We start from the raw sequence: 54,341 nt of genomic DNA, 5'->3' as shown, positions 1-54,341 counted from the left end.
GCGTCTCCTCCTCGGGGGGGTACGCGGCGGGGGGTCGTGTCCCCCTACGGGGGGGGCGCCTTTCCGCCGTCCGGCCGGGCATGCCCGCGGTTCCCGACTCCCGGTGCCCGGTACGCGTCCCGGGACGCACGATTCGCCGCATGACCAGACGCGCCCGTCCCGGCGTCCCACGCGAGCAGGGCCGTACGGGACCGTCCGGAACAGTTCCGCACGATCATGAACCTTGTCCCGCGTCTCGTCGATCAACGATCTTCCGTGGTGCACCCCTCTCCCCGGCATCGGGCCGGGGTCTCGGGGCCTTCTCCCACGGAGGTTCTCCTTGCATCGACGATCACGGTGGCAACGCGTACGCCTGATCGCGGCGGCCGCTGTCGTGACCGCCGGCACACTGGTCGCACTCCCCCAGGCGGCGCACGCGGCGGTCACGGGGCCCCCGCCGCAGGCGTCCGCCTTCGATCACGTGCTCTACTGGAACAGCGTCTTCCTCGACACCATCCGCACCCTTCCCCGGGACGGCGTCGACCCGCAGTACAGCCACGACGGTGACCCGACCCGGCTCGCGCGGGCCGGTGCCATGCTGCACATCGCACTCCACGACGCGAACTGGCCGGCCGCGCCGGTCACGTACCTGCCGAAGATCACGCAGCAGAACCCGAACGACTCGATAGAGGCCACGATGGACGCGGCGGCGCACCGCGTGCTCGAACACCTCTATCCGTACATCGACTTCGACGCGAACCTCGCCTACGCGCTCGCGCAGATCCCCTCGTCGGTTCCGTCGGTCTACATCCAGGGCGGCCGGGCCGACGGCGTGCGGATCGGCGACCTGATGATCGCCGAAAGATCGGGGGACGGACCGGCGCTCGACCTGTCGTACACGGAGGGCACGGTCCCCGGAGCATGGCGGCAGACAGGCTCGGGACCGGCGGTGACGCCGAACTGGGGGAAGCTCAAGCCGTTCGCCATGACGTCGCCCACGCAGTTCCGGCCGGGGCCGCCCGGCGGCTTCACCTCCTACGACCCGCTCGTCCGCAGCTCGCAGTACGCGCAGCAGGTCAACGAGGTCAAGGAGTACGGGAGGGCGAACTCCACCTCGCGGTCCGCCGACCAGACGCAGGCGGCGTTCTTCTGGGCCAACGACGGCAAGGGCACCTATCGGCCGGTGGGGCAGCTGTTCGCCGTCACCCAGACGGTCGCCAAGCAGAAGGGGCTGAGGCAGAACGAGACGGCCGAGCTGTTCAACCTCGTGTCCATGGCGCTGGCCGACGCCTCGATCGTCGCCTGGGGCGCGAAGTTCGACTCGCCGATCGACCTGTGGCGGCCGGAGAGCGCGATCAAGCTGGCCGACACGCGCCTCAACCCCGCCGTCACGCCCGACACCTCCTGGGAGCCGCTGTCGGTGAACGCCGCCGGGCAGCACTTCTCGCCGCCCTTCCCCGCCTACATCTCCGGGCATGCCACGTTCGCGGGGGCCTGGGCGGGTGTCATGCAGAGATGGTTCGGGCACGATCTGACCTTCACCGCGACCACCGACGATCCGAACGCCAACCCGAAGACCAGGACCTTCACGAGTTTCCAGCAGGCCGCCGAGGAGGACGCCCTCAGCAGGCTCTGGCTCGGCGTCCACTACCGCTGGGACGCCGACCGCGGTCTCGACGCGGGATTCAACCTGGGTGACTTCGTCTACGTGACCAAGCGCGACCAGGGATAGGAACCGAGCACCACCTCCAGGCCCTCCGGGCGGCGCAATCCGCTGACCCGGGGGGCTGCCTCGCGTCATCGATCTTTGTTAGTGTTTCGCCCGGATCGACGCCGAAGCGTGGCTTGGGAGGATCGTCGTGTCAGGGCCGTTCAGCGCGCCTCCCCAACCTGACGGCCTGACCACCGCGGGCGAGTTCGTCGCCGCGCTGGGCCGTCTTCGCCAGTGGTCCGGCCTGACCTACCGGCAGCTCACGGCCGCCGCGAAGGCGTCGGGAGACGTGCTGCCCAGCAGCACGATCGCGGGGGCCCTCGGGCGCACGACCCTCCCCAGGGAGGAGTTCGTGGCGGCCTTCGTACGCGCCTGCGGGCTCGGCGAGGCCGAGACGGCGCGCTGGGTGGCGCAGAGGAAACGGCTGGCCGCAGGCATGACGCCCCCGGCCGATCCTCATGACGCGGCCGCCGGCCGGGACCACCCCTTGAGCCAGCCGGAGCGGCCCGGCCCGGACGGCCGGCCCGATCAGGCCGATCGCCTCGTGCCCGGTGGTCTCGACGGGCACGAACAGACCGATCCCGCGGCCTCCGTCCCGCCGGGCGACCCGGCCGGACCGGGCCGGGGCACCCTACGGCCGGGGCCCCCGGCGCTGCGGCGGCTCGCCGTGGCCGGGGCGGGCGCCCTGGTCCTGCTCCTCGCCACGGGCGCGGCCCTGGCGCAACTGCGCGTCCCCTGGGCCGGGGGCGACGCGACGCCCCCGGCCTCCCCCGCCGCGGCGACGGCCGGAGGCGGCCCCACCCCGCTCACCGCCTCCCCCATCCCCCTCTCCCCCATCCCCCTCTCGCCCACCCCCGCCGCCGGGACGGCCGGGAGCGGCCGCCTCCCGCGCGACGGGTGGTATCTCATGGTCCCGTCGCACGTCGCCGGCCGTGACCTGTGCGTCGGGGAGGGACGCGAGCGCAACGGGCGGACCGACCGGCCGCTGGCCGTGCAGCGGCCCTGCCGCGATGTCGTCCCCGACACCTACCTGCAGTCGGTCGGCGGCGGCGCCTACGAGATCCAGTGGCACCATCCCAAGGAGGGCGTCGGCTGCCTCACGGTCGACGAGGCGCTGCGCGGCCCGGACGCGCTGATCGCTCCCGAGAACTGCTCCGGGGCGGCGCACCAGCGGTTCCTGCTGAAGCCCGCGGGCGCGGGGTTCGCCCTGCATCCCCTGCACAGCGGGCTGTGCCTGGGAGCGCTGTACGGCGAGCCCGACGTGGCCCCCGGCGCCGAGATCGCCCAGGAGACCTGCACCGGGCGGCGCGACCAGGCGTTCCTCTTCCGCCCCGCGCCTGCCCCGACCTGGACACCACGCTGACCACGCCCGCCCGGCCACGCCCGCCATCGGCCGGCGGTCCCGGGCGCCCCACCGATGCGGGGGTGAGGCGCGCTCACACCTCCTATGATCACCAATGATGGCTTTTTCACCGTGGGGCACGTATCGGGCGGAAGGCGAAGGATGACGGAGACAGGACGCGTTCCGGAGGGTGTCGATCCGAAAGTCCCGAGCGTCGCGCGCATCTACGACTACTTCCTCGGCGGCAAGGACAACTTCGCCTCCGACCGTGAGGCTGCCGACCAGGTCATCCGGCTCGGGCGCGAGCAGGGGTACGACATCCCCGCGCTGGCCCGCGCCAACCGTGCCTTCCTGGTGCGGGTGGTCAGGGAACTGGCCGATGCCGGCGTGCGCCAGTTCCTCGACATCGGGACCGGCCTGCCCACCCAGCAGAACGTGCACCAGGTCGCCGCGACGTTCGGTCCCGGTTCCCGCACCGTCTACGTGGACAACGATCCGACGGTTCTCGTGCACGCACGCGCCATCCTCGCCGAGACGCCCGACACCGTCGTGGTGAAGGGGGATCTGCAGCGGCCCGGCGAGATCCTCGCCGACGAGCGGGTCCGCGCGCACCTGGACTTCGACCGGCCGGTGGCGATCCTCGCGCTGGCGGTCCTGCACTTCTTCACCGACGACGCGGAGGTGAGCAGGATCGTCTCGAGCCTTCGCGACGGGCTGCCCTCCGGCGGCTACCTCGCCGTCTCCCACACCTACGTCCGGCGCTCGGAGCAGACCAAGGTGGAGCAGGCGCAGTCGGTCTACGGCAAGACCCCCGCCGGGGGCTTCGTGCACCGTGGACCCGAGCAACTCGCCGCCATGCTGGACGGCATGGAGGTTCTGGAACCCGGCGTCGTGCCCGTCGAACTCTGGCGTCCCCGCCACGACCAGTACCCGGGCGACTCCGGCAACAGCGGTTACATCGGAGTCCTGGCCCGCCGTCCCTGACGTCGCGCCGGCCCTCCCCGCCTTCTCAGCGCGCCGTCAGCGATATCTCAGCGGCCGGCGGCCGCCCTCAGGGCCGTGTCAGCGCCGCTCCGCAGAGTGGAGGCGCACACGAGCGGAGGAGACGCCATGGGCTATGCGATCCGGGCCGAGGGCCTGGCGAAACGATACGGCGAGACGAGGGCGCTCCACGGGGTGGACCTGGAGGTGCCGCAGGGCCGTCTCCTGGGCGTCCTGGGCCCCAACGGGGCGGGGAAGACCACCGTGGTGCGGATCCTGGCGACGCTCGTGCGGCCGGACGGGGGCGGGGCGCACGTGGCGGGGTTCGACGTGGTCCGGCAGGCGCACCAGGTGCGCTCGCTCATCGGGCTGACCGGGCAGTACGCGGCCGTCGACGAGTCCCTGACCGGGGTCGAGAACCTGGTGATGATCGGCCGCCTGCTGGGCCTGACGAGGGCGGACGCACGGCGCCGGGCGGTGGGCCTGCTCGACCGCTTCGCGCTCACCGACGCGGGAGGGCGGGCGGCCAAGACCTACTCGGGCGGCATGCGCCGCCGGCTGGACCTCGCCGCGAGCCTCGTGGGCCGCCCCCAGGTGCTGTTCCTGGACGAGCCGACGACCGGCCTCGACCCGCGCAGCCGCACCGAGCTGTGGGGCGTCGTCCGCGGCCTCCAGGACGAGGGCGTGACCGTCCTGCTCACGACGCAGTACCTGGAGGAGGCCGACCAGCTCGCGGACGACATCGTGGTGTTCGACCACGGGAAGGTGATCGCCGGTGGCACGCCGGACGGCCTGAAGGCGGCGGCCGGGGGCCAGGTCCTGGAGGTGCGGCCCATCGAGGCCGCCCACCTCGACCTCGTCCGCCGCGTGGTGGCCGACGTGCTCGACGTCACGCCGGAGGTCGCCCAGGGCCAGGTCACGGCCCCGGTGCGCGACCCCGCGGCCGTCCCCGCGATCGTACGGCGCCTCGACGACCTCGACGTGGTCGCGGCGGAGCTGTCGCTGCGGCGGGCGAGCCTCGACGAGGTGTTCCTCGCGCTGACCGGCCACCGCGCCGAGGGCGGGCGGCAGGACGCCGAGGCGGCGGCGTGAGGCCGCGACGGGAGTCACAGGACGCACGAAGCGACGAGGAGACACGATGACCACGATCACCCGGACCGCGCCCGCGGTCGCGGCGTCCGCCCGGCCGGGTGCGAGGGCGGCCCTGAGCCACACGATGACCCTCGCCTGGCGCAGCCTCGTGCAGATCAAGCACAACCCGATGGAGCTGCTCGACCTCAGCGTGCAGCCGATCATGTTCCTGCTGCTGTTCACCTACGTCTTCGGCGGGGCCATCGCGGGCTCCACCGGCGACTACCTGCAGTTCGCGCTGCCCGGCCTGGTCGCGCAGAACATGCTGTTCGCGAGCATGACCACAGCCGTGGGCCTCAGCACCGACATCGGCAAGGGCGTCTTCGACCGGCTGCGCAGCCTGCCGATCGCCCGCTTCGCCCCGCTGGCCGGGCGCATCGTCGCCGACACGCTGAAGCAGGTCTGGGCGTTCGCCCTGTTCCTCGGACTGGGCATGGTGCTCGGCTTCCGGGTGCACACGGGGGTCGCCGGGGTGCTCGGCGCGCTCGCGCTGCTGCTGACGTTCGCGCTCGCGATGTCGTGGACGGCGGTGCTGGTGGGCGTCACCGCGTCCAGCCAGGAGAAGGTGCAGATCATGATGTTCTCGCTGATGATGCCGATCACCTTCACCAGCAACGCCTTCGTCGCCACCGACACCATGCCGTCCTGGCTGCAGAGATGGGTGGAGGTCAACCCGGTCAGCCACCTGGCGGACGCCGTGCGCGGACTGCTGGGCGGCGGGCCGGTCGCGCCGGACACCACGGTCTCGCTGCTATGGGCCGCGGGCATCGCCGTCGTCTTCGCCCCGCTCGCCGTCCGCGCCTTCCGCAACCGCACCTGAGAGCACGCCGCCCGAGCGGCTCACGGCACGGCGGACGCGAAGGCCAGCACCTCGTCGCGGCTCATGGCGCGCCCGCGCTCGCGGCACCGGGAGAACTCCCCGGGCCCGAGCACGGCCCGCGCGGCGTCGGCCACCCTCCGGTGGTCGACGCTCAGGTCGTGGACGAATCCGCGGACGGCCTCCGCCCCGCCGAGGATGACGGCGGCCCGCGCGTGGTCGCCGTCGCGGGCGGCGAGCGCCGCGTGCCCGGCGAGCACGTGCCCGATGACCGGAGCGTCGTTGGACTTCACCGCGAGGGCCAGCGCCCTGTCGTGCAGGACGCGTGCCGCCGCCGCGTCCCCCTCCTGCTCGGCCAGCAGGCCGAGCGAGGTCGTCAGCGTGGCCTCGAACTGCGGGATGGACGGCCCGGATTCCAGCAGCCGGACGGCCTCGTCGTAGTGGCGCCGCGCCGTCTCGAGGTCGCCGTCGGCCCTGGCGAAGTCGCCTCGCACGTGACGCACCCCGGCCAGCCCGACAGAGTCACCGGTGGCGCCGCACAACCGCTCGGTCTCCCGCAGAGCCGCCTCGGCGGCCTCCCGGTCGCCCGCCGCGCTCAGCGCGACGGCCAGGCGGGTGCGCAGGAACGGCGTCTCCTCGACGGCACCGACCTCCTCCAGGAGCACGATCGCCTCTCTCATCAAGGGGACGGCCTTCCCGAGGTCGCCGCGCATCGCGTTCGTCTCCGCGAGGACGCTCAGGCAGTTCCCCACCCCCCAGCGGTCTCCGACCGTCCTGAACCTGTCGAGCGCGATCACCAGGTCGGCCTCGCCCTCCTCGGAGCGGCCCGCGTTGAAGTACAGATGGGCGCGGAAGATACGGGCGGAGGCGGCAACCCAGCCGTCCGGATGTCCGAGCAGCGGCTCCAGCTGGGTCTCGGCCTCCTCCTGCAGGCCGGAGAACATCGACATGATCGGCGTCGCGATCGCCACGAGGGGGTGCCGGGCGGCGCCCCGGATGTCGCGCGCGTAGCGGGCCGTGACCGCCAGGCTCCGCCCGGCCTGCCCCAGGTCCCCCTCCCCGCCCGCGCTCGTGATGCCGTGCACCGCGTGAGCCAGCGCCAGCCGCTCGGGGTCGGCGTCCTCACCCGCCAGGGTCAGCGCCTCCGCCGACCGCTGGGCGCCCTCCAGCCGCTGGCCGGACAGCCACCAGTACCACCCGAGCCCGCCGACCAGGCGCAGCGCGAGGTCCGCCTCGGCCTCCTCGCAGGCCCACCTGAGGGCCGCCGACAGGTTGTCGTGGTCCGCCGACAGCCGGGCCAGCCACTCGATCTGCTCGGCCCGGCGCAGGTGCGGCTCCGCGTCCTCGGCGAGACGGGCGAAGAACTCGGCGTGGGCGAGCCGCACCGGCCGCTCGTCGCCCAACTCGGCCAGGCGTTCCGCGGCGTACGCCTTGATCGTCTCCAGCATGCGGTAGCGGCCGCCGTCGAACACGACCAGCGACTTGTCCACCAGCCTGCCGAGCACGTCGATGTCACCGTCGCATACCTGTTCGGCGGCCTCCAGGGTGGCCCCGCCCGCGAACACCGCCAGCCGCGCGGCGAGCGCGCGCTCCGCGGCGTCGAGCAGGTCCCAGCTCCACTCCACCACCGCGCGGAGCGTCTGGTGGCGGGGCATCGCCGTACGGCTTCCGCCGGTGAGCAGCCGGAACCGGTCGCCGAGCCGCTCGGCGATCTGCCCGGCCGACAGCGTGCGGAGCCGGGCGGCGGCCAGTTCGATGGCGAGCGGCATGCCGTCGAGCTCGCGGCAGATGCGCTCGACGGCGTCGCGCTCGCCGTCCACCAGGTAGCCGGGCCGTACGGCGGCCGCCCGTTCGGCGAACAGCCGCACGGCGTGACCGGCGCCGAGCGGCCCGACCGGCCACAGCCGCTCCCCGGTGATGCCGAGCGGCTCCCTGCTGGTGGCGAGGATGCGCAGGCCGGGGCACTCGGCGAGGAGCCGGTCGGCGAGCGCGGCCGCCTGCCCGACCACGTGCTCGCAGTTGTCCAGCACGAGCAGCGTGTCGCGCGCCGTCAGAGCGGAGACGAGCCGGGTCACCGGGTCGGACTCCCCGCTCGGCGCGGACGGCATCGCGGGCACCGCGCGGACGGGCACCAGACCGGTGTCGCGCAGGCCGAGCGCGGTCAGGGCGGCCTGCGGCACCTCCGCCGCGTCCCCGACCGGCGCGAGCTCGACCAGCCAGACGCCGTCGGGCACGCGCGCGGCGATCGCCTCGGCCGACTCCACCGCGAGCCTCGTCTTGCCCGCCCCGCCCGGGCCGAGCAGCGTGACCAGGCGGTCGGCGGCGAGGAGCGCGCCGATCCTGCCGACGTCGTCGTCCCGGCCGACGAAGCTGGTCAGCCGGGCTCTCAGGTTGCCCCGGCGCGGAGCGCGCGGCGGCGCCTGATCCGTCCGGGAGAGCGCCCGCTGCGCCCGGGCGGGCCCCTGCTCCATCCGGGCGGGCCCGGTGGGCGTCACCGCCGGCGGCGGCCGGGTTCCCTCCCGGGCGGGCTCGCCCCGCAGCATCGCGAGGTGGAGCCCGGCCAGCGCGGGCGAGGGATCGGCACCGAGCCGGTCGGCGAACACCGACCGGGCCTCCTCGTAGGCGGCCAGCGCCTCGACCCGGCGGCCCGCCCCGTAGAGAGCGCGCATGAGCTGCCCGTACGGCCGTTCCCGCAGCGGATGGGCGGTGACGAGCAGCCGCAGCTGCGTGATCAGATCGGCGTGCCGGCCCAGGGCCAGCTCCGCCTCGATCCCGTCCTCCGTGGCCGCGATCCTGAGCTCCTCCAGCCGGGCCACCTCGGCCTCGGCGTTCGGCAGGTCGGTGAGCGGAGCGCCGCGCCACAGGCCGAGCGCCTCACGCAGCAGGCCGGCGGCGCGGCCCGGATCGCCCGCGGTCAGCGCCGCGGCGCCCTCCCTCGCGAGGCGGGCGAACAGGTGGAGGTCCACCTGGTCGGGGGAGACGGCCAGGCGGTAGCCGGACGGCCCGCCGACCACCAGGCCCCGGCCGAGCGTGGCCCGCAGCCGGGACACCAGCGCCTGCAGGGCGTTTCCCACGCCGCTCGGCGGGCGATCGTCCCACACCCCCGCCACGAGCGCCTCGGTGGAGACGGTGCGGCCGGCGTCCAGCAGCAGGAGCGTCAGCAGGGCCCGCAGCCGCTGCCCGCCGACCTCGACCGGCCGTCCGTCGCGCCGTACGTCGAGGGGGCCCAGAACGGCGAAGCTCATACCCGCTCCCGGTGTGTCCCCCTGCATGCCTCGATTGTGGCGGATAAGGGCGCGGCAGGAGCCTCACACCCTGAAGTGCCTCGCGCCCCCACATATCGGTCCTCCACACGTACGGATCGATTCGGGAGAACACGGAGGTCAACGGCCCGTACGGGCCCGGTCATCGGTACGGATCACCGCGATCCGGTCGGGGCACCTGTCCAATCCGCGTAGCATCATCGGGCATGGGGTCGCCGAGAAAATCAGCGGTCGCGCGAGCCGCCGTCACGGTGACGGCGCTCACGCTGGCCGCGTCGGGCTGCGGAATCCTAGGCGGGGGATCGCCGAGGAACCTCGACGTCATCAGCGTGTCGAGCCCGCAGTTCCGCGACGGCGCCCCCCTGCCGGACGACTACTCCTGTAAGGGGGGGCAGGGCAACCCGCCTCTCCGCTGGTCGGGCACGTCGGGCGCCAAGTCGGTGGCCCTCGTGGTCGACGACAACAGTCCCCGCAGCGGCCCGGAGGTGCACTGGGTGGTGTTCGACATCGACCCCGCGACGACCGAGCTGGGCATGAACGACGTCCCCCGCGGTGCCCGGCAGGGCATGACGTCGAGCGGGAAGGTGGGCTATGCGCCCCCATGCCAGGCCGACGGCAGCTACCGTTTCACTGTCTACGCGCTGAACACGAAGCTCGACCTGAAGCAGGGGGCCGACCTCGCGGAGACCCTGGAGGGCATCGCGAGTCACACCATCGCCCGTGGGCGCCTCACGGCGAACACGATCGAGTGACATGCTGGGCACCGGAGGTAGTCGTGCTACACCAATCTTCACCTAGGGTGTGACAACGGTCATTGTGGTCGAGCAGAATCGGATCCAATTGCTGAGCGCAGGTGATCAAAGGGGGCAGGTCGCGTCGATGGCCGCGCGACCTCACCGGCGCCGCAGAAAGGCCATGGCCTTGAGGGTGGTGCTATGACTGCGGTCATTGTGGGTCTTGTCGCCGTCGTGCTTCTCGTGCTGCTGGTCGTGGCGCTGGGCATGCGGTCGATGAACCGCAGGGAGAGTGCTCTCTCCGCCGAGCGCATCAAGGCGATGGCCGAGAACAAGGGCCCCAAGCCCCGGCGGCCCGCCGAGGAGACGTTCTTCGAGAGCTTCCCGAAGGGGTTCGACGCCTTCGAGGAGCCGGAGAAGCAGCGGCCCGCACCCCGTCCCGCCCCCCGCCCCGGCGGCCGGCAGGCGGCGCGCCCCGCGCAGCGCGGCGGCAAACAGCCCGCCGCAGCCCGCGGCAAGCGCGGCGTGGACGAGTGGGGCGAGGCCGACGACTACGACGACGACTACTGGTCGCGCGTACGCGCCGACGAGGGCGGCTTCGGGGGGACGATCGCCGCGAGGATGGCCACCCCGCGGCCGGTTGACGAGACCGCGGACGCGGCCGGCGCCGCGGCCCAGACGGCCGACCCCGACGCCGTGACCGTGCAGGCCCCTCTGCCCGCCCGTCCGGGCCGCGCCCGGCGCGCCGGCGCGGACGAGCCCGTGCTTCCCGCCGCCCCCGTCTCCGCCTCGGCCATAGCCGACCAGAAGACCGTCACCTTCTCCGCGCCGACGCCCGACCTGCTCGACGCCTCCGCGGCTCCGGCCGGCTCCCCCTCGACCGGTCCCTTCGACGCGAGCCGCGCGACCGGCCCGTTCGACTCCCCCGCGGTGAACGCCCCCGTGTCTCCGGTCAGCGACCCCTTCGCGGCCGCCGCAGGGACCCAGCCGGGCGCGCCGGGCGCGTCCGGCAGGCCGGCCAGGTCGAGCAGGTCCGGCCGCTCGTCGCGGGCCGCGGCCCGCCGCGCCGCCGCCTCGGCCGCAGGAGGCGAGGCCGCGCAGGCCGGCGGCTCCTACGACGGCCAGCGCGCCACGGGCCCGTTCCCGTCCTCCGCGAGCACCGGCTCGTACGGGACGCAGCCGGGCGCCGACCCCCTCGGGATCGCGGCGAGCACCGGCCCGTTCGGGGCTCCCGCCTACGACACGCCCGCGGGCACCGGGCCGTTCGCCTCGCAGGGCGGCGCGGGCTCCCACGACGGCCGCTACGACACTGCGCCGTCCTCCCCCGTCCCGGCCACCGGGTCCTTCGTCGCCGGCGCGTACGACGCGGCCCGCACGAGCGGCGCGTTCGAGGCCGCGGCGCCCGCCGCCTCATCGGCCGACGCCCTCGCCGACCCCGCGCCCCGCTCGACCGGCGGCTCTTTCGACGCGTGGGCGGCGGCGAGCTACGACACCCCCCGATCCGACGCCCACGATCCGTCTCGCGTCGCGACGGGCCCGTTCCGCGCGGCCGGCGCCTCGCCGTCGTACCCGCCCAACCCGGCAGGCACCGGGGTGACGGGCTCCGGCTCCGACGCCGGCGGCGCCACCGACCCCGGCTGGCCGGTCGCGGGCAGCTACCCGCCGGTCCCCGCCGCCTCCGCCCCCACGACGGGCTCCTCCTCCTGGGCGGGCGCCCGCGACGTGCTCGACGACCCGGAACCCCCGCGTGGCGCGTCCTCCTGGCCCAACGCGGAGACCTACCAGACCCCGGCCTACGACGGCTACTCGTCCGGCTACGCCGCCGAGGGCGGCTATCCGGCCGCCTCGGCGCCGTCGCCCGGCGCGCCCTCCACCCCGTCGTACGAGGTGAGCACGGGCTGGGCGACGATCGACGCCTCGGACACGGTGACCGGCGCGGCGCAGGGAACCGCCTCGCCCTACGAGTCGGCGGGCTACGACGCGCCGTCGGGGCAGAGCCAGTACGGCTACGACCCGCAGCAGCAGGGATACGGCGGCACCCAGCCGTCGTGGCCCGAGCAGAACGCGGGCGGAAGCTGGCCCTCCTACGACGAGGCCCACGGCGACACCCCCACCTCGGCGGGCGGGCGGCGGCGGGGCAGCCACCGCAACCCGGAGAGCGACTATCCCGACTACTACCGGTGATTTTCCCGTTGCCTGCCTGGTGACGGCCTGCGCGGCTGACATATCGTCGGCCCATGACGCTGAGTGACGACACGATCTCGCTACGTGACTGGAAGTCGGTGCTCCGGCACGATGTGCCCGCATCGCTGGTGGTCTTCCTGGTGGCGGTGCCGCTGTCACTCGGCATCGCGGTCGCGTCCGGCGCACCGGTGGCCGCCGGGCTCGTCGCCGCCGTGGTCGGCGGCGTGGTGGCCGGCGCACTCGGCGGGTCCGTCGTCCAGGTGAGCGGCCCGGCCGCGGGGCTGTCCCTGGTGGTCGCCGAGCTCGTCCACACCTACGGGTGGCGCGCCACGTGCGCCATCACCGTCATGGCTGGCCTGCTCCAGTTGGTCCTCGGCGGGCTGAAGGTGGCGCGGGCGGCGCTCGGGGTCTCCCCCGCGGTCGTCCACGGCATGCTCGCCGGGGTTGGCGTGGTGATCGCGCTGTCCCAGCTGCACATCGTGCTCGGCGGTTCGCCGCAGCGCTCCGCGTTGGAGAACGTCCTCGAACTCCCCGCCCAGATCCTCGACAACCACACGCACGCCGTCATGATCGGCGTCCTGACGATCGGGGTGCTGCTCGTGTGGGGCCGCATCCCCCGGCTGCGCACCGTGCCCGCCCCGCTCGCCGCGCTGATGGTCGCCACGCTGACGGCCGCGGTGACGGGCTGGGATCTGACGAAGGTCGACCTGAAGGGCGGGTTCTCCTCGGTCCAGGGACCTCTGATGCCGCAGGGCGACTGGCACGCGATCGCCGGAGCCGTCCTGCTCGTCGCCCTCCTCGCCGGGGTGGAGTCGCTGCTGACCTGCGTGGCCTCCAACCGCCTGCACGACGGTCCCCGGGCCGACCTCGACCGCGAGCTCACCGCGCAGGGCGTGGCGAACGTGGTGTCCGGCGCGCTCGGCGGCCTTCCGGTGGCGGGCGTCGTCGTGCGCACGACCACCAACGCGCGGGCGGGCGCCCGCAGCCGCTGGTCCACGGTGCTCCACGGGGTGTGGGTGCTGCTGTTCACCGCGGCCTTCGCCTGGATGATCGCGCTGATCCCCCTGGAGGCGCTCGCGGCGCTGCTGCTGTTCATCGGCGTGCAGATGGTCAACCTCGGGCACGTCCGCAACCTGCGCAACCACCGCGAGATGCCGGTCTACTTCGTGACCATGGCCGGAGTCGTGCTGATCGGCCTGGCCGAGGGCGTGGCGATCGGCCTCGGGCTGGCCGCCCTGCTCGCCCTGCGCCGCCTGGCCTGGGTCTCGGTCGACGTACGGCAGGCGGGCGAGCGGCGCTGGAGCGTCGTCGTCACCGGGTCGCTGACGTTCCTCGGCGTGCCCCGGCTGACCGAGGCGCTGCGCGGCATCCCCGCGGGGGCCGCGGTCGAGCTCGACCTGCACCTCGACTTCATGGACAACGCCGCCTTCGAGGCGCTGCACACCTGGCGGCTGGAGCACGAACGCGCCGGCGGTGTGATCGACGTGGACGAGCCGCACGGCGAGTGGTACTCCGCCGCGATCAGCGGCGTCCGCCTGTTCCCGGCCAGGATCCCGCCCCGGCACGACCGCTGGTGGCTGCCCTGGGCCTACCGGCGCCGCTCCCGTCCCACCGACGCCGCCGCCGGGTCCTACGCCGTGATCGGCGCGGACGGCGCGAGCCACGACGTCCCCGTGCTCTGCGAGCCGCAAGGCGTGCCCGACCTGCTGGAGGGGACACGGGAGTTCCAGCGCAGGACCGCGCCGATGGTCCGCCCGGTGCTTCACCGCATGGCCCGCAAGCAGTCGCCGTCGCACCTGTTCATCACCTGCGCGGACTCCCGCATCGTGCCGAACATCATCACCGCGAGCGGTCCCGGAGACCTGTTCACCCTGCGCAACATCGGCAACCTCGTGCCGCGCGCCGGCGCCGTCCCCGCCGACGACTCGGTCGCCGCCACCATCGAGTACGCCGTGAAGGTGCTCGACGTGCGCACGATCACGGTCTGCGGGCATTCGGGATGCGGCGCGATGGCCGCCCTGCTGGGCGAGGTGCCCGACCTGCCCGCGCTGCGCAACTGGCTGCGGCACGGGCGGCAGAGCCTGGCCAGGTTCGTGGCCGCCGAGCCGGGTGACGACGACGCCGGGCCGCTCGACCGGCTCTGCCGGACCAACGTGATCCAGCAGCTCGACAACCTGCGGACCCACCCGTTCGTGGACACCCTCGTACGGGCCGGGAAGCTGGAGCTCACGGGCCTGTACTTCGACATCGGCGCGGCGCGCGTGCACCTGCTGGAGCAGGAGCGCTTCACGCCCGTCCCCGAGCTGCGCACCGGCTGAACCGCCGTTCCGGGGAGCCGGAAGGGAAGACCGGCTTCGCTGTCAGCGGATCATGTCCGCCGACCGTGAAACCGGGCAGACGGCCGGTGCCGGCAGGCCAAGGATGGACCGTATGAAAATTCTGGTCATCGGCGGTTCGGTGTTTCTCGGACGCGCCATCGTGGAGGAGGCCCTGCGGCGCGGGCATGAGGTCACGACGTTCAACCGGGGCAGGAGCGGGACCGACCTGCCCGGCGTGGAGGCGGTGCGCGGCGACCGCGAGAGCACCGACGACCTGCGGCGGCTCGCCGACGGCAGGCAGTGGGACGCGGTGATCGACGTGTGCGGGTTCGTCCCCCGCGTCGTCCTGGAGTCGGTACGCACGCTGTCGGGGCACGCCCCCCACTACACGTTCATCTCCAGCATCTCCGCCTACCCGGACTGGCCCGACAAGCCCGGCGTCGACGAGACCTTCCCGCTGCACGAGTGCCCGCCGGACGCGGACGCCGAGTTCGGCGACTACGGCGTGCTGAAGGCCGGCTGCGAACGGGCGGTCGAGCAGCACTTCGACGGCGGCGCGCTGGTCATCCAGCCCGGTCTGATCCTCGGCCCGCACGAGAACGTGGGCCGGCTGCCCTGGTGGCTCACCCGCATCGCCAGGGGTGGGCGCGTGCTCGCCCCCGGCGACCCCGCGCTGCCGATCCAGCTCATCGACGCCCGCGACATCGCGGCGTTCACCCTCGACCAGGCGGCCAGGGGCACCACCGGCCGCTACATGACGGGCGGGGTGCAGGGCAACGCGACGTACGGCGGCTGGCTGAACGACTGCGTGGAGGTCACCGGCTCGGACGCGGAGCTGGTGTGGGCCGACGACGAATTCCTGGTGGACCAGGGCGTGGAGATCTGGACCGAGCTTCCGCTGTGGTATCCGGGGGCGGACCGCCAGGGCGTGTGGACGCACTCCTCCGCCAAGGCCGTCGCCGCGGGTCTCACCTGCAGGCCGGTGCGGGAGACCGTCCGGGACACCTGGGAGTGGCTGAAGGGCATCCCCGAGGAGCAGCGCGTGTTCGGCCGGGTGAACAACCACGGCATCGACCCGGAGAAGGAGGCGCGCATCCTCGCGGCCTGGGACGCCCGCTCCTGACGGCGACCGGCCCGCCCGCTGCCCCGTGTGCGGCCGGTTGGGCGCACGGCGGAGGCGGGGGCGGAGCGGACTCGGCCTCCGGAGCGAGCGGGCCAAGCGGACAGGCGAGCGGCGGGGGCGGAGCGGACTCGGCCGCCGGAGCCGCCCGCGCGGGGCCGTAGGCTGTCGGCCATGATCTGGGTGGTTGTGATCGTGGCCGTGCTGCTCGTTCTCGGGGCGCTCGGGGTGGCCGGGCGCCTGCCGGGGACCTCGCGCCGGCGGTCCTCGTCGCGCCCCTCGTCGGGCGGCCGCCCCTCGGGCCGCGCCGGCCGTACCGCGCGGCCCGGAGGGCGTGCCCCGACCGCACGGCCGGGCGCCGGGCCCGGTAGCGGCGCCGCTCCTCACACGAGCCACGGCACCGGCTCCGGCGCAGGGGGCCGGGGTGGCGGCAGGGGTGCGGGCCGCACGACGGGCGGCGCAGCGGGCGTGCGCGGCGGCGCGGCCGCCCAGGCCGGTCCGTGTCCGGGTGAGATCTGGTGGGCCGACGTGCCCTACGAGGACGGGCCGGGCCACAAGGTGCGCCCCTGCGTGGTGCTCAGGACAGACCGGGGCGGCGCCGAGGTCCTGAAGATCACGAGCCAGGACCGCAGCGACCGCTCCGACCACGTGGAGATCCCCACGCGCACCTGGGACCCGGACGCCGACCACAACAGCTTCCTCGACCTCACCGGCCCGGTGCGCGTGCCCGTCGCCGACTTCCAGGACAGGGCGGGCACGCTCGACGCGCGCGTCTGGCGGCAGGTCTGCCGCCTCCACGAGATCACCCCGAACTGATCCGCGCCTCTCCGAGACCGGGCCCGCCTCCGAGACCGGGCCCGCCTCCGAGACCGGCCGTCGGCGTCACCGTGACCGCACGGGCCCTTCCGGGCCGCCGCGCGGCGGCAGACCCGCGGCGATGCCGTCGAGCAGCCGGTCGAGACCGTACGCGAAGCGGTCGTCGGTGCCCGTGTACTCCCGCCCGCCCTCCATCGTCATCCGCTCAAGCATGGGATAGTTCCCCGTCGCGATGAGCGACTGGATGTAGGACAGGTGCTGCGCCAGCCGCTGCGCCAGCGTGAGCCCCGACCGCCGCAGCGCCTCCGCCTCGGCCACTTCGCTCTGGATGTAGCCGTTCACGTACGCGAAGACCGCGCCGACGAGGGTCAGCATCTCGTCGACGCTCAGGCCGAGACCGCCGAGCATGCCGAGGGCGGTCTCCATCAGGCGCGCGCTGTTCGGGCCGACCTGCGGACGTCCGGCGGCCAGCGGCGCGAGCCACGGGTGGCGGAGCATGGTGCGCCGGGCCTGCCCGGCCAGCAGGCGGAGGCCCTCGACCCAGTCGTCCGGCGGGGGCCGGTCATCCGGCAGGTACTCCCCCACCACGGTGTCGACCATGAGGTCGAACACCTCGTCCTTGCTCGTCACGTAGCGATACAGGGACATCGTGCCCGCGCCGAGATCGGCGGCGAGCCGCCGCATGGAGATCGCCTCCAGCCCCTCGGCGTCGGCGATGCGGATCGCCGCTTCCGCGAGGGCGGCGCGGCTGAAGCTCGGCCGTGGCCCGCGAGCAGGGCGCTCGGGTCGCATCCACAGGTTCTCGTGGCCCGTCATCGTTGATCGTCCCAGGTCGTCGCACTATTGCGTACACGGTACCCGGTATGTAGGCTCGCATCGATAAATCGAGTACGGCGTACTCAGTTTTGGACCGCCGGACGAGGGGATTCCCCATGCCCGCAAGCCTTGCCAGGGACGTCTTCACGGCTCCCGGTGTCGAACTGTTCGACTTTCCACCGCTCTGGCCTGGCGCCCCGTACTGGTTGAACAAGCCGGTGGTGCTGGCCGTGGTCGGCGTGATCCTGCTGTGCGCGCTCGCGTGGGGCGCGTTCGCGCGGCCGTCGCTGGTCCCGCGCGGGCTGCAGCACCTCGGCGAGTACGGCTACCTGTTCGTCCGCGACCAGGCGGCCCGGCCGTTCCTCGGGGCGGACGCCGAGAGGTGGATGCCGTTCCTGCTCAGCCTCTTCTCGGTGATCCTGCTGTGGAATCTGTTCGGCGTGATCCCGGGAGTGCAGTTCCCGGTGAACGCCCACATCGCCTTCCCGGTGGTGTTCGCCGCGCTCGTTTACGTGATCAAGCTCTATCTCGGCTTCCGGCACCACGGGGTGGCCGGATATCTCAAGAGCCTGATGTTCCCGCCCGGCCTGCCGAAGCCGCTCGCCCTCGTGTTCTACGCACCCCTCGAACTGCTGCACACGTTCGTCTTCGCACCGTTCACGCATGCCGTACGGCTGTTCGCGAACATGTTCGCGGGGCACCTGCTGCTGGCGTTCTTCAGCGCGGTCGGATTCTGGTTCCTCGCCGAGCGCCCCACGGTGCCCGGCTTCCCCGTGGGCCTCCTCGGCGTAAGCATGGCCGTCCTGATGACCGGGCTGGAGATCTTCATCCAGTTCCTTCAGGCGTTCCTGTTCACCATGCTGGCGGCCATGTACATCGGCAACGCACTGCACCCGGAGCACTGAGCGGGCGCTCGTACTCACCGGTAACTGAGTATCGGCGCTCATGTCCCGGCAGGCGTACGCCGCGGACGATGGCACCATGACGCAACCGGTGAAAACCTCGACGACGACGGCCTTCTACGTCCAGGCGGTCATCTCGTTCGCGATCTCCCTCGTGGGCCTGGCGGCCGGCATCCTCTACCTCCCGGTCACGACCTGGGTGCGCTCCTTTCTCGCCCTCGGGCTGATGTACGTGGTGACCTCGACGTTCACGCTGGCCAAGTGCGTACGGGACCGGCAGGAGGAGTCGACCGTCGTCAGCCGGGTCGACCAGGCCCGGCTCGACAAGCTCCTCGCCGAGCACGACCCCTTCCGGGCCGAATGATCGTCGAAGAGGCCCTGCGAAGAGGCGGCCCCGGCCCGTCGCCGGACCGAGGCCGCCTGCGGCCGCACGAACTCAGTCGTCCTTGCAGCCCTTGCCCTTGCCCGGCTTCGAACAGTCGGAGCCCGGCGCGGCGCCGACGACGGTGAACGTCGCCGTGCCGGCGGTAGAGGTGTTGCCCGCCTTGTCGGTGGCCCGGTAGCTCACGGTGTGCGCTCCCGGCTGGCTCACCGCCACCGGCTTGGAGTACAGCGCGAACGGCTGCCCGTCGAGGGAGTACTCCACCGTGGCCACGCCCGACCCGCTGTCGCTCGCCGAGATGGTGAGCGTGGCGGAGCCGACGTAGTTCCACGCCCAGTCCATGCTGCCGCCGAGCTGCGCCGACACCTGCGGAGCCGTGGTGTCGTCCTGCTGCGGCGCGACGACCTTGAAGGTCACCGACCCCACCGGCGAGGTGTTGCCGGCCTTGTCGGTCGCCCGATACTGCACGGTGTGCGACCCGGTCTTGTTCACCGAGACCGGAGCGGTGTAGGCCGCGAAGGCCGCGCCGTCCAGCGCGTACTCGACCTTGTCGACGCCCGACTCGGTGTCGGTCGCCGAGACCGTCACGGTGGCCGAGCCGACGTAGTTGCCGTCGGCGTCCTTGGTGCCCGACAGACCGGCCGACACCTGCGGCGCGGTCGTGTCCTTGGCCGGCGGGACCACCACGGTGAACGTCACCGACGCCACCGCCGAGACGTTGCCGGCCTTGTCGGTGGCCCGGTAGCTCACCCGGTGCGCCCCCGGCTGGTCCACCGTCAGCGCCTTCGAGTAGACCGCGAACGGCTGGGAGTCGAGGGAGTACTCCACCGTGTCGACCCCCGACTCGCTGTCGCTCGCCGAGATCGTGACGGTGGCGGAGCCCACGTAGTTGCCGTTGGTGTCCTTGTCACCGGCCACCTGGGCCGACACCTGCGGCGCGGTCGTGTCCTTCGCCGGCGGGGCGACCACCGTGAACGACACCGACCCGGCCGGCGAGACGTTGCCCGCCTTGTCCGTTGCCCGGTACTGCACCGTGTGCGACCCGGCGGTGTTGACCGAGATCGGAGCCGAGTACGTGGTGAACGCCCCGTTGTCCAGCGCGTACTCCACCCTGTCCACACCCGACTCGGTGTCGGTCGCCGAGACGGTCACCGTCGCAGAACCGACGTAGTTGCCGTTGGTGTCCTTGTCACCGGCCACCTGGGCCGACACCAGCGGAGGCGTGGTGTCCTTCTGCTCCGCGGAGACCACCGTGAACGACACCGACGCGACGTCGGAGGCGTTCCCGGCCTTGTCGGTGGCCCGGTAGCTCACCCGATGCGCGCCCGGCTGTTTGACCGCCACCGGCGCCGAGTACAGGCCGAACGGCTGCCCGTCGAGGGAGTACTCGACCTTGTCGACGCCCGACTCGCTGTCGCTCGCCGAGATCGTGACGGTCGCAGACCCGACGTAGTTGCCGTCGGCGTCCTTGTCACCGGCCACCTGCGCCGACACCTGCGGCGCGGTCGTGTCCTTGGCCGGCGGAGCGACGACCTTGAAGGACACCGACCCGGCCGGCGAGGTGTTGCCCGCCTTGTCGGTCGCCCGATACTGCACCGTGTGCGACCCGGCGGTGTTGACCGAGATCGGAGCCGAGTACGTCGTGAAGGAGGCGCCGTCCAGCGCGTATTCCACCTTGTCGACGCCCGACTCGGTGTCGGTCGCCGAGACCGTCACCGTCGCGAGACCGACGTAGTTGCCGTCGGCGTCCTTGTCACCGGCCACCTGGGCCGACACCTGCGGAGCCGTGGTGTCCTTGGCCGGCGGGACCACGACCGTGAACGACACCGACGCCACCGCCGAGACGTTGCCGGCCTTGTCGGTGGCCCGGTAGCTCACCCGGTGCGCCCCCGGCTGGTCCACCGTCAGCGCCCTGGAATACAGCGCGAACGGCTGCGAGTCGAGGGAGTACTCCACCGTGTCCACACCCGACTCGCTGTCGCTCGCCGAGACGGTCACCGTCGCGGAGCCCACGTAGTTGCCGTTGGTGTCCTTCTCACCGGCCACCTGCGCCGACACCTGCGGCGCGGTCGTGTCCTTCGCCGGCGGAGCGACCACCGTGAAGGACACCGACCCGGCCGGCGAGACGTTGCCCGCCTTGTCGGTCGCCCGGTACTGCACCGTGTGCGACCCGGCGGTGTTCACCGAGACCGGAGCCGAGTACGTGGTGAACGCCCCGTTGTCCAGCGCGTACTCGATCCTGTCCACACCCGACTCGGTGTCGGTCGCCGAGACGGTCACGGTCGCAGAACCGACGTAGTTGCCGTCGGCGTCCTTCTCGCCCGACACGTTGGCGGACACCTGCGGCGCGGTCGTGTCGGTGGAGCCGCCGGCGGTGACCACGAGCTCGCCCACCATCTGGTGGCCGGGAATCGCGCAGAAGAAGCGGTATTTGCCGGGGGTGAGGTTCACCTGCACCTCGTGGCGGCCGCCGTCCGCGTCGTACGGGCTCGCGATGATGTTGACGTTGACGTCGTGGTTGTAGCCGGGCGTCGACGTGTCGAACGTCAGCGTGTGCGTCATCCCGAACGTGCTGCCGGTCGCCATGCTGTTTTCGAAGACGATCGTCGTGGGTCCCGCGACGGCCGTGGTCGGCGCGTCCTTGTACGCGGTCATGCTGTTGTCGGCGGTCCAGGTGAGCACCTGCGCCGCCGCCTGGCCGACCTGTTGCCGCGCCTCGGGCTTCGGAGCGGCGGCCTTGGCCGGCGACAGCCACAGCGCCGGAAGCGCCACGCACAACAGCACCACGGCCAGGGCGGCGTGTAGCGCCCCCCGTGGCCTTCCTGTCAGTAACTGCATCTGAGGTCGCACCTCACAGAACGTGCATGTGGGCGGGCGAACGGCGTCGCCCGCCAGGGTCATGGGGGTAGCCGGGCGGGTCTCCCCGCCCGGCTACCGGGTCAGAGCTCCCGCACCCGGATGTTGCGGAACTCCGCCAGGTCGGTGTTGCTGTGGTTCTGCAGCCCGATGAACCCGCTGACGAACTGACGCAGGTCCGTGGCGGGGTCGCCGGCACGGGACGACGACTTGCCCGGGGTGTTGTCGAACTCGTTGATCACGACGCCGTTGCGGATGATCGTGTAGTGCTGCCCGACCACCCGGACCTCGTAGTCGTTCCACTGGCCCTTCGGGGTCGCCCCCGCCTTGTCCAGGGTGTTCGGCTGGAAGTTGTAGATCGAGCCCGTCTTCTGCGGCTCGCCCGTGTCGCCGTCGTAGATCTGGATCTCGTGGCCGCAGTAGACCGCGACCCACGCCTGCGACGTACGGGCCGATCCGACCGTGCCGCAGCTCCCGGCCGGACGCTGGTCCAGCGGGGTCCGCGGGTCGGGGAACCGGACGAACACACCGGTGTTGGCACGGGCCGTGCCGGGCGCGACGTCACGGAACTGCAGCCGCACCGAGAAGTCGGCGTACGCCTTGTCGGAGTACCACAGCATGCCCATCCCTCCGGAGGTGCGGAGGGTGCCGTCCTTCTGGAGGATGAACTGGCCGGTCGGAGCCTGCGACCACCCCTGCAGGGACTGCGCGGTCCCGTCGAAGATGGTCTCGTAGCCGTTCGTCTTGCCGATCTCGGACTGCGCCGCCGCCTTGCTCAGCGTGGTGGCCTCGCGGTTGTCGATGACGCCGGCCTTGCGGAACTCGTTCACCTGGTCGTTGACGTGGCTGACGAACTCGCCGTGGTTCGACCACATGCGCTCGTCGTCGATCAGGTCGTTGATCGTGCAGCCGCCGGCGACGACGCGGTTGGCCACGCCGGTGTCGGTGTCCAGCAGCCGGACCGTCGGCCGGGCGTCGGGCGCCGGGCAGCCGATCTCGACGGTGATCTCGCCGGTCGCCACCTCGCCGTCGGCGTAGGTGACCTTCAGCTTCGCCTTGTAGGTGCCGAAGTCCTTGTAGGTGTGCGTCGGGTCGGCCTCGGTCGACGGCTTGCTGCCGTCACCGAAGTCCCACTCCCACTTCACGCCTCCGGCCCTGGTGTGGGAGAACACCACGGTCTTCGGCGTGCTCTGCCGCTCCGGCCGCACCGTGGCCAGGCTCGGGTTCGGCGTCGCCGGACCACCCTGGTAGGTGATGCGGATCAGCTTCTGGTTCGGGTGCAGGCTGAAGAAGCCACCGGCGTAGTCCAGCATGTAGAGGGCGCCGTCCTTGCCGAACTTGGCGTCCATCCACGACTGCAGCTGGGTGGCGCCGCCGCCGGGCTGGATGATGGAGCGCAGGTCCTCGGCGAAGACCGGCGGCTTCGCGTCCTTGACGCCCTTCGGGTCGACGGTGACGGCGACCCGGTTGTTCGCGTTGGACTCGTCACCGATGAACCACTTGTTGTCCCAGTACGCCGGCCACGCGACACCGCTGTCGGTGTCGACCTCGGAGCGGTGGTAGGTCGGCCCGGACATGACCGCCTGGCCGCCGCCGGAAAGGTAGGGCTGGGTGAAGGTCTCCTCGCCCAGCTTGTAGGTCGGCAGGCCGCTGCCGTCGGTCCGCTTCGGGTAGACCGGGCCGCCGCCCTGCGGCGAGTACCAGATCATGTTGTCGCGGGCCGGCGGGATGTCGACCAGACCGGTGTTGCGCGGCGAGGTGTTCTTCAGGTTGTCGCAGTTGTACCAGTCAGCCGGCTGGCTGGCGTCGACGTTGCTGCGGTCACGGTAGGGCTGCTTGTTGCCCATGCAGTAGGGCCAGCCCTGGTTGCCCGCGGACGTGAGGATCGTCGCGGTCTCGTACTTCGCCGGACCCCAGATCTCGCTCGGGCCGCCCGCGTCCGGACCGACCCATCCGGCGGTCAGCCAGTCGTTCACGTTGTCCCACTGGAGCCGCGCGATGTTGCGAACGCCCATCACGTAGATCTCCGGGCGGGTCTTGCCGCCGCCTTCTTCCTTACCCGTGAACAGGTTGCCCTTCGGGATCGTGTAGGTCCCGTCGGCCTCCGGGTGGATACGGATGATCTTGCCGTTCAGGTCGTTGGTGTTGCCGGCGGTGCGGCGGGCGTCCTGGAACGAGGTGCCCTTGTAGTCCTGGGTCCAGTTGTTCCCGGAGTAACCGCTCGAGCCGCCGGAGGAGTTGCTGTCACCGGAACCGACGTAGAGGTTCCCCTCCTTGTCGAAGGCCATGCCGCCGCCCGCGTGGCAGCAGCTGTGGATCTGGGTGTCCCACTGCAGCAGGTCCTTGCGGGTCTTCTGGTCGATCGTCTGGGTGGCGGCGTCGTAGGTGAACCGGGAGATCGTCCGCTTGCCGATCCGCTTGTCCCTGTCGATCGACTCGTGCGGCATCCAGTAGACGTACAGCCAGCCGTTCTCCTGGAACTTGGGGTCGGGCACGATGCCGAGGAGACCCTCCTCGTTCTTCACCAGCTCGTCGCCGCTGCCGCGGTTGCCCATGACGGCGAGGGTGGTGAGGAGCTTGACCTGCTTGGTCTTCGGGTCCCACTGGTGGATCGTGCCACAGCCGAGGCCGACCTTCGGGTTGTTCCAGTCGGCGATCGGGCCGGTGGGGCAGGCCGCCTTTCCGACGTAGAAGATCTTGCCGTCGGGGGCGACGGTCAGGCCGTGCGGCTCGCCGATCTGGTCGAGCTGGCCCGACTGGTTCTGCGCGGTCAGCCGCTCGGTCTTGTAGTTCGACGCGATGGTCGCCTGGCAGTCGCCGCGGACCAGGCCGGCCGCCCACTTGATCGCGCCGCCGAGGTGGCTCTTGAACTGCTCGTCCTTGGTGTAGCTCTCCTCGGTGCCGCCCATGCCGGTGTAGAACGACCGGCCGCCGTCGTAGTCGCGGCACCACGAGATCGGGTGGAACGCGCCGTTGCCGTTCAGGCCCGCCTTGTAGGTCCACTCCTCGACCTGCGCGACCGTCTGGACCTTGCCCAGCGGGCTCGGGCTCCAGTTCATCCACTTGTCGGACCGCGTCGCGTTGAACGGCAGGCCCTTGTTCGCCGGGTGCTGACGGTCGGTGAAGTCCACCGTGGCCTTCTGCACCTGGCTGTCCGGCGGCGGCCCGGCGTCGGGGCCGAACAGCCGCAGCTCGGCCAGCTGGATGAGGGGCTCACCGCTGTTCGCCGTGATGTTCAGCCGGTAGTACGCGTACGCCGTGGTGTTGGTGAACTTGTATTCCTTGGTCTGGAACCGCGAGGGGAAGGTCTCCCCCGTCCGCTTGTCCAGGTCCGTCCAGCTCTTCCCGTCCTGGGAGCCCTGCAGCGTCCAGTCCTTCGGGTCACGGCCGGGGAAGTCGTTCGCCGAGGTCAGCGCGTAGTGGGCGATCGCCTTCGGCTGCTCCAGCTTCAGCGAGACCCAGCCGGTCGGGTTGAACGTCAGCCACTTGCTGTTGTTGTTCCCGTCGACCAGCTTCTCTTTGGTCTCGTTCGGCGGGTTGTCCCCGTTCGCCGTGATCTCCACGACCTTCTCGGCCGGGGGCAGGCTGCCGGCGGGGCGGGTGCCGACCAATTCGGTGAACCAGGACGAGTCGGGCTGCGCCCGTACGGCGTCGTGGACGCCGACGAACCCGCCGCCGTCCCGGATGTACGCCTGGAAGGCGGCCTCCTGGGCCGCGTTCAGCGTCACGCCCTTGGCGGACAGGAACACCACGCCGCGATAGCGCGCCAGGTTGCTGGAGGTGAACACCGCCGGGTCCTCGGACACCTCGACGGAGAAGCCGTTGTCCTTGCCCAGATTCTTGATCGACTCCGCGGCCTGCTCGACCGGGTCGCTCTGTTCCTTGGCGGGACCGTGGAACACCAGCACGCCGGCCGGCTTATCAGACTCGTCTGGCTTGCCGGTATCCGGCTCGGGAGGGTTGGGCTTGGCCTGCGCCTGGAGCTGCGCGGCGGGGAAGGCCGGTGCGGCCTGCGCCTGCGTGGCGGGAACCGCTGTCAGTCCCAGCGTCAGCGCGGCGCTCGACGCCGTGATCAGCGCACGACGCCAGGCGGGTGGCCGAGGGTGTACGAGCAGGTCTCTGCGACCCATCGTTCGCTCCTTCAGGTCGGGGGGTTGGATCAGCACCGTGCGGAGGTCGTTCGGTCTGCCGTGGCGGCGACCGGGCACGCAGATGCCGGAAGGCAGGAGGGTTTGCCGGTCTCCTTCTCCTCTCGCTTGCCGGTGGCTCCCTGACCCGGCGTCGCGGTGACGCGGGGACGTGGCGACACGGTCAGGGCGGTTCGGGCCGTTCGCAGGCGTGCGGCATCGCCGTTCGTCGCGCTGTCGGCGGGTGATCGTCGCGGAGCCCGTCGTCGCGGGCGCCGGGGATCGATCGCGTGCAGCGGTCGCCGGCCGTCCGTCGGGACGGCGACCGAAATGAGGGTGTGTCTTCCCGGTCTCAGGCCGGGGCGCCGCCATGCCGGCGACGCCCGGCGGTGGCACCGCCGGGGCGTGGTCCGGCATGTCCGAGCCGCAGGTCCGCCGGAGCGTGGGAGGGCGGGCCGTGCGGGGCGGATGTCGGCAGTGGGGGGTGTCGCCGAAGCACCGCTGAGCCTTTCGGAGAGTCGCGGATGGTTGCGTGAGCGGGCGGGTGGACGAGGGCCTGGTGATGCCCAGGAGACGGATCGGACTGTGACAGTCCAGGGACGTCAAGTGGGCGGTTTGGGCTCAACGTAGCAGCCTCACCACACTTCATCCAGTCCTGTGACAAAGTTCTCTTGCTTACACTCTGACTTCTTGACTTTTTTGCAGAACTATCGCCTACTTCCATCGAAAGCTTGCTTCAGCGGCGTCGAAAGCCTCGCCGGGGCCGACGCCGGCCAAAGAGTTGCCGTTCGCCTCACGGCAGTGAGGCGTCATGACCGGAATGGGGAACCATGACCGAGGTAGGCAGGGGTACGACGCGAGGCCTGTTCTCCCGGCGCGCCTTCACCACGGCCGCGACGGCCGCCGCGTTCGCACCGCTGGTCGGAGCGGCCGAGGCCAACGCTGCGCCGTCCGACAAGGTCACCGGCAAGCCCGACAGAGGCGACGTCCGCCGCATGACCCTCTATGCGGAGAAGCTGCCGAACAATCTGCTGGGATACGGCCTGGAGCCCGGCAAGGCCACGATCCCCGGTCCGCTCATCGAGATGGTCGAGGGCGAGACCCTCGAGATCGAGCTGGTGAACAACACCGACGTCACCGCCAGCCTGCACGTACACGGCGTGGACTACGAGATCACCAGCGACGGCACGAGAATGAGCGACAGCGTGGTGGAGCCGGGAGGCCGGCGCACCTACGTCTGGCGCACCCACGCGCCGGGCCGCCGCCCGGGCGGCACCATCGAGCCCGGCAGCGCCGGCTACTGGCACTACCACGACCACGTCGTCGGGACCGACCACGGCACCGGCGGCATCAAGAGAGGGCTCTACGGCGCGCTGGTGGTCCGCCGGAAGGGCGACATCCTGCCGGACAAGCAGTTCGTCGTCTTCTTCAACGACATGACGGTCAACAACGCCAAGGCCGGCGAGGCGCCGCACTTCATGGCGAAGATCGGCGAGCGCGTGGAGTTCATCGTGGTCACCCACGGGGACTTCTTCCACACGTGGCACCTGCACGGCCACAGGTGGGCCGACAACCGCACCGGCATGCTGGACAACCCGCAGGACCAGACCCGGATCATCGACACCAAGATCACCGGACCGGCCGAGTCGTTCGGCTTCCAGGTGATCGCCGGGGAGCGCGTCGGGCCCGGGGCCTGGATGTACCACTGCCACGTCCAGAGCCACTCGGACATGGGGATGGCCGGAGTGTTCATGGTGGCCGACGAGAACGGGAACGTTCCCGGCCACGACATGGGCGGCATGAGCATGGGCACCGGCTCGGACATGAGCGCCATGCCGCACTGATCCCCACCCCGATCCCCGGCCGCGTACGGACCGGCGAAGGTCAGTAGGGTGCGCCCATGACCGGCGACATACGCGGGCGTGAACGGGCGGCCGTCACCGCCGCGCCCGAATCGCAGGCGGCTCTCGACTACTACCTGATCACGCCCGCGACGGGCGCGGACGGAGCCCCGGCCGAGGCAATCGTCGTCGAGGAGTTCGCGCTCACCGGCGACTTCAGGACCGTCGGCCTGGACACCGCCGGATGGACCGCGGCCGACGGCGTCTGGTGGAGCTCCGCCGCCTTCGGACGTGCGATGCGGGAGGATCCCCGCCTGCGCGCCCGGGCCCGCGCGGTGAGCCGCCCCGAGGCCGAGGCCGCGTACCGCGATCTCGGCGGGGGCGAACTGCCCGGCGAGACGCGGCTGCGGGCGGTCTTCCACGACCACCGGCCTCTGCCGGACGCGCCTCCCCTGCGTCTCGGCCCGCCCCGGGTCGCCGACGGGTTCCACGACACCCGGGTCTACCGCGTCCTGTTCGCCGGCGAGCCGCACCTGTCCCGCCTCGCGGACGTGGTGACGCTCGCCGGGGAGGCCGGCGACCCGCAGACCCGGGTCATCGGCACGGGCGAACTGCGCACGGACCGCGACGTCTTCACCTGGGAGGTACGCCGGATCGGGCCCGGCGTCGCCTGCTGCCTCGACCTCACGGCCCAGCTGGGGACCGCGTCCGGCCGGGCCCTCGGGCCGCTGCTGCGGCGGTTGACGACGGCGATGCGCCACGCCGGACCGGTCCCCGTGACCGTCGAGCGGTTCTCCTGAGCCGGTGACGGCCCTTCGGGTGCGCGCGCGTCAGCGCCGCGCGGCCCCTGCGCCGGCGCCGGCGTCGGTGGAGTCGGTGGAGAACGCGAGGTCCCGTCCGGCCTCCAGTTCCGCGAGCCGATCGGTGAGTGCCGTGCGGATGTGGGTGTAGGAGTCGCTGCCCAGGACGACCCGTACGGGCGCGGGGTCCAGGTCCGCACAGCCGACAATCGCCGCGGCCGTCTTCGCGAGGTCGCCGACGGACGGCAGCGCGGGGTTGCGGATGCCTCGGGTAAGCGCGGCCGGGCTGTCGTCGTAGGCGCTCATCGGCGTGGCGAGCCTCGCGCCGCCGTCACGGAATCGCGTGCGGACGCTGCCCGGCTCGACGATGGTCACGCCGATACCGAACGGGGCGACGTCCTTGGCCGTCGACTCCATGAACCCCTCGATGCCCCACTTGCTCGCGTGATACAGGGACGCGCCCGCGTTGGCGGCCTGACCGCCGTACGTGGAGAGCTGGATGAGGCGGCCGCCGCCCTGGCGACGTAGGTGAGGCAGCGCGGCGCGGACCACCCGGATCGAGCCGAGCAGGTTCGTGTCGATCTGGTGGACGATCTGCTCGTCGGTGAGTTCCTCGGCCGCGCCGAACAGGCCGTACCCGGCGTTGTTGACGACCACGTCGATCCTGCCGAGGTCGGCGAACGCCCGGTCCACGACCTCCCCGATCGCGCGGCCGTCGGTCAGGTCGAGGCGGGCGAGCCACAGCCGGTCGCCGTACTCCGCCTTCAGATCGTCCATCGCCTCCATCCGCCGGACCGTCCCGGCGACGCGGTCGCCGCGCCGGAGGAGCCGTTCCGTCATCTCCCGGCCGAAGCCGCTGCTCACTCCGGTGATCAGCCATGTGCGCGCATCCATCGTCGTGCCCCCTTCTGGTTAGCTAACTCGTTAGTTAGCTTAAGCCTTCATCTAACCGGTTAGTCAACCGCTAGAATGACGCCGTGGCGACAGGTAACGCCGAGGCGACCAAGGCACGCATCCTCGAAGCGGCACGGGAGGAGTTCTCCGCCCACGGCATCGCCGGGGCGCGCGTCGACCGCATCGCCAAGGCGGCCGGCTGCAACAAGAACCTGCTCTACATCTACTTCCAGAGCAAGGAGACCCTGTTCTCCACCGTCCTGGAGCAGAACTTGCGACGGGTCTACGACGAATTGCGGTTCACCCCCGACGACCTGCCCGGATACGCGGCGCGGGTCTTCGACTTCGCGATGGCCCAGCCCGGCCTGATGCGGCTCATGGCGTGGGCGGGCCTGGAGCAGGAGACCGGCGAGGTCGCCCTGCGCAACGCGGCGCAGAGTGCGAAGGTGTCGGCCATGGAGGCGGCACGGGACGCGGACGCCCCTGAGGCGCGCTTCCCGCCGGAATTCCTGCTGACGGCCATCCTGGCGCTCGCCACCGCCTGGTCGGCGGCGAGCCCCTTCGGCCCGCGACTCAGCCCCGGACTCGCCGCCGACCCCGCCACGCTGCGCGCCCAGATCGCCGACGCGGTGGCGGCGATCGCCGGCGCACGGACCGGCTCCTGACCGAAGGCGAGAGCAGCGCCACTACGGCTCCGCTTCATGATCGGCCGGCGACTCTCTGTAACGCCGGGGCGGGTCGCCACGACATCCGGATGAGCGTCCGCATCGACAACCTCCCGACGATCGCCCACGGGGACGGACACATGGAACTGCGCCATTTCCGGTACTTCGTGGCGGTCGCCGAGTACGGCGGCTTCACCCGGGCCGCCGCCCGCCTGCACGTGTCTCAGCCGACGCTCAGCCAGCAGATCCGGGACCTGGAACGCCAGGTGGGCACGCCACTGCTGGTCCGCGACCCGTCCGGGACCCGGCTCACCCCGGCCGGCGCCGCCTTCTACGAGCGGATCCGCGGCGTGCTGCACGCCGTGGACGAGGCGGCCTCGACCGCCAGGTACGTGGCCGGCCTTCGGGAGGGCACGCTGCGGGTGGGCGTGGCGCTGCCGATGCCGCGTGCGATTCACCTCACCGTGCTCACCGCGTTCGCCGAGGCCTACCCGGAGGTGGAGGTGAGCCCTCGGCAGCTCGGCCTGGTCGACTTCGACCGGCCGTTGATCCGCGGCGAGATCGACGTGGCGCTGATGTTCATGCCGGTGGACCAGGAACGCCTCGCCTGGGAGCCCGTGCTCAAGGAACAGCGGGGGCTCGCCGTGTCCGCCGGGCACGACCTGTGGGACGTGGACGCCGTCCACTTCACCGACGTGCTCGGCCAGGCCTTCGCCCTGGTGCACGCCGAGGTCCCGGCCCGCATGGTGCGCTGGTGGACCATGGACGAGCAGCGCAACGAGGAGCCGCCCCGACACCGCGGCGCGCCCGGCGCCACCCCCGAGGAACTGCTGCTCAGCGTGCGCCTGAACCGGGTGGTGTGCCCGGGCCCGTACAACTTCAGGGACACCGCACTGCCGACGGGCCTGCGGATGATCGAGCTCACCGGCCTGCCGCCGGCGACGGTCGTCGCGGCCCGCCGGCGCGAGGACCGGGGCGGACTCGCCGAGGCGTTCTGCTCGCTCGCGGCCCGGACCGTCCGCCGGCTGGCCCGTTGCGCCCCGGGTCAGGTGCCCGCCTCCTCAGAGCTGGGTGACCTGCGGGCATAGCCGTCGCCTATGCCCCATAGGCAGGCCGTCTTCGACTTCGCCGCCACCCCCGGCCGATCCTGGTCCTGAGCCGGGGCTCGAAAGGCCCGCCGATCACACTCGCCGATCACACTCGTCTGGGGGAGTGCAATGGATGCGCTCGCGCTGGCCGCGGCCTCCGCGTTGGTAAGCGTGCTGGCGACCGAGGGGTGGCAGGAGGGCCGCAGGGCCGTCGTCGCGCTGTGGCGGCGCGCCCGCCCGGAGCAGGCGCCGGCGGTCGAGGCCGACCTGGCGGAGGCCCGTACGGAACTGCTGGCCGCCCGGGAGGCGGGAGACGAGCAGGCCGAACAGGCCGAACAGGCCCTGGTGGTGGAGTGGCGGCAACGCCTGCGCCGGCTGGCGACCGCCGACCCCGAGGCCGCCCGGGAGCTGCGTCGGATCGTGGACGAGGAGCTCACCCCGCTGCTGCCTCCGGCCGGACGGCAGATCACCGTCCACCAGAACGCCACGGTCTCCGGGCTCGGCCGGGTGAACCAGGCGGGCCGCGACATGCGGATCGGCCGGGGGTGAGACAGGAGACGGACACCGGCCCTGACCAGGTGCGGCATGAGGCGCGCATCTTCGGTCTGGGCTGGATCCTCCAGGCCGGCCGCGACCTGATCATCCACCTGGCCGTCGACTTCAAGCCCCTGGTCCTCGCCGTCGCCGCGGCCGCCCTCATCGCCGGCGGCGGCTGGGCGACGGTGAACTGGCTGATCCCGGCCCTGTCCCCCGCGTACAAGACCCAGTTCCTCGTCGACGCCAGCGCGGACACCGCCGACATCACCGGGGCGCTGGAGACCGCGGTGAGCAACTCCGGGGACGACGACGCGCTGGGCCTGCGCAGCTTCGGCGGCGAGTGCGGCCGGGACGGCAACACGACGCGGCTGGTGGACTTCGGCACCGGCAATAGGAGCCGGATCGCCGACGCGGCGGGCCGGATGCCCGCGGGCGGCAGGCCGACGATGGTGAAGGGCATCGTCGAGGCGGCCGGTGACTTCTCCGGGTTCTGGCCGCTGCGCGCCACCCAGGTCAACCGGGTCATCGTCGTCACACGGCACGGCGTGGACGCCTGCGACGCCGAGTACGCCGAGGACGAGATCCGGCAGCGGATCGCCTCGGCCGGCCTGAAAATCCAGTTCCGGCTGGTCGGCTACCAAGTGCCGGAGGACCAGCGGGACCGGCTCGGCGGGATCGCCTCTGCCGCCGGCGCGCCGGAGCCGGTCTTCACCGAGACCCCGGAGCAGCTGCGGACGGCCCTCGACTGGCTCACCAACACCGAACCGGTGCGGACGAACGCCTACGAGGTGATCCGCATCCTCGACCCCACCGCGAAGCGGGTCGACGCCGCGGTGAAGGCGATCGGCGCAGGCCGGCTCGACGTGGCCGAGCGCGAGCTCGACCGGGCCGGGACGGGCGACGCCGACGCGCAGCTCAAGGTGCTCGCCGACCGGGCGAGGACGCCTGCCACCCGGGACATCCACCGCAAGGCCGTCGGCCTGCGCGACCTGCAGAAGGAACTGATCCCCGCCGCCAGGGACCTGCTCGACGCGGCCCGGTCCGGAACCGTCGCGGCCACGGACTACACCGCGATCGCCGACCGCTACAACGACGAGGTGGACGCCATGAACAGGGCACTCGCCGCGCTCCGGCTCACTTTGCCGAAGGCCCCGCGGTGACGGGGCCGCGCAGGAGGGGCCGCCGCGTGGTGGCGTCGCTGCTCGCCGTCGCCGCTGTGGTCGCGGGTGCGGGCGCGTACGTCTGGTTCGTGCTGGTTCCCGACTACCGCACCGCGTTCCTGGTGGACGCCTCGGCCGGTCCGGCCGGCCGGTTCGGCGCGATCGCCGCCGCCGTGGGCTCGGCGGCCCGCAACTCCGGAGACGGCGACGCGCTCTCGGTGCGCCGGTTCGGCGGCGCCTGCGGCGCCACCGGCACCACCGCCGAGGTCGTGCCCACCGGCCGGGGCCAGGGCGACCGAATCGCCACCGCTGCCCGCGCCCTCGCCCCGTCCGGCGCGGCCACCCTGGGGGACGGCGTCCTCGCGGCGATCGACGACTTCTCCGGCCTGTATCCGTTCCGCGGCAAGAAGGTCAACCGGATCGTCGTGGTGACCGGCCACGGCGAGGACGCATGCGTCAAGGACCAGGCCGCACTGCGGAAAACCATCCAGGACAGGATCGCCGCCGCCGGGCTGACCCTGGAGTTCCGGTTCGTCGGTTACCAGGTGCCCAAGAGCCGGCAGGGCGGCCTGAGGCAACTCGCCGCCGCCACCGGAGCGCCCGAACCCCGGTTCGCCACGTCGGCCGAGGACCTCACCACGGTGCTGCACAAGCTGACCATCCCCGGCCCCGCCGGTGCCAGTCACGTGACGGTCCCGGGTGACACCCCGGCCCCCGAGCCGAGTGAGAAGAAGAAGCAGTACGACTTCTTCGTCCTGATGCTCACCGGGTGGGGTGTGAAGGTGTCCGGCGCTCCGGTGAGCTGTGCCGCGAAGACCAACGAGACCTCCACGGACGAGCAACGGTGCCGGTTCACGCTGGCCGAGGGGCAGCGGATCCGGCTCACCGCCACGATCCACGGCCCGGACCCCAACCCGATGCGGGCCGAGAACAATCCCTACTACCGGCCGATGAACACCCCTTACTGGTACGGCTGCGACGAGGGACCGAGATCGCGGACCTGCACCGTGACCATGGACGCCAAGCGCGTGTCCAAGCCGGTCGACACCTCCGCGGAGATCCCGGCCACGTCCCGACTGGCCTGCGTGGCCACCGAGGACCCAGCGGCGCCCGGGGGCGGCATGTTCACCTGCGCGGGGCTCACCGGCGCGCCGCCGCCCCCGATGCCGAGGATCACCTATGCCGACGGCTCGGTAGACGCTCCGCCCAGCTGAGGCCCTTGAGCCGGGCCGCCGAAGCCCGGCTTCCGCTCGTCCGATCGGAGGTTCCCCCGCGCGTCAGGCGACCGATTTCCCGGCGGCGGCCCAGGTGTTGCAGCGTGCGGGGGACGGCTTGCTGAACCCCCGATTCACCCAGTACACGATCGTGGCGCCCTTCCCGTGCCAGCGGTCCCCCGCGCCCCGCACGTCGTCTCCACCACGGCGTACGAGATCGAGGAACTTCCCCCAGTCCCTGCTGGGGCGGTGGAGGGACTTCCACACGCTGCCGATGAAAGCCCCGGCGAAGCAGTCGGCCTGGAGGTTGTAACGGCGCAGGTACTCCGACTGCTGCGCGGACTCGGCACTGCCCTTGAGCCTGTCGGCGGCCTTCGCGATGCCGGACAGGGCCTGCACGTGGTTGCCGTACTCATAGGCGGCCAGATACAGCAGGAAAAGGGGGTCAGGCCTCTTGAGGATGCTGTCCTTCAGGTAGATGACGATTGTTCTGTCGCAGTACTGCGCCACGCCGACCTCCTGCCAGTCGGTGCCGCAGGCGGCGGTGCCAGGATCGGTGATGAAACGAACCTTGGGGGCGGCGGAGGGCAGCTTCGCGTCCTTCAGCAGCGGCCGCCAGGACCTGTCGAGGCAGCTGAGCCAGGCGCGCAGGTGCGTGGCGGTGGACTTCGGGTCGTTCTTCTTGAGTCCCGGCACCGAGCAGGCCCGCCGGAAAAGCGGGCCGGATTCGTAGAGGCGGTTCCCGATGAGGTCCACGGGCACCGAGGGCGTGCGGGCGTGCGCACCCGCCGCGGTCCCACGGGTGCCACGGGTGGTCTCCCCTGCCGCCGTTCCGGGAAGGAGGCCGGTCAGCAGAGCCGCGGACAGGACGACAGCGAGCAGGGGGATGCGCATGGGGCGGGAACCTAGCCGAGCCCCTGCCCCGCCCGCAAGATCCCGCGTCGTGTCCTACGCCCTCGGCCGCCCGGCGACGGAAGTGAGGGGGCACCCGTCCGCCGCTGTACGGCAACGTGATTTCGGCGAGGACGACCGGTCAGGCCAGTGGGAGCCGGACGACGAAGGCCGCACCGCCGGCCGATGACCGTTCCACGTGCACCTCGCCCTCGTGGCCGTACGCGATGTTCCGCACGATGGCCAGGCCGAGGCCGGTCCCGCCGCGGTCGCGGGAGCGGGCGGCGTCGAGGCGTGTGAAGCGATCGAAGATGCGTTCCCGATCCTCCTCCCCGATTCCGTCGCCGTCGTCGGCCACGACGAGCTCCGCCGCACGGGCCGTACGCCGGACCTGGACGATGACAACCGTCTTGGCGTGCCGCTGCGCGTTGTCGAGCAGTTCGGACAGCATTCGCCGGAGCCGCGCCTCCAGACCGCGCACCAGAACACCGGGAACGGCCTGCACCTTCACGTCGAGCCTGTCGGTGCGCCGGGCCACCTCGCTCTGCACGAGATCGCCGAGGTCCAGCAGGGCCGGCTCGGTCGGCTGCGCGGCGGCCTGAAGCTGGGCCAGCAGGTAGAGGTCGTCGACCAGCGCGTGCAGCCGTTCCACGTCGTTGAGCGCCCGTTCGAGGAGGTCGTTTATGTCGATCTCGCCGGGATGCAGCCGGGCCTCCTCCAGCTGTGCCCGCAGTCCCGCGATCGGGGTGCGCAGTTCGTGCGACACGTCGGCCTCGAAGCGCCGCTGCCAGTCGATGGCCCGATACAGCTTGCCGCACATGCTGTCGATGCCGTGCTTGATCTCGCGCTCCAGCTCGTCGAGTTCGCCGAGACATTCACGGAGGTGGCGGAGCGATGTCACGTCACCGAGATGCCCTGCCCCATCCGCGATGATTCCCATGGAGACCTAAAATCACATAGCGCAGAGTCCGAGCGTGCCGCAAGGGCGCGGGCGCAGGACGCCGTCGCCGCAGAGAAACGTCTCCACGGTTTCAGGGGATTGCCGTTCAACGCCCCACCTGAGCCCCCGTCCGACGGCGGGCCTCGCCTACGACACGGGGGCGAGGCCTCGCCGCGGCGGGCAGATCCTGATGGTCGTGACCTTGGTCGGCGTGGCCCAGGTCGCCGGCCTCAACGGCCTGGCTCTCCCCGGCCTCCTCCCGGTTCCTCGCCACCGCTCTCGTCCGCCCCACCCCGGCGCCTGGCGGCACGGCATTCGACCGCGAGGCCGTCCAGGTGACACGCGATGATCGCGGACAGCGACTCGGCGGTGTGGAGATCCGGCCGCATGGCGGCGTGCACGGCGAGACCGTCCAGCAGCGCGTGCAGACGTCCGGCCTGAGCCGGCACGTCGGCCGGTGCCAGACCGGCGGCCGAGAGGTCGGTGATCATCGCGTGACAGGCCGCCCGCAGCGCGTCATATCCCTCGTCACGGAGCGGGCGCAGCGCCCGGTCGTACGCGGCTCGCGTCGTGAAGGCCAGCCACACCTCGTTTTCGGCGCGTCGTTCGTCGTCGAGAGGGAGCAACTGCAGCAGCGTCCGTTCGACCCGCTCCCGGGTGTCGGGCTCGGGGGCCAGCCCGGCGACACGATCGTCGATGCGTTCGATGACGCTGCGGAAAGCGAACGCCATCAGCTCGGACTGGGTCGCGAAGTAATGACGCAGCGACCCCATCGACAGACCCGCTTCCCGCGCCACGTTCCGTACCGACGCGTTCTCCAGGCCGTCACGGCGCACCACACGCAGCACGGCGCCCGTGATCTCTCGCCGGCGTTCGGCGGGATCCACCACTCTCGGCATTGACCTTTTATAGCACAGCCGTGCTACTATCTGCTTTGTAGCACAGTCGTGCTATATAACGAGCGGAGGTGCCTGTGATGCTGAGCGAGAGTACGAGACGCCGGTCCCGGCCGGGCGGTGGTCCGGCCGGGATGCTGCGCCGGCGCAGCGTCCGGCTCGCCGCCCTGGGGTGGCTGTCGGGCAATGTCCTGGTGCTCGCCCTGGCGGAGGATGCGCTCCCGTTCGACTGGCCGGCCGCCACGACAGGCACGCCGGCCGAGCACCTCATCGAGACCAACCTGGCACTGGCCGAGGTGTTCCTGCTCACCGCGCTCACCTGGTGGCTCACCCGCAGGCGCGCGCTACCCGATCTCGCCGAGCGAGCGCCGGAGCGCTCGATCGCCGCCCGCGAGACGCTGTTCCTCGTGCTGTACGGCGCCGCCGGATTGGCGCTGGGCTTCGTCCTGGCCCGGCTCGCCGGATGGCATCCGTTCGGCCTCCACCTCGCCGGTTCCATCTACGGGACGCATGACCTTGTGACGCCTATGGAGTCCATCGCCTGGGCCTGCTACAACCTCATGGTCTACGCGGTGGTGCCGCTGGTCTTCTTCACGCGGCGGTATCCGGCCGAGGCGCTCAACCTGCGCTCGAACGACCGCCGGGCGGACGCGATGCTGATCGGCGTGATCCTGCTGGTCGAGTCGCTCGTCCAGATCGCCGTACTGGATCCCGGAATCTTCGATCTCACGGGCCGGCAGCTGATGCTCGGGGTGCCGCTCACCTTTGTGTTGTATCTCGCCGGCGCGGTGCTCCCCGCCATGATCTTCATTTACGCGATCCTGGTGCCGCGTTTCCTGCGCCTCACCGGATCGACGGCGACCACCGTGATCCTGGGAGGATTGACCTACACCGCGCTGCACATCTGGGACGCCTGGACCTTGTTCGACACGCCCGGCAACGCGGTCCTGTCCCTGCTGTTCCTCCTGTCGACCTACTTCGCGCCCGGGATGTTCAAGACGGTGCTGACCGTACGAACCGGCAACGCGTGGGTCCACGTCTGGGCCTACCACGCGCTCGCGCCGCACGTCCTGGCCGACACACCGCACATCACTCACGTCTTCGGACTGCCGGGGACCCCCGGCCACTGAACATCGAGAGCGACCGCGCCACCCCCGCCACGGCACCACCGACGCCTCCACCGGCCGCGGGATCCGGCCGCGGATCTGAAAAGGGCTCTCACACTGGCCGCATCCGACGGCAAGAAGGTCCTGATCGATTTTGGCGCCGACTGGTGTCCCGACTGCAGTAACCATTGCGGTCCCTGTGCGCCGAGCTGGGAATGGACGTGCTGAGGTGATCGTCACCTATGGGGCATGCAGCCCGTCTAACTGTCTGGCTCCCGTACGCGACCGCGTCATCGTCCTCGCCCCAGTCAGGGCCTAATCGACTGGCATGACTCCAGCATCGCAAGAGGTGCTGAACTGCTTGCGGTCGGCGCGGCCAGGGCCCTGATGATCGCTGAGCTCACCGGCTATGAGCTGTGATTTCAGGATGAGAAAGGCTCCTTGTCTGCCGCAGAACCATTCACAGGACAGTAGGCCGATGAGGGAAGGGCAAGCCCGGCCTTTACGGCGGATAGGGGTTGCGCACCGCGTAGTAGGTTGACGATGCGATCGACACCTCGGCATGGCGTAGCGCTCTGACAGATCGGCCTTCGTCCCCGTGCGCGAGCAGTCTCAAAGGTGGGCCAGCAGCCCGTCCAGCGGCCGGGGCACGCGATCGAGCTCCAGCGCCGCCACGAGCGGGCCTGCGTAGCGGATCTTGCGGCCGCTGCCTGCTCCCATGAACCGGCGCAGCTGGTCGTGGGTGCTGCGCCCGCGCCATGTGGGTTGCTTCTGGAGGGTGCGAAACGAGCCGAGCTCGCCCTCGGCGTCTACAACGCGTTCAACCGTGTCTGTGCCGAGGGCGCGGATCAGCTCGTCTTCCAGATCGGCCACGCAGACGAAAAAGCCGAGCGCCTCCAGATCGCTTCTGGTGAGATCGGATCCGAGGCCGGCGCGCTCGAGCCCCCTTCGGAAGGCGCCTTCTTCGCCGGCGTCGCACAGGCCGGCCAGCCGGAGATCGCGACCGCGAGGACCGAACTCGCCGACGTACGCGCCGATGTTCGTGGCACCGCCCATCGCCACAACGGAGATGCCTTCGGACGCCAGGTTTCGGCCGCGGCGCTCGGCCAACGCCTCGATGGCCGACGCATCGCTGATCCCCTCGACCAGGACCACGGTGTGGGTATGGTTCACGGGCTCAGCCTTGCACCGAATTCGGCGAGGTTCGTACCCATTTTTTGCGTTGGCGGCAGTCACGATCGACGGGAGCAAGGGTCGGGGCCCGAGCGCCGCGTTGTCGCTATCGCGGGGTCAGCACACAGAACTCGTGGCCGTCGGGATCGGCCATGACCACCCAGCTGACCTCGCCCTGACCGATGTCGATGCGGGTCGCTCCGAGGGAGACGAGGCGGTCGACCTCCGCTTGCTGATCACCGTCGACGGGTGGAGCGAGGTCGAAATGCAGCCGCTCCTTCCCGGTCTTCGGCATCAGTGGCGGGCCGCCCCAAGTGATTTTCGGACCGCCGTGCGGCGAGCGAATCGCGGTCTCCTCGTCCTGATCCCAGACCAACGGCCAGCCCAGCGCTTTGCTCCAGAAGTACCCGACTTCCTGCGAACCGTCGCACGCCAGCGCTCCGATGAATCCGCAGTCGGCGAGGAACTGGTTGTCCGGCCCGATGACGCAGAACTCGTTGCCCTCGGGGTCGGCGAGCACGACGTGATCCTCCTCCGGGCGTTGACCGACGTCGATGTGCCGGGCACCGAGCCCGAGCGCCCTCGCCACCGTCTGCTGCTGGTCCTCAAGGGACGTGCTGGTCAGATCGAAGTGCATCTGGTTCTGGCCGGTCTTCTGCTCCTTACTCGGAAGAAACCGGATCCGGAACCCGGTGTCATCGTTCGGCAGGAGCGTGAGGCCGTCCCGGGGATCGTCGGTCATCTCCCAGCCGAGGACGCCGGCCCAGAAGCGCGCGAGACGGAGCGGGTCGTGCGCGTCGAAGCAGAGCGCGACGAGGTGACATGTCATTCCGCTCCGCACCTCCATTCACTGATACAGAACCGCAGACAGGGCACGTCCTGCGCGCCCATGGGGGAATCAACGCTAGGCGCTCGGATGCCGGCCACGCGAACCAATTTCGACATGGCTGCGGAACTCGGGCTCTGGTCTGCGTGGGCTGCTCGTTGTCGCTCGAAGGAACTCGCGTCGTTAGCGGCCACTGTCACTCGGTATTCGCCCGGAGAGGCAGCGGACCGGCACCCACAGCATCGACATGACGCGCCGAAGCCACGTCCCCAAGCCGGCCACGGACGCCGTCCGCCCTGTCCCGATCTCTGGCCCTCGTCTGCCGACCTCTGCCGCGCCGCCCGCCCGCCAAGCGCACGCCGGGCTCCGAGCACCGTAGGCATAATGTGCTGATGCTGGAGATCGATCGTGGCTACACGATCCAGGATTCGACGTGCGACTGCTGCGGAGAACAGCGCCGGCAGTCCCGCGGTTTCGTACACAAGCAGGGAGTCGGCAAGTACGCGATTTTCTTCGCCACCTGCTATCACCATCGAGGCATCCTTGAAGCGTGGATAGACGTGATCTTCGATGATCAGTGGGGCGCCGAGCACCTGGAAGTGCCCTGCGATCGTCGGATCACCTTCGGTTGCAGGGTCGGACCGGTCGAGAACAGCCCGCTTCCGGCCTGCACTCTCGTGGACGCAGCCGCCGTGGCTCCCGACGAACCCTTCTACGGCCACAAACTGTCGCGCAATGAAGCTCTTTCACACCCGAGGCTGAAGGAGTACTGGGAGGTGGTCGACCATATCCTCGAAGCGGAAGAAATGCTCCGTAGTCATATTTACGGCCCGCAACCCTGATGCAGTGATCGTAAAGACGGACCAGCACACTTCTGCCGTTCGACGCGATGACAGCCCCTGTCCGAACTGCCGGCAGGGGCGGAAGGCGGACGAGCGATCTGTGGGGCGGGCACAAATTCCGCTACGACCGATCATGGTGGAGAATGTCGTGTAACCAGTGATCGAAATATCTCTTTACAGCGTCGCTGTCCCGACAATCCAGGGCCAGCCATTCGCGGGCGGCCCGAACCATCTCGGCCTTAGCAAGGTCTCCCTCGGCCGGCTTGAGCTCCATCCGGTCGGTGAGATCACCCCAAAGGTTGTACATGCTGACCGCGTACTCGTACTCGCCGGTGATGATGACCTCGATCGTGTCTCCCATGAGTTGCAGCCCGACGTCGTAAGGGTCGTCCGCGTGAAGGAGTTGCCCCGCAAGCTCGCGGGTGCGCTCGAGATAGGCCGGCCAAACCTCGTCGTCTAAGCTGCTCACGGCCCGAGAATCCCATGTCGTCGCACCCGGCCGCAAAGTCTGGTGGACAATTCCTTATCAGGCAACGGCAACAGGTGGCCTTACATGGCCTCTACCTGCGGATGTGGTCCATTTCCGTCCGCCAGTGTCCAGTGTCGTGTCATTACTAAGCACGATGCTTGGCGCCACAACGGCGTCGGCGCAACGCTTGTCGCTGATTGGGCACGGGCAAGTCGCAGCCAGCGAGAAGGCGAGCGATCGCAGCACCCTGGGAGCATCGGACTGATATAACCCCTGCATGACCTACCGATTCACCGCCCGTGCGGCCGGCGGAGACGAAGAATTCGACGAGGATTACCGCCAGGCCGGGGTAGCAGAACACGAGGATGGCACCGGCTTCATCCTGATCTTCATGAGTGGTATCGAAGAGGCCGACGAGCAGGACGTAGATCTTGCGCAGGATACCTACTGCCTCGTTACCGCCGATCAAGGAACCGCCTACGGTTGCGTTCGAGAAGTCGCTGTTCGCGGTGGCAGATTGCGAGTTTTGCTCGACCCTGTTGCTCTAGACGATCTCGGCTTGGAGGACCCGGTGATCGAAGCCGTTTTAGACGTCCCGGAGGCCGATGTGAACCGGATGTGTGATGTGCTCCGCCACATACTCGCCTATGGAAGAGCCGATGCCAGACCGGCGCTTGTCGACCTGTAGGGATCGTCTGATGTGCTTGTCAGGCGGGCGGACGCGTGATCGTGGGGCAGAAAGCTCAATACATCGCGATCTGATCCATCACATGAGCCGAACTGCGATGTTCGCCAGACTCATGCGCTGAGCTGGGCTTTCGATGTTCGCCCCCTTCAAGCTGGGCCGACTCTTGGCTGACTGCAGCTCAGGGGACAACGGGGACACATCGAGCGCGGAACGGAACGCCGAATCGAGTAGCCGTACGGGCCCGCTCGGAGCCACGCCCCGCCGTCGGCGAACTGGCGGCAAACAAGAGGTGGACGAGCCGGCCTGTAGGCCGGGTTCTGTGATCAGCCCTGAGGGCTGACCGGCGGCCATCCATCTAGGACCGCCGTTGCCGGCGGCCTCAAGCGGTCTACCCGCGCGGCTCGGGCGGGCCGCCCTCGAACGTCGCGCGCGGGACGTTCCGGAGAACATCCCTTCTTGACCTTGCTCCGGGTGGGGTTTACCGAGCCGCCCACGTCACCGTGGGCGCTGGTGGTCTCTTACACCACCGTTTCACCCTTACCCCCGCGAAGGGGGCGGTCTGTTTTCTGTGGCACTGTCCCGCGGGTCACCCCGGGTCGGCGTTACCGACCACCCTGCCCTGTGGAGCCCGGACCTTCCTCGGCAGGGCCGTGAGGCCCTGACGCGGCCGCCCGGCCGGCTCGTCCACCGTGAAGGTAAGCCTAGCGGCTCCCGAATCATTCCCCGGCCCGCCGGGGATCATGTGAAGACCCTCTGAGTTCTCCCGACGGACCGGAGCGTGAGGCGACAGCGGCGCAGGTCGGGGGCGAACCGCTCACAGGAACCGCACAGATCCTCTCAGAGGCCGCGCAGACCGGTGGGCGAGCCTGCGTCCCATGATTGAGTTACGGCAGCTGACCAAGAGGTACGGCGAGGTCGCCGTCGTCGACGGCCTCAGCTTCGACGTACGGCCGGGCCTCGTCACCGGCTTCCTCGGGCCGAACGGCGCGGGCAAGACGAGCACGATGCGGATGATCCTCGGGCTCGACAGGCCGACGAGTGGAAGCGCGACGATCGGCGGGCGGCGCTACGCCGACCTGCCCATACCCCTGCGGGAGGTGGGGGCGCTGCTCGACGCGCAGGCCGTGCACCCGCGCAGGACCGCGATCAACCACCTGCTCTCCCTGGCGTACGCCAACGGCATCGGACGGCGCCGGGTCGAGGAGGTGCTCGGGCTCGTGGGCCTGGCCGACGTGGCGGGCCGCCGCCCCGGCGGGTTCTCCCTGGGGATGAAGCAGCGGCTCGGCATCGCGGTGGCGCTGCTCGGCGACCCCCCGGTGGTCCTGCTCGACGAGCCCGTCAACGGGCTGGACCCCGAGGGCATCCGCTGGATCCGCACGCTGACGCGGGGCCTGGCCGCCGAGGGCAGAACCGTCCTGCTGTCCAGTCACCTGATGAGCGAGATGGCCCTCACCGCCGACCATCTCGTCGTCATCGGCCGCGGGCGGCTGATCGCCGACACCGGGCTGGAGGCGTTCGTCCAGTCGGCCGCGCGGCAGGCGGTGCTCGTGCGCACCCCCGATGCGCAGCGGCTCGCCGCACTGCTCCGGGAGTCCGGCGCCGCCGTCCGGCCGGGCGCCGGCGGCGGCCTGATGGTGACCGGGATGTCCGGTGCCGAGGTCGGCGGTCTCGCCGGTGCGCACGGAATCGTCCTGCACGAACTGACGCCCCGGCGGGCCTCCCTGGAGGACGCCTATCTTGAGCTGACCGGCGACAGCGTCGAGTTCGCCGCGGGGGTCGTCGCATGACCGCGTACGGCGTGCTGCGCTCGGAGTGGGTGAAGTTCCGCAGCGTCCGGGCCATGCTCGGCTGTCTGGCCGGGGCTGTGGTCGCGGCCGGGTCGTACGGCTATCTGTTCGGCATGGCGGCCGCACGCGACTACCTCGCCGCGTCGGCCGCCGACCGGGCGGCCTTTGACCCCACGGAGACGGCCTTCCGCGCCCTCGTGCTGGTGGGGGTGCTCGTCAGCGCGGTCGGCGTGCTGGCCGTGACCTCCGAGTACGCCGCGGGAACGATGCCGGTCAGCATCACCGCCGTGCCGGGACGCGGGCTCCTCCTCCTCGGCAAGGGGGCCGTCGTCGCGCTGACCACGCTCCTCGCCGGGCCGCCGCTGGCGCTCCTGTCGTTCACGCTCAGCCAGGCGGCGCTGACGGCGCAGGGCGTGCCGAGCGTGGGACCGGGAGATCCCGGAGTGCCCGGGGCGCTGCTGGGCGCGGGCCTGTTCACCGGCCTGATCGGGCTGTACGGAACGGCGCTCGGGTTCCTGCTGCGAAGGTCGGCGGGGGCCGTCTCACTCGGGACGTTCCTTCTGATCCTGCCCGGCATGGCGGGTCTGTTCCCGAAGCCGGTGGCCAGGTGGATCGTCACCTGGTGGCCGAGCGCGGCGGGCGCCCGGATCTTCGCGGTCCATCCCGGCACCGAACTGCTCGCGCCGCTCGCGGGCGCGGGTGTGCTGGCCGCCACCGTGCTCGTCCTGCTCTGCGCCGCCGCCGTCGTCTTCCGCCGGCGGGACGCGTGACGCGCGCGGTCCTGTACGGCGGGCTTAGCACCGCGTGCCTATCCTTCCGATGATCGGCGTGGGGAGGCCGGAGTGGACGGGCGGCACCTGCTGGTGGTCGACGACGAACCCGTGGTGCGGGAACTGCTGGCGGCCACGCTGCGCTTCGCGGGATACGAGGTGACCTCGGCCGCGACGGGGGCGCAGGCCCTGGAGACCGCGCAGACCACGCCGCCGGACCTCGTGCTCCTCGACGTCATGCTGCCCGACATGGATGGATTCGAGGTCATCCGCCGTCTCCGGGAGCTTCCCCGCCCGCTGTTCGGCGGCCGTCGCGGTCAGGTGCCGGTGCTGTTCCTGACCGCGCGCGACACCACGCAGGACAAGATCAACGGCCTGCGGCTGGGCGGCGACGACTACGTCACCAAGCCGTTCGATCTGGAGGAACTGCTCGCCCGGATCGAGGCCGTGCTCAGGCGGGCCGGGGCCGCTCCCGAGGACCGCACGCTGCGGGTGGCCGACCTCGAACTCGACCCGGAAGGCCATCAGGTGATTCGGGCGGGCACCCCCGTACGGCTGTCGCCGACCGAGTTCCGCCTGCTCCACTACCTGGTGCTCAACGCCGGGAGGGTGGTGTCCAAGGCCCAGATCCTGGAGCACGTCTGGCGGTACGACTTCGCCGGCGACTCCAGCATCGTGGACACGTACGTGAGCTACGTGCGCCGCAAGATCGACAGGACCGGGCCCAAGCTGATCCACACCATGCACGGCGTGGGCTACGTCCTGCGCGGGCCGCGGCCGTGACCACGGCGGCGTCCGGGCCGTGGAAGCGTGCCGGGACACCGAAGCGTTCCGGGTCACGGCTCCGGGCGAAGGGCCTGTCACTGCGCGGGCGGCTCCTGCTGACCACCATGGCCCTGCTCGCGGCGGGCCTGACCGTCAGCGGCGCGGTCGCGGTCGCCACGCTGCGGGCCCACCTCATCGGACGCGTGGACCAGCAGCTCACGCCGATGGCGGCGGTGTTGTCGCGGATCCCGGCCCGGCTGGCCGTGCCGTCCGAGGGGCAGAGCCCGCAACCGCTGGGCACGCTGCCCGGCATGGACCTGATCGACCAGGTGTACGTCGCCTATCTGCGCGCGGACGGCGGCGTCGAACAGGAGAGCGGCCGATGGCTCCCGGGCGGGCCGCGGGATCGGGGCCCGGCGCTGCCCCGGCTCGACACCGCCGCGGTCGAGCGGCTGGGCGGGCGGCCGTTCGACGCGACCGGGACCGACGGCGGCGGGTGGCGGGTCGTCGCCGTCCCCTGGCCCGTCCCCGCGACAGGGCCCACCCCCGCGACGAGGCCCGCCCCCGCGACGGCACTCACGGCCACGCCCTCGGCACCCCGGGGCAGCCTCGTCGTGGCGGCGTCGCTCGGCGGGGTCAGGTCGACCGTCGGCCGCCTGACGATGGTCTGCGCGGCGACCGCGGCGGCGCTCATGACGTCGCTCGCCGTCATCGGGTGGTTCGCCGTCCGTCGGGGATTGCGGCCGCTGCGGACGATCGAGGAGACCGCGGCGGCCGTCGCCGGGGGCGACCTGTCGCGGCGCGTCCCCGCGCTGGCCGCGCCCCGGACCGAGGTCGGCCGGCTGGCGGACGCCCTGAACGTCATGCTCGGCCAGTTGGAGGCGGCCTTCGCCGCGCGGGAACGGGCGCAGGCTCGGATGCGCCGCTTCGTCGCGGATGTCAGTCACGAGCTGCGCACCCCGCTCTTCGGTATCAAGGGGTTCGCGGAACTGCACCGGATGGGCGGGCTGCCCGACGCCGACCTCACCCTCGACCGTGTCGAGAGCGAGGCGGGACGCCTGGTCCGGCTCGTGGAGGACCTGCTCCTGCTGGCCCGCCTGGACGAGGGCGAGGACGCGCTGCCCATGGATCTCGCACCCATGGACCTGCGGACGCTCGCCGCCGACGCCCACAACGACCTGCGCGCGCTGGATCCCGGACGGGAGGTCACGCTGACCGGGCCGGACGGCGGGCCGCCGGGCGAGGCGCCGGTCCTCGGCGACGAGGCGCGGCTGCGGCAGGTGGTCTCCAACCTCGTGGGCAACGCCGTCGCCCACACCCCGCCGGGCACGCCGGTGCGGATCGGCGTCGGCACGACGGGCCGGGACGGCGTCCTCGTGATCGCCGACGAGGGGCCGGGGATGCCCGCGGAGGAGGCCGCCCGGGTGTTCGACCGCTTCTATCGGGTGGACGGCTCACGCAGTCGTAGCGGCGCCGGAGGCGCCGGACTGGGGCTGGCCATCGTCCGGTCGATCGTCACCGCGCACGGGGGCCGGGTGGAGCTGCGGACGCGGCCCGGCGCCGGGGCCGCCTTCCGCGTCGTCCTGCCCCGCGAGGGACTCCCCCGCCACACGGCCGGGCAGGGCGGGGCCTAGCTCCGCGTGACGTCCTTCACGAACACGATCCCGTCGTACGCGGCCAGGTGGGCGGGGTCCAGCGGGGCGTAGCCGAACCAGGGGGACACACGGAGGGCGGGCCGCGCGTCGCCGAGGGCGGCGGCCAGTCGCCGGGCGTCGACGACGTAGCGGTCCTCCGGAAGCGCGTACAGGAGTCCTTCGAGAGTGTCCCGCGGCGGGGCGTCCACTCCCTGGTGCCGGATCGTGCCGAGAGCCGTGGCGAGGAAGGCGTATCCCTCGCCCAGATGGGCGTTCACGATCGCGCCGGAGCTCCACCACGCGAAGGGCACGTCGCCCATCCGCATCGTGCTCTTGTCCCGCTGGAAATGCGCGTTGTGGGCGTGGACCAGTGCCGGGCCCCTCTCGGCGACGGCGAGGATGTTGGCGGCGATCATCGAACTGCGCAGGCCCAGCAGCCGCGGCATGCGGCCCGGTGACGTGTCGGCCATCCAGTGGTGGTAGCGCAGCAGGCCGGTGGCGGCACGCCCGTACAGGCGTGCCCGGTCCCAGTCGTCCCTGGAGGACTGCGCGATCAGGTGCGGCGTCTCCGCGTCGAGCAGCGCCACGAGATCGTCGGCGAGCAGCCGCAGCCGCCCGGCTTCGGCAGACCGTCCCACCGACTGGGACGGGTCCATCATCGTGGCGGGATCGGCCCAGCGGCCATCGGCGCCGAGCAGGCGGTCGAGCGTCTCCGCGTCGCAGGGGAGCAGGTCCGCGTCCACCCGGGCCGCGAGGTAGCCGTGGAGGGCGGTGAGGGCCTGCCGGGGGCTCGCGGCGTGGCTGATCTCCAGCGGACCGTCGACACCGGCGAAGCGCAGCCGCTCGGACGCGGGCCGGCCGTCGTTGTACGCGCGCATCCAGCGCACGAGCTCGCGGTTGGCCGCGGACGCCCCGAATCCGTGGCTGAAGCCGCGTTCCATGACCTCGTCGAGGCTGCCCGTGCCCGAGGTGACGTAGTCGTCCACGACCAGGCCCATCAGGCAGTCGCTCTCGATCGCGATCGTCCGGTAGCCCTCCTGCTCGACGAGCTGCCGGAAGAGCTCGTTGCGCACCTCGAGCAGAAGGTCTTCGCCGTGGGTGGGCTCGCCCAGGGCGAGCAGCCGTGGCCGGCCCGGGAGCAGCCTCATGACGGAGGCGGCGTCGACGGCGTGGACGGTGTCCTTGATGCCGATATCCATACCTTCGACGGTATCGTTGAACCCTCTTTTGAAGCTTTTCCGCCGAATCGCCGGAGTCTATGGAAAAACCCTCAACGGAGGGATCCACACCGGCGTACGGGCACGGCTGAGCGTGCGGCCCCGCGGCGGATCGTCCCCGGTGGAGACGGCGTCAGGAGAGGTGGGCGGTGTCGTTGAGCGCCCGTACGACGGCGGGCCCGTCGGCGTAGTAGTCGATCGCCGACAGGCAGGCCAGGTCGAGGTGCATCCGATAGAGGGCCTCCGGCGGAGCGCCCAGCGCGAAGCGGACGAGCATCTTGATCGGGGTCACGTGGGAGACCACGACGACGCTGCGGCCTTCGTGGGCCTTCACGATGCGGTCCCTCGCCTGCTCGACCCGTCGTGCCGTCGACGCGAAGCTCTCCCCGCCGGGCGGCGCGACGTCCGGGTCGGCGAGCCAGGCCTCCAGCTCGCGGGGCCAGCGCTGCTGGATCTCCGCGAACGTGTGTCCCTCCCACTCGCCGAAGTCGGTCTCGCGGAGGTCGTCGTCGACCAGCACCGCCAGGCCCGTCCGGGCGGCCACCGCCTCCGCCGTCTGCCGGGCGCGCGCGAGCGGGGAGGCGACGATCACCTCGACCTCGTACGGCTGCCGCGACAGGCGCAGGGCGGCGGCCTCGGCCTGCGCGAGGCCTGTGGCGGTGAGCGAAGGGTCGCCCAGCCCGGAGAACCGCTTCTCCACCGACAGCGGCGTCTGTCCGTGCCTGAGCAGGAGCAGGGACGTGGCGACGCGCGTGGCCCGGGGCATCCATCCGTGCCCGCGCCTGTCGTGGGACGTGGCGGTTCCGGCCGCCGTGCCCGCGCCTGCGGCGGCGGTCGCATCAGCGGTCTCCGTGCGTCCGCCGGCGGCGGCCGGAGCCTGCGCGCCGGGAGCAGCGGCGAGGGAGGCATCGTCGAACAGCGAGGGCGCGTCGGTGTTGGGCGGCTCGGCGCCCGGCTCGACGGACGGGACTGACTCCGGCGCGGAGGTGATCTCGCTCGCCTGCCAGGTCTCCCCCCGGGCCGCCGCGTCCATCGCCTCGTTGGCGAGCCGGTCGGCGTGGCTGTTGCGCTCGCGCGGGATCCATGTCCAGGTGACCCGGAACCGGCGGGCCAGGGCCGCCGCCTCCAGGGCGAGCGGCCGCAGGCCCTCGTGCTTGACCTTCCACCGGCCGGCCATCTGCTCGATGACCAGCTTGGAGTCCATCCGCACCTCGACCTGCCCGCCCTCCGCGCCGAGCGCGAGCAGCGCCCGGAGCCCGGCGATCAGGCCGCGGTATTCGGCCACGTTGTTGGTCGCGGCGCCGATCGACTCGGCGACCTCGGCGAGCACTCGCCCGGCGTCGTCCTTGACCACCGCGCCGTACCCGGCCGGGCCCGGGTTGCCCCGCGACCCTCCGTCGGCCTCGACGACGAACCCCACGGCGACCGTCACAGACCCGACTCGGCCGTACGGACCAGGATGCGGCGGCACTCCTCGCAGCGGACCACCTCGTCGTGAGCGGCGGCCCGGATCCGGTTGAGGTCGGCGATCGACAGGCTCGTGCGGCAGCCGAGGCACCGGCCGCCGTGCAGCATGGCGGCGCCGACGCCGGTCTGCTCGCGCATCTTCTCGTACAGCCCGAGCAGGTCGGCGGGGACGTCGGCGGTGATCGCGGACCGGCCGGAGGTCAGCTCGCCGGACTCCTTGTCGATCTCCGCGAACGCCGCGTCCCTGCGGTCCTCGGCGGCGCGCAGCGTGCCGGTGACCTCTTCGCGCTCCGCCTTGAGCGTGGTGACCCGGGCGTCCGCCGCCTCCCGGCGCTCCATGATCTCCAGCACGACCTCTTCCAGGTCCGACTGCCTGCGCCGCAGGGAGACGATCTCGGACTGGAGGCTCGCCAGGTCCTTGGGCGAGGAGACCTGCCCGGAGTCGAGACGCTTCTGGTCGCGCTCGACCCGGACGCGTACGGCGTCCACGTCCGACTCGGCCTTGGCCTGGTCGCGGGCGAGGTCGCCGGCCTCGGTCTCGGCGGCGATGATCTGCGTGGAGACCTGGGCCAGCCTCTTGGACAGCTCGTCGATCTCGGCGAGCTCGGGCAGGCTGCGGCGGCGGTGCCGCAACCGGTCGAGACCGGTGTCGAGCTCAGCGAGATCGAGCAGACGCTTCTGTGCTTCCGGTGCGGCCTTCATCCCAAATCCCTCAAGATGCTCGGGGGTCCAAGTCGGTGGTCGTCGCCGTCCAGGCGTCCGTGACGGCGTCCGAGACGCGCGCCTCAACAGTAATGCCCCTGGCCGCCAACGCTGACGTCAGACGCCGGGCGGCGTCCGCGAGCCACGGCCACTCGGTGGCCCAGTGGGAGGCGTCGACCAGCGCGGGCCCGTCCGCCTCCATGTGCTCACTCGCCGGGTGGTGCCGCAGGTCGGCCGTGAGGAAGACGTCCACGCCCGCGGCCCTGGCCGTGCCCAGCAGGGAGTCTCCCGCGCCGCCGCAGACGGCGACGCTCCGCACCGGCCGGCCGGGGTCGCCCGCGACCCGCAGCGGCCCCGCCGTACGGGGCAGGCCCGAGGCGGCCAGCGCCGCGAAGTCGCGCAGCGGCATCGGGGCGGGCAGGTCCCCGACACGGCCGAGCCCGCGGCGCGGGTCGTCGGCGGAGGGCTGGAGGGGCCGCAGGCCGCCCGTCAGGCCGACGGCCCGCGCGAGCGCGTCGGAGACCCCGGGGTCGGCGACGTCGGCGTTGGTGTGCGCGGCGTAGAGCGCGCAGCCGCCCCGGATGAGCCGGTGCACGACCCGGCCCTTGAAGGTCGTGGCGGCCACGCTCGTGGTGCCGCGCAGGTAGAGCGGGTGGTGGGTGACGACGAGGTCGGCCCCCCAGCCGAGGGCCTCGTCCACGACCACGGCGACCGGGTCGACCGCGAACAGGACCTTCCGTACGGCCTGCTCCGGATCGCCGCAGACGAGGCCGACCGCGTCCCAGGACTCGGCCCACGAGGGGTCGTACAGCGCCTCCAGGCACTCGACCACCTCGGCGAGGGTGCAGGAGATCGATTCCACCCGCGCACACTACAGCCTGCTGGCGGAACGGTCCGGGAAGAGTAACGTCCCCATTGACGCCCCGCCGCCAGGAAGGATCCCCAGCGTGCCCGTCGACAGCGTGCCCGTTGATCAGCAGAGCCTGCACGTCAGGTCCGTGGTCGCCGACACACACGACGACCTGCTCATGGCCGTCTCCGCCCGGCCGCCCGCGATATGGGCCTCGTTCTTCCGCGAGCGGTGGCTCCCCCAGCTCGTCGAGGGCGGCGTCGACGTGCAGGTGCTGCCCGTGTTCGTGGAGAGCCAGTTCCGCCCGGAGGGCGCGCTGCGCCAGACGCTGCGGATGATCGAGTGCGCCCACGTGCTGGCCGAGGGCAACCCCGACGCGGTGGCGCTGTGTCACGACGGGCAGCAGATCGACGAGGCTCTCGCCCTCGGCAGGATCGCCCTGGTGCTCGCCCTGGAGAGCATGCCGGGGATCGACGAGAGCGTCGAGCTGATCTCGACCCTGCACCGCCTCGGGGTCCGCGTCGCCTCGATCGCCCACTGGGGGCGTACGGCTCTCGCCGACGGCAGCGGCCAGGACGGCACCGGCTCCAGGCTCACCAGCCACGGTGTCGAGGCGCTGCGCGAGATGGAGCGGCTCGGCATGCTCTTCGACATCTCACACCTGGGCGCCACCGGCGTCGCGCACGTTCTGGAGATCGCCACCCGGCCCGTCATCGCGACCCACTCCTCCGCGCGCGCCCTGCGCGACCACCACAGGAACCTCACCGACGACCAGCTCAGGGGCGTCGCCGCGGGTGGCGGCGTCGTCTGCGTGAACTTCCTCGCCGCCTTCCTCACCGAGGACGCCCGCTCGGCCACGATCGACCATCTCGTGGACCACATCGAGCACGTCGCGGGCGTCGCCGGCATCGACCACGTGGGCCTCGGCCCCGACTTCATCCGCGAGGTGAACGAGGACCTCACCCCGCCGTGCTGTGAGGGTTTCAGCTACTCCGGGATCGATTCCAACGCCGCCATCCCGGGACTGGAGGGCCCGCGCGGCCTGCCGCTGGTGACCGACGCGCTGGTCAAGCGGGGTTTCTCCGACGAGGAGATCCAGAAGATCCTGGGCGCCAACGTGATGCGCCTGTTCCGCGCGGAGCTGGGCCGCCCCGCTCACAACGGGCCGGCGCACGACCGGGCCCGGGAACGGCCCGAGCCGGAACGGCCGCGGCGGTGAACCCGGAGGCCATGCTGGCCGACCTCGAGGAGCTGGTGCTGTGCGAGTCGTACTCCACCGACCACGAGGCGGTGGCGCGCAGCGCCCGCGTCGTGGGGGCGCTGGGCCGCAGGCTGCTGGGGGCCGAGCCGGAGACCCTGGTGATCGACGGGGTCACCCACCTGCGCTGGTCGTTCGGCCCGCCGCGGGTCCTGCTGCTGGGCCATCACGACACGGTCTGGCCGGTCGGCACGCTGCGCGAGCATCCCTGGTCGGTGCGGGACGGGGTGGCGCGGGGGCCGGGTGTCTTCGACATGAAGGCCGGTCTCGTGCAGCTCTTCCACGCCGCCGCCTCGCTGCCGTCCCCCGACGGGCTGACCGTGCTCGTCGTCGGGGACGAGGAGCTCGGCTCGCCGACGTCCCGCCCGCTGATCGAGTCGATCGCGTCGCGGTGCGCCGCCGCGTTGGTGCTGGAGGCCAGCGCGGACGGCGGCGCGCTGAAGACGGCGCGCAAGGGCATCTCGCGGTATGAGCTGACCGTGCACGGCCGGGCCGCGCACGCCGGTCTCGAGCCCGAGCTGGGGGCCAACGCCGGCGTCGAGCTGGCCCACCAGGTGCTGGCCATCGCGGGCATCGCGGCCCAGGTGGAGTCGTCGTCCAGGGCGGGCGCGACGTCGGTGACCCCCACCATGCTGACCGCGGGGACGAGCACCAACACGGTGCCGGCCCGGGGCCGGGTGGCGGTCGACGTCCGCGTGCCGGACCGGGCGGCGCAGCGCCGGGTGGACGAGCTGATGCGCGCGCTGGCCCCGCACACCCCGGGCGTCCGGCTGGAGCTGCGCGGCGGGCCGAACCGCCCGCCCCTCGACGCCGCCGCCTCCGCCGGGCTCTTCGAGGTCGCCGTACGGCTCGCCGCCGAGCTGGGCATGGCGCCGCTGCGCGGGGTGTCGGTCGGCGGCGGCTCGGACGGCAACTTCACCGCGGGCGTCGGCTGCCCGACGCTCGACGGCCTGGGCGCGGTGGGAGGCGGCGCGCACGCCGCCGGGGAGCACGTCCTGATCGCCGAGATGCCGGCCCGCGCCCGCCTGGTCGCCGCGCTGGCCGCGTACGTGCTGTCAGGCGGGCCTATCGCCGGCGGCGCCGAGCCCGCGCCGCGGGACGTGAGACAGGCCGCCGGGGAGACCGCGTGAACCCGTGCGACCCCGCCGTCGCCCGGGACCAGGCGGCCGGGGCCGCCGCACGGCGCGGCCTGCGGGTCGCCGAGCTGCGCACCATCGCCGAGTTCGAGCAGGTGGTCCGGCTGTTCGACGGCATCTGGCATCCGGAGCCGTGGAATCCGCCGATCACGGCGGAGCTGATGCGGGCGCTGTCGCACGCGGGCGGATACGTGTCCGGGGCGTTCGACGGCCGGGAACTGGTCGGGGCCGCCGTCGCCTTCCTCGCGGCGCCCGCGGGGCAGGCGCTGCACTCGCACGTGACCGGCGCGGTGCGGCCCGGCGCCGGGTTCGCGCTCAAGCTGCACCAGCGGGCCTGGGCCCTGGAGCGCGGGCTGAGCCGGATCACCTGGACCTTCGATCCCCTCGTGCGCCGCAACGCCCACTTCAACCTGGCCAAGCTGGCCGCGCTGCCCGAGGAGTACCTGCCCGACTTCTACGGCCCGATGGGCGACGCGGTCAACGCCGGCGACGAGTCCGACCGCGTCCTCGCGGTGTGGCGGCTGGACGACCCGCGGGTGGCCCGGGCCTGCGACGGCCTGCCTCATCGGCCCGCGGGGGCGGACGGCGCGGTGACCGCGCTCGCCGAGCGGGACGGGTGGCCGGTGACCCTGCCCGCCGACGGCCCTGCCGTGCTCGTCGCCGTGCCTCCGGACGTCGAGGCCCTGCGCCGCGCCGCCCCGGAGACGGCCAAGGCCTGGCGGCACGCCGTACGCGACGTGCTGGGCGGGCTGATGGCGCGGGGCCGTCCGGTGACGGGCTTCGCCGGTGGCTGCTACGTCGTCGAGCGGGGCTCCTCCGCACCGGGATGAGACGGGCGGCGTGACCGGGCGCTGCGTACGGGGCCGGACTGGGTAGGGATCGGACAGCGGCGTCCCGGCGACGGCGGCGATCACCGGCAGAGGTAACGTGCCAGGTGAGCCGGGTAGGGACGCACGGCGGCGGCCACGAGGCCTTATTGATCATCTGATTACCGGGGGGAATCAGATGAGCGGGTGGCGGGGATCCTCGGTGCGGATCCGCTTGACGGTGCTGGCGAGCGCGGTGATGGCGCTGCTGTGCGCCGTCGCCGTGCTGCTGGTCCTCGGCGTCCTGCACGGCACCGCCGAGCGGTACAAGATCGACGAGATCACCACCACCGCCGTACGCCTCGCCTACCAGGTCAAACGTGACCGGCTGCCTCCGGTGCTGCTGGACCCGGGCGTGGCCGGCGTGCAGGTGATCGACC

The 54,341-nt window shown here is 71.7% G+C and carries 46 protein-coding genes and 1 other RNA gene (1 of these 47 cut by a window edge); 31 read left to right on the top strand and 16 right to left on the bottom strand.

The annotated features are described in order from the left end of the window. Positions 1-319: 319 nt before the first annotated feature. The 5 genes from ABZ860_RS20510 (at position 320) to ABZ860_RS20490 (ending at position 5,964) form a co-directional block, all read left to right on the top strand. On the top strand, positions 320-1,711 hold the full coding sequence (locus ABZ860_RS20510) for a hypothetical protein (RefSeq protein ID WP_357222319.1): 1,392 nt from the start codon (positions 320-322) through the stop codon (positions 1,709-1,711). Between the two features lie 127 nt (positions 1,712-1,838). Continuing rightward, positions 1,839-3,053 (top strand): helix-turn-helix domain-containing protein, encoded by a 1,215-nt coding sequence (locus ABZ860_RS20505; protein WP_357222317.1) that lies wholly within the window; start codon positions 1,839-1,841, stop codon positions 3,051-3,053. 141 nt (positions 3,054-3,194) lie between these two features. After that, positions 3,195-4,016 (top strand): SAM-dependent methyltransferase, encoded by an 822-nt coding sequence (locus ABZ860_RS20500; protein ID WP_357222315.1) that lies wholly within the window; start codon positions 3,195-3,197, stop codon positions 4,014-4,016. A 126-nt stretch (positions 4,017-4,142) separates the two neighbouring features. Next, entirely contained in the window at positions 4,143-5,105 is a 963-nt protein-coding gene (locus ABZ860_RS20495; RefSeq protein WP_357222313.1) for an ATP-binding cassette domain-containing protein, read from the top strand. Between the two features lie 46 nt (positions 5,106-5,151). Then, the gene (locus ABZ860_RS20490; protein WP_357222311.1) at positions 5,152-5,964 is read left to right on the top strand and encodes an ABC transporter permease; all 813 of its coding nucleotides are present in this window, start codon (positions 5,152-5,154) and stop codon (positions 5,962-5,964) included. A 20-nt stretch (positions 5,965-5,984) separates the two neighbouring features. Here ABZ860_RS20490 and ABZ860_RS20485 read toward each other — a convergent pair whose 3' ends face one another. Next, positions 5,985-9,206: a BTAD domain-containing putative transcriptional regulator gene (locus tag ABZ860_RS20485; RefSeq protein ID WP_357222309.1), complete on the bottom strand. Its 3,222-nt coding sequence runs from the start codon at positions 9,204-9,206 to the stop codon at positions 5,985-5,987. A gap of 224 nt (positions 9,207-9,430) precedes the next feature. Here ABZ860_RS20485 and ABZ860_RS20480 point away from each other — a divergent pair, with 224 nt between their 5' ends. The 5 genes from ABZ860_RS20480 (at position 9,431) to ABZ860_RS20460 (ending at position 16,396) form a co-directional block, all read left to right on the top strand. Continuing rightward, positions 9,431-9,976, top strand: a complete 546-nt coding sequence (locus ABZ860_RS20480; RefSeq protein ID WP_357222308.1) for a YbhB/YbcL family Raf kinase inhibitor-like protein — start codon at positions 9,431-9,433, stop codon at positions 9,974-9,976. Between the two features lie 183 nt (positions 9,977-10,159). Further along, positions 10,160-12,142 (top strand): hypothetical protein, encoded by a 1,983-nt coding sequence (locus tag ABZ860_RS20475; protein ID WP_357222306.1) that lies wholly within the window; start codon positions 10,160-10,162, stop codon positions 12,140-12,142. A gap of 53 nt (positions 12,143-12,195) precedes the next feature. Continuing rightward, the gene (locus ABZ860_RS20470; RefSeq protein ID WP_357222304.1) at positions 12,196-14,460 is read left to right on the top strand and encodes a SulP family inorganic anion transporter; all 2,265 of its coding nucleotides are present in this window, start codon (positions 12,196-12,198) and stop codon (positions 14,458-14,460) included. Between the two features lie 112 nt (positions 14,461-14,572). Beyond that, complete coding sequence (locus ABZ860_RS20465; RefSeq protein ID WP_357222302.1) at positions 14,573-15,583, top strand: NAD-dependent epimerase/dehydratase family protein; 1,011 nt, start codon at positions 14,573-14,575, stop codon at positions 15,581-15,583. A gap of 171 nt (positions 15,584-15,754) precedes the next feature. Further along, positions 15,755-16,396: a type II toxin-antitoxin system PemK/MazF family toxin gene (locus ABZ860_RS20460; protein ID WP_357222300.1), complete on the top strand. Its 642-nt coding sequence runs from the start codon at positions 15,755-15,757 to the stop codon at positions 16,394-16,396. Between the two features lie 66 nt (positions 16,397-16,462). Here ABZ860_RS20460 and ABZ860_RS20455 read toward each other — a convergent pair whose 3' ends face one another. Then, positions 16,463-17,212, bottom strand: coding sequence for a TetR/AcrR family transcriptional regulator (locus tag ABZ860_RS20455; protein WP_357222298.1), 750 nt, complete (start codon positions 17,210-17,212; stop codon positions 16,463-16,465). 116 nt (positions 17,213-17,328) lie between these two features. On the opposite strand from ABZ860_RS20455, the gene atpB reads away from it, so the two are divergent. Both atpB and ABZ860_RS20445 read left to right on the top strand, forming a co-directional pair. Then, a complete protein-coding gene (gene atpB / locus ABZ860_RS20450; protein ID WP_357222296.1) occupies positions 17,329-18,117 on the top strand; it encodes a F0F1 ATP synthase subunit A in 789 nt (262 codons plus the stop codon). A 76-nt stretch (positions 18,118-18,193) separates the two neighbouring features. Further along, positions 18,194-18,478 (top strand): YiaA/YiaB family inner membrane protein, encoded by a 285-nt coding sequence (locus ABZ860_RS20445; RefSeq protein WP_357222294.1) that lies wholly within the window; start codon positions 18,194-18,196, stop codon positions 18,476-18,478. Between the two features lie 72 nt (positions 18,479-18,550). Here ABZ860_RS20445 and ABZ860_RS20440 read toward each other — a convergent pair whose 3' ends face one another. Both ABZ860_RS20440 and ABZ860_RS20435 read right to left on the bottom strand, forming a co-directional pair. Then, a complete protein-coding gene (locus tag ABZ860_RS20440) occupies positions 18,551-21,334 on the bottom strand; it encodes a hypothetical protein (protein ID WP_357222292.1) in 2,784 nt (927 codons plus the stop codon). A gap of 101 nt (positions 21,335-21,435) precedes the next feature. Beyond that, positions 21,436-25,482 carry a ThuA domain-containing protein gene (locus ABZ860_RS20435; RefSeq protein WP_357222290.1) on the bottom strand — a complete coding sequence of 1,349 codons (4,047 nt, stop codon included), beginning with the start codon at positions 25,480-25,482 and terminating at the stop codon, positions 21,436-21,438. Positions 25,483-26,309: 827 nt separating this feature from the next. Here ABZ860_RS20435 and ABZ860_RS20430 point away from each other — a divergent pair. Further along, positions 26,310-27,323, top strand: coding sequence for a multicopper oxidase domain-containing protein (locus ABZ860_RS20430; protein WP_357222288.1), 1,014 nt, complete (start codon positions 26,310-26,312; stop codon positions 27,321-27,323). 56 nt (positions 27,324-27,379) lie between these two features. Then, positions 27,380-28,120: a hypothetical protein gene (locus ABZ860_RS20425; protein WP_357222286.1), complete on the top strand. Its 741-nt coding sequence runs from the start codon at positions 27,380-27,382 to the stop codon at positions 28,118-28,120. A gap of 30 nt (positions 28,121-28,150) precedes the next feature. Here ABZ860_RS20425 and ABZ860_RS20420 read toward each other — a convergent pair whose 3' ends face one another. Then, positions 28,151-29,014, bottom strand: a complete 864-nt coding sequence (locus ABZ860_RS20420) for an SDR family oxidoreductase (RefSeq protein WP_357222284.1) — start codon at positions 29,012-29,014, stop codon at positions 28,151-28,153. An 83-nt stretch (positions 29,015-29,097) separates the two neighbouring features. Here ABZ860_RS20420 and ABZ860_RS20415 point away from each other — a divergent pair, with 83 nt between their 5' ends. From ABZ860_RS20415 to ABZ860_RS20395, 5 genes are all read left to right on the top strand, one after another. Continuing rightward, positions 29,098-29,679: a TetR family transcriptional regulator gene (locus ABZ860_RS20415; protein ID WP_357222283.1), complete on the top strand. Its 582-nt coding sequence runs from the start codon at positions 29,098-29,100 to the stop codon at positions 29,677-29,679. 89 nt (positions 29,680-29,768) lie between these two features. Further along, positions 29,769-30,767, top strand: coding sequence for a LysR family transcriptional regulator (locus tag ABZ860_RS20410; RefSeq protein WP_357222281.1), 999 nt, complete (start codon positions 29,769-29,771; stop codon positions 30,765-30,767). Positions 30,768-30,896: 129 nt separating this feature from the next. Beyond that, positions 30,897-31,316 (top strand): hypothetical protein, encoded by a 420-nt coding sequence (locus ABZ860_RS20405; protein ID WP_357222279.1) that lies wholly within the window; start codon positions 30,897-30,899, stop codon positions 31,314-31,316. Next, the gene (locus ABZ860_RS20400) at positions 31,313-32,464 is read left to right on the top strand and encodes a hypothetical protein (RefSeq protein WP_357222278.1); all 1,152 of its coding nucleotides are present in this window, start codon (positions 31,313-31,315) and stop codon (positions 32,462-32,464) included. The genes ABZ860_RS20405 and ABZ860_RS20400 overlap by 4 nt, the downstream gene beginning before the upstream one ends. Before the next feature lie 26 nt (positions 32,465-32,490). Then, positions 32,491-33,678 carry a hypothetical protein gene (locus ABZ860_RS20395; protein ID WP_357222276.1) on the top strand — a complete coding sequence of 396 codons (1,188 nt, stop codon included), beginning with the start codon at positions 32,491-32,493 and terminating at the stop codon, positions 33,676-33,678. Between the two features lie 63 nt (positions 33,679-33,741). Here the strand turns inward: ABZ860_RS20395 and ABZ860_RS20390 are convergent, their stop codons facing one another. From ABZ860_RS20390 to ABZ860_RS20380, 3 genes are all read right to left on the bottom strand, one after another. Then, complete coding sequence (locus tag ABZ860_RS20390) at positions 33,742-34,572, bottom strand: neutral zinc metallopeptidase (protein WP_357222274.1); 831 nt, start codon at positions 34,570-34,572, stop codon at positions 33,742-33,744. A 139-nt stretch (positions 34,573-34,711) separates the two neighbouring features. Further along, the gene (locus ABZ860_RS20385) at positions 34,712-35,470 is read right to left on the bottom strand and encodes a HAMP domain-containing sensor histidine kinase (protein WP_357222272.1); all 759 of its coding nucleotides are present in this window, start codon (positions 35,468-35,470) and stop codon (positions 34,712-34,714) included. Between the two features lie 269 nt (positions 35,471-35,739). Continuing rightward, positions 35,740-36,408 carry a TetR family transcriptional regulator C-terminal domain-containing protein gene (locus ABZ860_RS20380; RefSeq protein ID WP_357222270.1) on the bottom strand — a complete coding sequence of 223 codons (669 nt, stop codon included), beginning with the start codon at positions 36,406-36,408 and terminating at the stop codon, positions 35,740-35,742. A 77-nt stretch (positions 36,409-36,485) separates the two neighbouring features. On the opposite strand from ABZ860_RS20380, the gene ABZ860_RS20375 reads away from it, so the two are divergent. Together ABZ860_RS20375 and ABZ860_RS20370 are read left to right on the top strand one after the other, a co-directional pair. Then, on the top strand, positions 36,486-37,535 hold the full coding sequence (locus ABZ860_RS20375; RefSeq protein ID WP_357222268.1) for a hypothetical protein: 1,050 nt from the start codon (positions 36,486-36,488) through the stop codon (positions 37,533-37,535). Between the two features lie 75 nt (positions 37,536-37,610). Beyond that, complete coding sequence (locus tag ABZ860_RS20370; protein ID WP_357222464.1) at positions 37,611-37,739, top strand: thioredoxin family protein; 129 nt, start codon at positions 37,611-37,613, stop codon at positions 37,737-37,739. Between the two features lie 384 nt (positions 37,740-38,123). Here ABZ860_RS20370 and ABZ860_RS20365 read toward each other — a convergent pair whose 3' ends face one another. Together ABZ860_RS20365 and ABZ860_RS20360 are read right to left on the bottom strand one after the other, a co-directional pair. Next, entirely contained in the window at positions 38,124-38,684 is a 561-nt protein-coding gene (locus ABZ860_RS20365) for a TOPRIM nucleotidyl transferase/hydrolase domain-containing protein (RefSeq protein WP_357222266.1), read from the bottom strand. Between the two features lie 106 nt (positions 38,685-38,790). Continuing rightward, positions 38,791-39,513 (bottom strand): VOC family protein, encoded by a 723-nt coding sequence (locus ABZ860_RS20360; protein ID WP_357222264.1) that lies wholly within the window; start codon positions 39,511-39,513, stop codon positions 38,791-38,793. A gap of 389 nt (positions 39,514-39,902) precedes the next feature. Here ABZ860_RS20360 and ABZ860_RS20355 point away from each other — a divergent pair, with 389 nt between their 5' ends. Then, on the top strand, positions 39,903-40,352 hold the full coding sequence (locus ABZ860_RS20355) for a hypothetical protein (protein ID WP_357222262.1): 450 nt from the start codon (positions 39,903-39,905) through the stop codon (positions 40,350-40,352). 121 nt (positions 40,353-40,473) lie between these two features. On the opposite strand, the gene ABZ860_RS20350 is transcribed toward ABZ860_RS20355, so the two are convergent. Further along, positions 40,474-40,821 (bottom strand): hypothetical protein, encoded by a 348-nt coding sequence (locus ABZ860_RS20350; RefSeq protein ID WP_357222260.1) that lies wholly within the window; start codon positions 40,819-40,821, stop codon positions 40,474-40,476. Between the two features lie 277 nt (positions 40,822-41,098). Between ABZ860_RS20350 and ABZ860_RS20345 the strand changes: the two genes are divergently transcribed. Beyond that, positions 41,099-41,509: an Imm10 family immunity protein gene (locus ABZ860_RS20345; protein WP_357222259.1), complete on the top strand. Its 411-nt coding sequence runs from the start codon at positions 41,099-41,101 to the stop codon at positions 41,507-41,509. Positions 41,510-41,799: 290 nt separating this feature from the next. On the opposite strand, the gene rnpB is transcribed toward ABZ860_RS20345, so the two are convergent. Then, an RNA gene (rnpB, locus tag ABZ860_RS20340) (RNase P RNA component class A) lies at positions 41,800-42,192 on the bottom strand. A 192-nt stretch (positions 42,193-42,384) separates the two neighbouring features. Between rnpB and ABZ860_RS20335 the strand changes: the two genes are divergently transcribed. The 4 genes from ABZ860_RS20335 to ABZ860_RS20320 all read left to right on the top strand — a co-directional run bounded on the left by ABZ860_RS20335 (position 42,385) and on the right by ABZ860_RS20320 (position 46,465). Continuing rightward, positions 42,385-43,296: an ATP-binding cassette domain-containing protein gene (locus ABZ860_RS20335; protein ID WP_357222257.1), complete on the top strand. Its 912-nt coding sequence runs from the start codon at positions 42,385-42,387 to the stop codon at positions 43,294-43,296. Beyond that, the gene (locus tag ABZ860_RS20330; RefSeq protein WP_357222255.1) at positions 43,293-44,066 is read left to right on the top strand and encodes a hypothetical protein; all 774 of its coding nucleotides are present in this window, start codon (positions 43,293-43,295) and stop codon (positions 44,064-44,066) included. The genes ABZ860_RS20335 and ABZ860_RS20330 overlap by 4 nt, the downstream gene beginning before the upstream one ends. Positions 44,067-44,138: 72 nt before the next feature. After that, positions 44,139-44,849: a response regulator transcription factor gene (locus ABZ860_RS20325; RefSeq protein ID WP_357222253.1), complete on the top strand. Its 711-nt coding sequence runs from the start codon at positions 44,139-44,141 to the stop codon at positions 44,847-44,849. Continuing rightward, on the top strand, positions 44,846-46,465 hold the full coding sequence (locus ABZ860_RS20320; RefSeq protein ID WP_357222251.1) for a HAMP domain-containing sensor histidine kinase: 1,620 nt from the start codon (positions 44,846-44,848) through the stop codon (positions 46,463-46,465). Before ABZ860_RS20325 ends, ABZ860_RS20320 begins: the two co-directional genes overlap by 4 nt. Here the strand turns inward: ABZ860_RS20320 and ABZ860_RS20315 are convergent. From ABZ860_RS20315 to ABZ860_RS20300, 4 genes are all read right to left on the bottom strand, one after another. Then, the gene (locus ABZ860_RS20315) at positions 46,462-47,664 is read right to left on the bottom strand and encodes an erythromycin esterase family protein (RefSeq protein WP_357222250.1); all 1,203 of its coding nucleotides are present in this window, start codon (positions 47,662-47,664) and stop codon (positions 46,462-46,464) included. The genes ABZ860_RS20320 and ABZ860_RS20315 overlap by 4 nt on opposite strands. 151 nt (positions 47,665-47,815) lie before the next feature. Further along, positions 47,816-49,114: a bifunctional RNase H/acid phosphatase gene (locus ABZ860_RS20310; RefSeq protein WP_357222248.1), complete on the bottom strand. Its 1,299-nt coding sequence runs from the start codon at positions 49,112-49,114 to the stop codon at positions 47,816-47,818. Next, a complete protein-coding gene (locus ABZ860_RS20305; RefSeq protein ID WP_357222246.1) occupies positions 49,111-49,851 on the bottom strand; it encodes a C4-type zinc ribbon domain-containing protein in 741 nt (246 codons plus the stop codon). Before ABZ860_RS20305 ends, ABZ860_RS20310 begins: the two co-directional genes overlap by 4 nt. 10 nt (positions 49,852-49,861) lie before the next feature. Further along, positions 49,862-50,713 carry a Nif3-like dinuclear metal center hexameric protein gene (locus tag ABZ860_RS20300; protein WP_357222244.1) on the bottom strand — a complete coding sequence of 284 codons (852 nt, stop codon included), beginning with the start codon at positions 50,711-50,713 and terminating at the stop codon, positions 49,862-49,864. Between the two features lie 85 nt (positions 50,714-50,798). On the opposite strand from ABZ860_RS20300, the gene ABZ860_RS20295 reads away from it, so the two are divergent. The 4 genes from ABZ860_RS20295 to ABZ860_RS20280 form a co-directional block, all read left to right on the top strand. Beyond that, positions 50,799-51,920, top strand: a complete 1,122-nt coding sequence (locus ABZ860_RS20295) for a membrane dipeptidase (RefSeq protein ID WP_357222242.1) — start codon at positions 50,799-50,801, stop codon at positions 51,918-51,920. Between the two features lie 11 nt (positions 51,921-51,931). Beyond that, positions 51,932-53,089 (top strand): M20/M25/M40 family metallo-hydrolase, encoded by a 1,158-nt coding sequence (locus tag ABZ860_RS20290; RefSeq protein ID WP_357222240.1) that lies wholly within the window; start codon positions 51,932-51,934, stop codon positions 53,087-53,089. After that, a complete protein-coding gene (locus tag ABZ860_RS20285; RefSeq protein ID WP_357222239.1) occupies positions 53,086-53,925 on the top strand; it encodes a GNAT family N-acetyltransferase in 840 nt (279 codons plus the stop codon). Before ABZ860_RS20290 ends, ABZ860_RS20285 begins: the two co-directional genes overlap by 4 nt. Positions 53,926-54,124: 199 nt before the next feature. Further along, a protein-coding gene (locus ABZ860_RS20280) for a HAMP domain-containing sensor histidine kinase (RefSeq protein WP_357222237.1) crosses the window boundary here: on the top strand, positions 54,125-54,341 show its start. 1,109 nt of this gene lie beyond the right edge of the window; the window shows 217 of its 1,326 coding nt (coding positions 1-217); it begins with the start codon at positions 54,125-54,127; the stop codon falls past the right edge of the window.

The organism is Microbispora sp. NPDC046973 (assembly GCF_040644495.1).
Classification (GTDB): Bacteria; Actinomycetota; Actinomycetes; order Streptosporangiales; family Streptosporangiaceae; genus Microbispora.
This window is presented reverse-complemented; position numbering and strand designations above follow the sequence as displayed.

What these genes read in the sequence shown, in the direction of transcription:
- atpB (WP_357222296.1), top strand. Translation starts at nt 17,329, where the DNA reads ATGCCCGCAAGCCTTGCCAGGGACGTCTTCACGGCTCCCGGTGTCGAA.
- ABZ860_RS20465 (WP_357222302.1), top strand. Translation starts at nt 14,573, where the DNA reads ATGAAAATTCTGGTCATCGGCGGTTCGGTGTTTCTCGGACGCGCCATC.
- ABZ860_RS20460 (WP_357222300.1), top strand. Translation starts at nt 15,755, where the DNA reads ATGATCTGGGTGGTTGTGATCGTGGCCGTGCTGCTCGTTCTCGGGGCG.
- ABZ860_RS20485 (WP_357222309.1), bottom strand. Translation starts at nt 9,206, where the DNA reads ATGAGCTTCGCCGTTCTGGGCCCCCTCGACGTACGGCGCGACGGACGG.
- ABZ860_RS20410 (WP_357222281.1), top strand. Translation starts at nt 29,769, where the DNA reads ATGAGCGTCCGCATCGACAACCTCCCGACGATCGCCCACGGGGACGGA.
- ABZ860_RS20375 (WP_357222268.1), top strand. Translation starts at nt 36,486, where the DNA reads ATGCTGAGCGAGAGTACGAGACGCCGGTCCCGGCCGGGCGGTGGTCCG.
- ABZ860_RS20475 (WP_357222306.1), top strand. Translation starts at nt 10,160, where the DNA reads ATGACTGCGGTCATTGTGGGTCTTGTCGCCGTCGTGCTTCTCGTGCTG.
- ABZ860_RS20290 (WP_357222240.1), top strand. Translation starts at nt 51,932, where the DNA reads ATGCTGGCCGACCTCGAGGAGCTGGTGCTGTGCGAGTCGTACTCCACC.
- ABZ860_RS20330 (WP_357222255.1), top strand. Translation starts at nt 43,293, where the DNA reads ATGACCGCGTACGGCGTGCTGCGCTCGGAGTGGGTGAAGTTCCGCAGC.
- ABZ860_RS20380 (WP_357222270.1), bottom strand. Translation starts at nt 36,408, where the DNA reads ATGCCGAGAGTGGTGGATCCCGCCGAACGCCGGCGAGAGATCACGGGC.
- ABZ860_RS20480 (WP_357222308.1), top strand. Translation starts at nt 9,431, where the DNA reads ATGGGGTCGCCGAGAAAATCAGCGGTCGCGCGAGCCGCCGTCACGGTG.
- ABZ860_RS20435 (WP_357222290.1), bottom strand. Translation starts at nt 25,482, where the DNA reads ATGGGTCGCAGAGACCTGCTCGTACACCCTCGGCCACCCGCCTGGCGT.
- ABZ860_RS20440 (WP_357222292.1), bottom strand. Translation starts at nt 21,334, where the DNA reads ATGCAGTTACTGACAGGAAGGCCACGGGGGGCGCTACACGCCGCCCTG.
- ABZ860_RS20490 (WP_357222311.1), top strand. Translation starts at nt 5,152, where the DNA reads ATGACCACGATCACCCGGACCGCGCCCGCGGTCGCGGCGTCCGCCCGG.
- ABZ860_RS20345 (WP_357222259.1), top strand. Translation starts at nt 41,099, where the DNA reads ATGACCTACCGATTCACCGCCCGTGCGGCCGGCGGAGACGAAGAATTC.
- ABZ860_RS20315 (WP_357222250.1), bottom strand. Translation starts at nt 47,664, where the DNA reads ATGGATATCGGCATCAAGGACACCGTCCACGCCGTCGACGCCGCCTCC.
- ABZ860_RS20455 (WP_357222298.1), bottom strand. Translation starts at nt 17,212, where the DNA reads ATGACGGGCCACGAGAACCTGTGGATGCGACCCGAGCGCCCTGCTCGC.
- ABZ860_RS20335 (WP_357222257.1), top strand. Translation starts at nt 42,385, where the DNA reads ATGATTGAGTTACGGCAGCTGACCAAGAGGTACGGCGAGGTCGCCGTC.
- ABZ860_RS20420 (WP_357222284.1), bottom strand. Translation starts at nt 29,014, where the DNA reads ATGGATGCGCGCACATGGCTGATCACCGGAGTGAGCAGCGGCTTCGGC.
- ABZ860_RS20390 (WP_357222274.1), bottom strand. Translation starts at nt 34,572, where the DNA reads ATGCGCATCCCCCTGCTCGCTGTCGTCCTGTCCGCGGCTCTGCTGACC.
- ABZ860_RS20495 (WP_357222313.1), top strand. Translation starts at nt 4,143, where the DNA reads ATGGGCTATGCGATCCGGGCCGAGGGCCTGGCGAAACGATACGGCGAG.
- ABZ860_RS20355 (WP_357222262.1), top strand. Translation starts at nt 39,903, where the DNA reads ATGCTGGAGATCGATCGTGGCTACACGATCCAGGATTCGACGTGCGAC.
- ABZ860_RS20500 (WP_357222315.1), top strand. Translation starts at nt 3,195, where the DNA reads ATGACGGAGACAGGACGCGTTCCGGAGGGTGTCGATCCGAAAGTCCCG.
- ABZ860_RS20405 (WP_357222279.1), top strand. Translation starts at nt 30,897, where the DNA reads ATGGATGCGCTCGCGCTGGCCGCGGCCTCCGCGTTGGTAAGCGTGCTG.
- ABZ860_RS20305 (WP_357222246.1), bottom strand. Translation starts at nt 49,851, where the DNA reads ATGAAGGCCGCACCGGAAGCACAGAAGCGTCTGCTCGATCTCGCTGAG.
- ABZ860_RS20425 (WP_357222286.1), top strand. Translation starts at nt 27,380, where the DNA reads ATGACCGGCGACATACGCGGGCGTGAACGGGCGGCCGTCACCGCCGCG.
- ABZ860_RS20445 (WP_357222294.1), top strand. Translation starts at nt 18,194, where the DNA reads ATGACGCAACCGGTGAAAACCTCGACGACGACGGCCTTCTACGTCCAG.
- ABZ860_RS20470 (WP_357222304.1), top strand. Translation starts at nt 12,196, where the DNA reads ATGACGCTGAGTGACGACACGATCTCGCTACGTGACTGGAAGTCGGTG.
- ABZ860_RS20430 (WP_357222288.1), top strand. Translation starts at nt 26,310, where the DNA reads ATGACCGAGGTAGGCAGGGGTACGACGCGAGGCCTGTTCTCCCGGCGC.
- ABZ860_RS20360 (WP_357222264.1), bottom strand. Translation starts at nt 39,513, where the DNA reads ATGACATGTCACCTCGTCGCGCTCTGCTTCGACGCGCACGACCCGCTC.